Source organism: Anabaena sp. FACHB-1391, assembly GCF_014696755.1.
GTDB lineage: Bacteria > Cyanobacteriota > Cyanobacteriia > Cyanobacteriales > Nostocaceae > Dolichospermum > Dolichospermum planctonicum.
In genome coordinates, this window is record NZ_JACJQS010000004.1 from 57,672 (window position 1) to 115,342 (window position 57,671).

A 57,671-nucleotide genomic window follows, 5' to 3' on the forward strand; every position below is an offset into this window, starting at 1 on the left:
CACACCACCAATAGAATTACCATCTCGACCGGTTTGTTCTATTAATGAAATCATGGTATTAGCAATTTCTCTATCTGGACAACGGACAATATTGCTTTCTACATCCGCTAAAGTGACCGTATTCGTATCTACTACGCCTTGTAAATCTTTAATGCGCTTGACATAGGCGATAACTTCTACATTTGCAACTTGATGTAAAATCTTTTTAGCGATCGCACCAGCAGCCACTCTACCTATTGTCTCACGGGCTGACGACCTTCCGCCACCTTGCCAATTTCTCAAGCCATATTTAGCATCATAGGTAGCATCTGCATGAGAAGGGCGGTATTTTTGCGCCATTTCATCGTAGTCTTGGGAACGGGTATCTTTATTTCTGACTAAGATAGCTATGGGTGTTCCCAGCGTTTTCCCCTCAAACACCCCAGATAATATCTCACAGGTGTCTGCTTCTTTGCGGGGGGTGGTGATTTTACTTTGTCCTGGCCGTCTTCTATCGAGTTCAAATTGAATTTCCTCTGGGGAAATTTCCAGTTGTGGGGGACAACCATCAATTATAACGCCCACACCGCCGCCGTGAGATTCGCCAAAAGTCGTAATTCGGAAAAGATGACCAAAAGTGTTACCCATGATGTTGAGGAAATACAGACTGGAATCTGTATTTTACACGGAGTTGCACCAGAATATCTTTGTTAGTACATCACAATAATTCAATAAATTCATCTACACTTAAACCCGCTTGTCGAATAATTCCACGTAAAGTACCTCTATCTAGTTCTTTGTAATCTGGTACGGATATAGTGGTTCTTGGTTCTTCACAAACCAGTATAATGTGACTTCCTCTTTGTCTATCCACAACAAAGCCGATTTTTTCTAGTGCTTTCACACACTCTAAACCTGAGATAATAGGTAATTTACTCACACCAGCACTACCTCAACCGTATCGTCTGGAATAGGTTCACCCCTATCTTGCAAAACTTCAATGTAGAGAGATATTGCCTCTTCTATATTAGCTAAAGCTTCCTCACGGGTTTTACCCTGACTGATACAACCGGGTAAACTTGGTACTTCGACAACAAAATACCCATCTTCACCATGAGATAACAGCACTTTCCGTTGAGATTTTATTGTTACCATAGTTCAAGCTTTTTCTCCATGAAATAACAAACCTAGTAGAACCTAATATCTTTGGATTATCAACATGAAATCATCATGAAATCATAGTTAATATTTCTTTTTGCTGAAGTGCTTGTTTCTCAAACTCTGATAATGTTTCTATATATAATTCAACAGCTTCCTTGATATTTGCCTGTACTGATTCTAAAGAATCACCTTCAGATTGACACCCAGGAAGTTCAGGACAATAAGCATAATACTCATGTTCATCTTTTTCAATAACAATACTAACTTTATAGGACATAAGTAAGTTTCGTTTGTTGATTAATAATTGGCTATTATATCATATTTATTCATAAATAATAGTATAGATTCACCTCTATCTTGCTTGCAAAACTATAAAAATTTCCATCCTGGAAATCCTTAAATCCTGGACATCCTGATTCTGACAAAAAAACTTTGAACCATAATTTTGTTTATCTAGCTAATATCTAACTTGCTAAAAGCATCAAAGACTTTAAATAAAGATTGATTTCCACAGATAGAAAGTCACTAAACTGATCATGACTTTTGATAAAATAAGCCTCTTCTTGTCCTTCACAATATGAATAAGTTGGCGGGTTATCACCTTCTGAAAGTCTGAAAAAGCTGAACTGATATCCCTGGTGCATGAAAAATACAAAAGCATCCTCTGGTAAAGTCTGAGGAAAATCATTTTCTACTAAAAGTTGTTTAGCCCATTCTTGAATTTGTGACAAATGCTGATAAAAGCAATCTGAACCACGTAAAAACTTACCTGCCCCATGTCCCATTATCTTGAGAAAGTCTTTGTAAGTGCTGGGTAGATTAATACCTTGTTGTCGTTCAAGTTGAATTATTTCCAAATCTGAACATGACAAAGGATGATTCTCGTTAAAAATAAGCTTAAATTGTTCGGGTAAATTGCAAATTGACATTTCTACCGACTCCTTTATGCAATGTTTCCGTGATATACATTTAGCTGAATGTTCGGGAAAGTTTGCCTAAATTGCTTCATGACATACTCACACGAATCACATGACTCTCTTTCTGTAAATAATTCAATTTTACCCTTTACTTCTCTATTATTTGTATATTTTTCGGCTATCGCTTCTAATATTTTGTACTCCGAGTCTAAGTCTCTTCGGTGTCCACCAACATCAAAGTCTTGAAACATCGGTTGATTAGGTAAACCAACTGCTCCTTCTCGCAACAGCTTACCACTAAAAGCAAATAGCTCAGAAAACGTCTCATCTACCCATACTCTAGCAATAGCAACATTTCGGGCTGGTGCTGGCACGTTACAAATTTTGCGAATTTCTGCGACGCGCTCTAACCAATCCATCTTTTTTCAATTCTATACTATCGTGTATTAAAAAGGGGCATTCCAGATAAATACCCCATTAAAATTATTTAAAATTCCAACTTTCTACAACACCTTAAACAGTTTCTGCTGTTATTTCCGCTTCTGGTTCTATGTCTGGTAAACCATAGATAGAACGATAGAGTTTATCATACTCTTTAGCAGATTGATACCAACTGAAGTTTTGACTCATTCCCCGTTTTTGTAATTCCCTCCATTGGGGTTTGAAACGGAAACCTTCCCAAGCGCGTATCATACAAGTAAATAGGTCTAGTGGTTCATACCTGTCAAAGCAATAACCTGTACCTGCTTCGTTGACTGGATCATAGTGGCTGACGGTATCAACTAATCCCCCTGTACGACGAACAATAGGAACACAACCGTAACGCAAAGCCATCATTTGACTGATACCGCAGGGTTCAAAGCGACTAGGCATTAAGAAGGCATCTGTACCAGCGTAAATGCGACGAGAAAGGGCATCATTATACAGTAGGTAAGTGGACATACGTCCAGAATAGCGGGATGCAAGTTGCCACATTTGGGTTTCATAATAGCGATCGCCTGTTCCCAATAAGACAAACTGAGCATCCGTATAAGCCATAAATCGGTCAAGGATTTGTAATACTAAATCCATGCCTTTTTGTTCTACCAACCTTGTCACCATACCAATTAAAAAGGCATTAGAATTAACTTCTAAACCCATTTCTTCTTGCAGGGATATTTTATTAGCTTTACGTTGATCAAGGGTATCTATGGTAAAGTTTTGAGGAATGTATTTATCATTAGCGGGATCATAAATATCGGTATCTATGCCGTTGATTATCCCTGATAATTTACCACTAATAAAAGATAATAACCCTTCTATTTCTTCACCATAGGCAGGGGTTTTTATCTGTTCAGCATAGGTAGGAGAAACTGTATTTACTTTATCAGCAAACTGGACGGCTGCGGCCATGGTGTTATGTCCTTGCATATACCAGGGACACCAAGTAATTTTCTCTAAATACCACCGCCATGGTCCTTGATAAGCCAGGTTATGAATGGTGAAAACACTGGTTATATCTGGAGATTGATTTAACCACACGGGTAACATTCCTGTGTGCCAATCATGACAGTGGACAATTTCCGGTTTCCAATAATTCCAGCAAAATTCCGCCGCACCATTGGCAAAGAAGGTAAATCTCCAATCTTCATCTTCCCCACCATAAATCCGCCGAGGTAGAAAAACTGGATGTCCGAATAAATACAAAGGAATATCAGTTCCAGGGAGTACACTTTCGTAAACTGAAAAATCCTGAAACATGGCAGAGCCTTTCCAGATAGGTTCTTCAGGAACGACCATTTTATCAGGAACAAAGCCATAATAAGGCAAGAATATCCGTACATCATGACCCATTTGTCTCAAGAACTTGGGTAATGCACCTACAACATCCCCCATGCCACCAACTTTGGCAATGGGAGCAGCTTCTGCTGCTACAAATAAAATTCGCATATTTTTGTCAGTTATCAGTTGTCAGTTGTCAATTGTCAATTATCTTATGAGCCTCGTTGAATCTCGGTAAAGATTTGTTCCAAGATTTCTGTAGCCCCCTGTTGTCGCAAAATATCGGCTAATTCGGCCCCTAATTTTTCAGCATCAGTCGCCGCACCAGTGACTATATTCTGAACAATTTTCTGACCATCAACGCTGGCGACAAGTCCTTTTAATGTTAATTTATCATTAATTATTTCAGTATTTACACCAATAGGGACTTGACAGCCACCTTCTAAAACTCGTAAAAATGATCTTTCTGCTAAACAGCGATCGCGTGTTTGCGGGTGTTCAATAGCTTTAAGTAAGGTAATTACTTCGGTATCATCCGCGCGGCATTCTATCCCCAAAGCACCTTGTCCGACGGCATGGAGGGAGATTTCTGGTGAGAGAATTTGATGAATGCGATCGCTCATTTCCAGTCTTTCTAAACCGGCTACTGCTAAAATTAGAGCATCATATTCACCAGCATCCAGTTTTGCCATGCGTGTAATCAAATTACCCCGAATATCCCTAAATGTAAAATGGGGGAATTTATGGCGCAATTGTGCCAACCGTCGCAGGGAAGAAGTGCCAATTACCGCACCTGCGGGTAAAGTCTCAAGTTTTTCACCTTTATGCTTTTCGTGCAGTACCACCGCGTCTGCGGGGTTTTCCCGCTCTGTAATTGCGGCCAGTGTCAAACCTGGTGGTAAATTGGTTGGGAGGTCTTTGAGAGAATGGACAGCAAAATCAATCTCTTTATTGATCATGCCCAATTCCAGTTCTTTGGTAAATAGTCCTTTATCGCCAATTTTAGCCAATGCTACGTCGAGGATTTTGTCTCCTTGGGTAGACATGGTATGAACTTCAAAAGTAATGTCGGGAAAGCTTTTCTGGAGTTGGGCTTGTACCCAGTATGTTTGAACTAGAGCTAATTGGCTTTTACGTGAACCAATGCGAATAGTGCGCGGAGGACTAGAAACTGAGGTCATAAAACTATTTTGTCAAACCAGGCGATAAATTAACATTTATCTAGACTACCGCAGGGAGTGACTTACCGGATTAGATCAAACTAATTCTCAGAAAGATTTTATTTGCTAGTAGCTTTACATTTATTTACAATTTTTGAATATAGATCCCCGACTTCTCAAAGAAGTCGGGAATTTAGAAATTAGAATATAATCAAGTTAGCAATAATTCGGTTTTAGGAAATTCTATGCCTTTACTTCCAGAATTATCTGAACTATTACAAGCCGAAGATCCAGAAGAACGGCAAACTATCACTGGTGTTAATTGGAACAATTATGAAGCTTTACTCAATGATTTGGGTGATAGCCTCCAATATAGAGTTACATATTTAGATGGAGTCATAGAATTAATGTCACCAAGTCTTCGCCATGAAATTCGCAAAACAATTATTGGATCTTCGCTGGAAATTTACTTTCAAGAAAAACGCATTCGCTATTTTCCCCTTGGTTCTACCACCTTCCGTAAAGAAGCGAAAAGAGGAGGAGTAGAACCAGATGAATCCTACTATATAGGCATAGAAAAAGAAGTTCCTGATCTTGCCATTGAAGTTGTAGTCACCATTGAGGGAATTGATAAATTAGAAGTTTACAAAAGATTAGCTGTGGCAGAAGTTTGGTTTTTTCAAAAAAATCAATTTGCCGTTGATCATTTGGGGGATGAAAATTATGAATTGGTGGCAAAAAGTGAATTATTACCCAACTTAGATTTATCAATTTTGGCGGAATATGTAATAGCAGAAGATGCTTTAGATGCGGCCATAGCCTTTCGGGAAAAAATCAAAGAAATGGTAAATTAAATCATTCCTGGACCTCTACCTCTTTTATCAAAATCCTCTGTTAATAGACCTGTTTTATCTTCATTAACTTCTCGTAATTCCCGTATTCGTTCGGCTTTTTCTTGTTCGGCTATTTCCCGCGCGTCACCAGGAACTTGATAATACATTTCCGGTTCAACTGGATAATTATTCAACAAACCTTCTTGATCCACAGTATAACCATCTGTTGTGCGAATACTGTTAATATCAGTTTGATGATCAGTGGACGCACTTGCAAGATCCTCCTCCGTCGGTATGTGTTTATAATTTTTTCCTTCTCTTTTCATTCGTGCGGCTGTTTCGGCGGGAATTATGCCTCTATCATAGGTATCTGCGGTAATCTTTTCATTCATACAATTAGTCCTGTTTACTTTTCGAGTATTGCCAGAACTAGATTAGAATTTTCTAGCGGATAAATAGACTATCTGCGGGAATAATTACCAAAAATATTTTTATTAAAACTCTCTATCTAAAGAGACAAGAGGCAAGAGATAAAATGTAGGTTAGTTATAGCCTATCCTACATCTTAGGAACTCAAGAAATCAAAAAAAATAAAATATTCATCCAAAAGATCGTTGTTTAAAAGCATTAAATTTCTGAAATAATTCTTGTCTGGTGTCGAATTTAAGGAGATAACGGAAAGCAAACCAGAGAGAGTAAAATAGTCCAATTAACTCAAAAATTGGTTGTAGTAATGGTATATCATTCACCGCGTCTAATAATGCAATTACTACCTTAACTGTCACCAAAGCCGATAAGATTAAGAGTAAGTTAATTAACCCTCTTTTATTGTTATTAAAAATTCCGCTTAAATAATCTGGCAGTTTTTCTAAAAATTCAATAATTTGTTTAAGAATTTCCTGCCATTGAGACACAGATTTATCAGCATCAGGTATTTTTGGTACATTGCGATTTTCTCCACCTAAAAAAGACAAAACATCTTGTGGGGAAGGAGAATTTACTGGTTGGGGTTGCTGTGATTGATTTTCCATCATATTTGTTATTTAGAAATTACAACATTTGTGAAAAGTGAATGGACATCATTAAAATACCATAGTTTAGGTGCTAGATCATCAATTCTGAAGAAATAACATAAAAAATAAGATATTTAACCTCTCTTAAGGTTATGAATATTCTCCTCCCAGTTTATACCATCAAAAGGCACGATTTGAAAATTGTCAATGACATTACCATCTAAACACCGCACATTAACATCAATACAATCAGGGTGACTACGGGGAACATAAAAAGAATGAATACCACAAGTTCCGCAAAATTTATGTTGTGCTACTCCTGTATTAAATGTGTAAGTTTTTAATACATCTTCCCCTGCGAGTAAAGTAAATTGTTCTCGCGGGATAATTAAATGCAAAAATCCTTTTTTAGAACATATTGAACAATTACAATCATCAACTTGATGATTATTAACTAACACACGAAATCGCACAGCACCACAGTGACAACCACCTTCATAAGTAACAAATTCATCTCTATTTAACATTAAGGTTCGACCGTTGATTAACTCGAATAGTTAATTTATTCACTTTCTGGTTTAATTCAACCACTAAAGTTGCTAAATTATTTAACATTTTTTCCTGTTGCGATAAATACTTTTTCAAATTAGGAGGTACAACTTGAGAATTATTGGTAGTAGGTAATTGATTATTTTTACTAACCATTAACTCAAGTTGTTGTAAGCGTAGTTGTAAACTCCGAACATCATTTTCTAAATTATTAACACGGAAATCAACTTGCTGTGGTAAAGCAGGTTTTAAAAACACACCACTGCACACAATCATCACACATACCGTAGTTATTAACAACTTTCTGAACATAATATTATCAACTAATTAAATGAAACCCGTAGGTTGGGTTGATCAAACCAAACCAAACCAACCCAACAAACTTGTTAATTATTTAAAGTCTTATTGATCAACTTGTAAGGAAGAAAATAGACTTTGCCAATTTGGATTATTAGCAACCATTTCGCTTTCCTTAACTTCAAAAGTTAGATTTTTCGCTTTTGGTTCTTTAATTGCTTGTACACAAATTTCCGCAACATCATCACGACTAACTTTTCCTCTGATATTATCACCCTGTGCAAATATTAATTCCTTTCCTCCCGCTGTTTCTGTTAAAGCACAAGGTCTGATAATTGTATAAGGTATTCCACTAGCTTTCAAACATTCTTCACCTCGTAATTTCCAGGTCAAAATACCTCCTAATTGGTCATTTAATCTGACTGCGGGTGGTTCTTCATCTAAATTAATTCCTGGTCTTCCGGGACGAGTCACCCCAGCAGAACTAATTAATATAAATTGAGGTAAAATTTCCCCACCATAAGCTTGAATTGATGAAACTTCCAGCGCGAAAACGCCAGGATTAAACTTAGGATTTAAAGCACCATCATATTCAAACTTACTCAACATTAGTTGTAAAGAACAAATTTTACTAACATCAATTGGTGGACAATCTTTAACAACTTTGGCGCGAAATACACCGAACAAATCTGTAAAAGGGATCTGAATATCTAGCCAATTATTAGCAACGGTATCAAAAGAATAGCTATAACCAATTCCGTCCCAAGTTGACTCTGTGCGTAAAAATATTTTATAACGTTGACCATCACCTTTCACCCGTAATTTCACACCTTGATAACCTGACAAATCAAGTAAAGGTGAAAAATTCTTAGTTCTTACTGAAGCAAAACCCCCAGAATTAGCAGTAGAAACATTACCTGTAAATACTGCTGTATTTTCCCTAATTTGGAAACTGCTAGAACTAACACCACCCATAACAACATCATCCAAAGCACCCCAGACATTTTTGATTTCATCTGATGGTTTAGTAAAATCAAATATTGGTTTCTCACCAACAGTAACCAGATATTTTTTTGCTGCTGCAACTAAATTTTTCACACCTTGATATTCAACATTTTCTGGTGTATCTCCAACAATTTCCGGTAGATAAAATTTCACACCTTGATTATATTTTGCTCTATCTGGTGTATCTCCTTCCACTGGTTGTACACGAACTGCTGTACAACAAATTACAGCTTGAATATTAGCCAAAACTAAATTTGTCAAAGTTTCTGGTTTTGTAATATCTCCAACCACCAAATCAATATCATTACCGAGAATTGGCCGTGCTTTGTCAATATCTCGAACCAAACAACGGATATGATAACCCTGCGCTACCAATTTTTTCACAACTCGTTTACCTACACCACCAGTCGCACCAGCTACCAGAATTACACCCATATTTATTCCTGCTTTTGATAGATTTTGATTATCTTTATGACCACCTTGAAAAAGTTTTTGTATCCAGTTCAGAACCGGAAATACTTCAAAGTAGGTGAGAGTTTTAATGAACCTGCATAAATCCCATTGTGAACGGTTGTTGTTATTCATAAATACTATGTAACCACCATATTTTAGTTTTATTGTATCAACTTTTTGTGTATATAGTAGATAAAATATCAAATTCTTGATATAATATAAAAGTCCCCAAATAAATTTTTTCCTCCGTGTCCTCTGTGCCTGGAGTGGTTCGTTAAAATAAATAATTATCAATCATGATCGATCAACTTAAAAAAGCCCAAGCCGAATACGAGAAATTTCCCACAGAATTTATCAGCATTATGATGAGTACAGTTAGTCAAGAGGGAATTCCTGACGCTAGTTACGCTCCTTTTGTCATAGACGATGATAAAAACATCTATATTTATGTTAGTGGACTAGCTACTCACACCCAAAATATTCATAATCATCCTTTTGTGAGTGTTTTATTTATTGAAGACGAAGTTAAAACTAAACAAATTTTCGCTCGTCGGCGTTTGAATTTTAATTGTACCGCAAATCTGGTAGAGAGAGAAACTGAAAAATGGCAACAAATTGTTGATAAATTTCAGATTCGTTTTGGAGAATTGATTTCCACATTACGCAGTTTACCAGATTTTCGGATTTTTCAACTCACACCCAAAAACGGACGTTTTGTAATTGGGTTTGGTGCTGCTTATAATATTAGTAGTGACAATATAAATCAACTTGTCCTTAGTAAAGATTGAGTTTCATAGTTATGATTCAGTTTCAACCTCCGGGTTTTGGTAGTAAGTTCATTCATACATCTTTGGGGACAATGGTTTACTATACCCAAATTAGCGCCCCTTGGGAAAATGCAAAAGATCAAGATTTACCACCATTGTTATTTTTACATAATTTTGGTGGTGGTGCGTCCGCTTATGAATGGTCTAAAATTTACCCAGCTTATGCTGCAAAATATCGAATTTTAGCCCCAGATTTAATTGGCTGGGGAAAATCTGCTCACCCTGTGCGAGATTATCAAATTGAAGATTATTTAACCACAATTATTGAGTTTATTAATCAAACTTGTCACCAAAGTGTAACTGTAATAGCATCTTCTTTAACTGCGGCTTTTGCTATTCGTCTCGCTATTACTTATCCCCATTTATTCAAAGCTTTGTTTTTAGTTTGTCCTTCGGGGTTCGATGATTTTGGACAAGGTGCGGGACGAAGATTACCAGTTTCTTTGCTTAATACACCTTTAGTAGATAATCTAATTTATGCTTTGGGTGCAGAAAATGAAATTGCAGTTAGGAATTTTTTGCAAAGTTTTCTTTTTGCTAAACCAGAAAGAGTGACACAAGAAATGGTATCAGCTTATTTAACTTCTGCACAACAATATAACGCTAAATTTGCGGCTTTGTCCTTTTTAAGGGGGAATCTTTATTTTGATTTGAGCTTATATATTCAGCAACTTCAAGTTCCCAGTATCATTTTATGGGGTGAAAAAGCACAATTTACAAATATTGAATTAGGAAGACGTTTAGCTAGTTTAAATCCTGCGGTAATTAAAGGTTTTGAGGAAATACTCGATACAGGAATTATTCCCCATTTAGAAATACCAGCAGTTGTAATTGGAATTTTGCAAAAATACAACACAACTGGAGAATTAAAAATCTAAATTTAAAAACAAAGATTTCATTGTGAGAATTAGAAGATTAAATATCTTCAATTTTACTCTTTTGCGTCTACTCTGGGTGATCTCTAAAGTAAAAATAGAATACAACTTCTGTACTTTTTGACTTTTGACTTTTGATTTTTGACTTCCTGAAGGGCGCGTTGCTGACTGTTTTTATCTTCACAGACTCAGCAACGCACCTCTTGTAGATACGTAGTATTCAATATCTAGTATTTATACTGCTTCTGTATTTTTTTCTCCTGTCCGAATTCGTACAACTTGTTCAATAGGAGAGATAAAAATTTTACCATCACCGATTTCACCAGTACGGGCTGCGGAGATAATTTTATCCACAACCGTGTCAACTTGGGAATCTTCAACGACAATTTCCACCTTGAGTTTTTGGAGAAACTCTACAGTATATTCCGAACCTCGATAGCGTTCAGTTTGACCCTTTTGTCTTCCAAAACCCCGGACTTCAGAAACTGTCATCCCCACAATACCCGCATTAACCAAGGCAATTTTCACTTCATCAAGCTTAAATGGACGGATAATGGCTTCTACTTTTTTCATTTTTTTGATTCCTGACTTCTAATAGCGTCGTTTATATATCTAACCAGATTCCTTGTCTCACGCTGTAAGTATAGCGCTAGTTATTTAACTTGAGATTGATGTATTGGATTTCACACTTTTTGTCATCCTCATGGGATGATCGACAATTTTATTACAAAAGCGGTAGCTTTGTTTGTCCCAGGCTTTGCCAATCTGCGATCGCCTGTTGGGTCCACAGCCAATTTCGTGATAATTTCTCCATAGTAAAATCTGCGGGTGCATTTTGAATCACCATTTGTCGAAGTTTAATCGCTTCCTGTAAATATTGTTGACGTTTATCAGCGGGTTGACTCTGAGCGCTTTTATATAACCCCAAAGCTAACCCAGCATAAGCCGTCAAAGCCTCCGGTTCTCCAGATATTTCCGGATATTTTGTTTGTCCAAAATTTCCACCTCCATTCTGCTGGGGTTTTAATGCTAAACTCAGAGACTTGAACCAAGCATCATTAGCATAATTGAGATTATTCTCCGCATAATAGGCAAATCCCAAAGCATTATTATACAAAATAGAATCCGGCTGATTCTGTACAGCCCTAGCCCAGTAACGGCGTGCATCATCAATACTGTACTTATTATTTCCCGTTTGTACAGACTGCCAAGCTAATCGCCCCCAGACAAAATTCACAGATGGATTTTGGGTATCCTGAACAGGAATTAAATTTAAAGCTGTTTCCGCAGCCGTGAAGGCACCACGATTTAATAATTCATGAATAGCACTCAATCCATCCTTTAAATTGCCTTGACTCAATTGTGCCGTAGCTGTAGCAGTGACAATCCCTGTAGCGGAGTTAGCTAAATTAATACTTGGATACTGATTACTGGTGATATTTTGTCCGGGAAGGGGCGGGATATTGGGTAGCTTCTGAGACTGTCGTTGATGCCACCACCAAGCAACACCAACGATCATGGTAATCGCACTTGCACCGAAAAGACCCAACAGCAATGATGATTTTGATCTGTGATAGCGATTACCTGGGGTCGCTAAAGGAGACTGTGATAAAGGGGGATTTACCTGTCGCTTTTGAATATTTAAGGAAGTTGGTGTTATCGAGGTCGGTACATTTCCCCAGTCTAAATGTTCCTCGACCTCAGAAACCTGCATTTCCGATAATTCGTTAGATCCTTGGATCAGTTCCGCTTTCATACTTTGTCCCTCGCTTGTAGTTGCCCGGTTATCAAGCTGACGAAACAAATCAGAAACTATTGCCGAATCCTGATCATAGTTGGGGTCATCATATTCAATTTCATCTACAAGATCACCCCAAGTATCTCCCAAAAGCCAATCTACGCCCGTTGTCTCCTCTCCCAAATCGGGATTCAGGATATCATCAATAGCCATCAAGCTTTCTGGATTATTTGCTACACCGGAATAATGATCATGATTAGTCCGCTGAGGCGGCTGATATTCGTTTAGTAACTCTGACAGCCCGCGTGAAGTAGCCATATAGCCCGATAAATTAACTTGTGGTGTCAAACAACCATCAAATTCTCGCTGGAGGTACAAAATCGGCAAAGCCCAGTACATTTGTTGAGAACCATAAGCAGAAATTAAGCCTTGACGAACCCGACTCACACACAAATCTAAAGCATAGCCCTGACTTAAGTTTCGGTAAAATAGTTGTGTCAGCGTCAGTGCCACCTCATCAGGTATGCGTTCTGACATCGCCAGTACACTTCTAATTCCCCGTTTGACCAAGCTTTCTGTTAAATTCCGCTCTCCTGAGTCTTCTCCAGTCCCGGCCTTAGCCCGATATGCCCCAAAGCAGGAATTAAACACTACCATTTGAATATGATTATTAATCAGTAACCCAGCTAAATCATCCCCGCTGAGAGTTTCTGTTAAACCAGTTTTTTTACTGACTAGATAAATTTGCCCACCATTCGCGCCCAAGTTGCTATGACCGGAATAGTGGAGAATATCGTAATGTCCCTGTTCTAAAGCTTGGGTGAGTTCTTCCCTACCTGGCTCGTCAAGAACAGTCAATTCAATTTCCGGTAGATGATGATTACCATCTGCCAATTTTAATGCTTGGCGGTGCAGTTCTGCTTTCAGATTGATAGCTTCTTGCTTGAGTAAATGCAACTGCACCAAGTCCCTTGGAGAAGAAATCACCATCAACACTTTCAGCCCCCGTTCTGCCGCCGGTGTCGGGAGATTATGATTCTGTAAATGGCTGGGCGATAGCTTCCGCTCGCCATAGGCACGCAACCAGTAGGCATTGACTGAGGCCATACCACTTTGGTAACGCGCAAATGTAATATCAGGTCCTGTGGCTAAAGGGCGATCGCCTGCGTGCATCACTTCCCATGGCAACCGTGCTAATCTGGCATCTTTGAATCCCAATCTTAGCCGCAGCACCTGTTGGTGATTTTGGGCAATACCTTGAGCGGTGATCCAACTATCTCTGAGAGTTCCCTGAAATAGCGCGTTATACAACTCCTGCCCCAAGTCCACCAAGTTAACAGCCTTTTTAGTCGTCATCTCCCCCTGCAAGACTAACTGCAAAGGGTCATCCATTAAATATCCGGCGGCCACTAACCACTCAGTCACAGGCCAATGTACCAGTTCTTCTGCCAACGGTACCCCAGATGCTACTTGTTCAGTCCGCACCAGATAGTCATTTTGCCCTACTGGTGTTGCGGAAAGGTGAAATTCCTGGGTCACAACTTCTGCTCCATAAAACTTAGACAATCTTGATCACGCAGGGTGGTGTAGATGTATTTTGCCATTCTAATGTTTCAGATGCGCGTTGTTGAGACATTGATCCTAATCTAGTTTTTAACACGGTTTTCTGCCTATTTCTCTTCAAAAAGTTGATCCGGATTGGTTGATCCCGGTCGAGAACTCTTTGTTGGTAGATGCACCTTGATCTTCAATTCCCCTAGTTGGCTAAAACTCACTAGGGGTTTTCTTTTTTTAATTCTGGCAAATAAAAAACGCTCTTGGTTAGCAAGAGCGTTTGTAAACATTTGTAAATCAGTTATTTAGTAGATGAAATTCTGATAACTAACTCCCCTACCCAGCGACCAGCCACAGGAATTTTTTCGGTATGAGACCTACAGCAATATTTGGGTAATTTTTTCCGGATCATAAGTTAAAAACAATGAACAGTTAACAAGTAGATGCACCCTGATAACTAACTTCCCCTAGTCGGCTAACACCACTGGGGGTTTTTTCTTGTTTATGATTAGCACCACACAATCATTACCATATAATTATTTTTTCCGGAATATCATACACCACCCTAGAACAGTTAACAAGTAGATGCACCCTGATAACTAACTTCCCCTAGTCGGCTAACACCACTGGGGGTTTTTTCTTGTTTATGATTAGCACCACACAATCATTACCATATACATTACCATATAATCATTTTTTCCGGAACATCATACACCACCCTAGAACAGTTAACAAGTAGATGCACCCTGATAACTAACTTCCCCTAGTCGGCTAACACCACTGGGGGTTTTTTCTTGTTTATGATTAGCACCACACAATCATTACCATATAATCATTTTTTCCGGAATATCATACACCACCCTAGAACAGTTAACAAGTAGATGCACCCTGATAACTAACTTCCCCTAGCCGGCTAACACCACTGGGGGTTTTTTCTGTTCCTACTCTTTCTCAAAACCGCTAGGTAGTTGACTCCTGAAATCAACACAAATCGAATTTGTTAACAATAAATTTATCCGGAAGATCGTTATACACCTGAGAACATCTAATTGGTAGATGCACCCTGATAACTAAACTCCCCCGGCTAAAATCCACTGGGGGTTTTTTCTCAAAAACATAATCTTAACCTACCCTATCATTAAAACTATTCTCTGGCAATATCCCCAAACAAATAAGTTTCTGGTCATTTTCACCCACGAACTACTTCCTTTAACTTACACAGTGGCGAAATATACTACTAGACTCATGGATATGCCAACCTGAAAATTTTCTAGCAATTACTTTCATTGTATTGTGATCCTTATGGCCGAATTCAGAATGATTACCGCGATAGTTAATGGCACTCTTAATTATTTCTTTATAATTATCTGAACAAACAGCCATTGAGCAACCTGTGATTTTTTTATAACATATTTTAGATTGATATATCAATACCCCTGACCAAATTCAGTTATTTTACCGATAAAGAAATAGGTAATAGGTGAGATTTTGATTAGTTACCCATTACCCATTACCAGCCTAAATTACCCTAAATTTAGCCCGCTAACAAATTAATTGACATTCTGCGGTCTAAAGACACACAGATTCTTTAAGACTTGCTTAAAAGGAATAGTCAATTATCCCGGTACACGCTTAAAACAACTACCAGTCCGACAGGTATTGCAGTTGCGCTTACTTTTATGTTTTTTTGCTTTCCGAGTCCATCAAATTTTGGCGGTATTACACTCCATATTTTACCTTTACTTGTTTACCCAGGCTACGGTCAAATGCCCAGACGAGATAAATCAGGGGTTTCTCCTTATTAAAATACTTCTTCGTGTAGATGGTTGTTCTTACTTGCAGTCCAATTATATCTTATGCTCGGCGAATAAATAAATGAATAAATTCGCCGTTGGCACTTCCTCCACTGTCTAAAGCCAAGTGGCTTCCGTGCCTTTTTTGCGATTTTCTTGTGATTTAGTCAATTGTGATTTGTTGAGGTGCGTTCGCTTTACCGTTTTGGGTTTCTGTACTCAGGTTACTGGTACTTTTTGCACAACATTTTTTATCTAGCCAACTTTTGACGGGTTCTTCATTCAGGTTGAGTCGGAGGACACCAGAAACGAACCCACCCATAAATGAAACTGGATTCTGGGCAAATTCTTGAAACAGGGGGGATAATTCACTAATAAACATTATACTCTCCAAGTATTGCTGTCAAAAATTATTAATTCTTCATTAATCTTAACATATCTGGGCGAGAAAGCAACTAGTAAGGCCGTGAAGTCGAAGGTGATAGGTCCTCTGCTTTTTAGTGATTGAGAATGGACTGAGGACGAATCTCAACCTGTATGATCACACAAGAACTACCATGATTAATCTTGATTTTTAACCCGTATTTAATTAAAATAAGCTATCTAAATTAAAATTAAAAATTAAATTATGGCAAGCAACTGGGAAAACTTTCTAAAAAATTTGGGTGAATGGCGTGGTTCATTTACTAAAATATCCCCCCATGGTGAAATATTAGATTCTACTCCTAGTATTCTAAATTTAGAAGCCGATGATCATAATCAATCTGTACTTTTTAGATTACGCCGTTTTAATTCTGGTAATTATGATAGTCCTCCTATTCAGGATTATCAACAGGAATATCGTTCTTTAGGAAGACAGAATATCTTTTTTGCTACGGGAGCTTTTTCTAAAGGAACATTGCAATTAGCTCCTTTTTCTGAATTTGGAGCCGAATACGGTTTTGTTGATCATGATCGTCGGTTACGTTTAGTACAATTATATGATCAAAGAGGCAACTTTATTAGTTTAACTCTGATTAGAGAATTTCGCAGTTTTACAGATGCTTATGAACGTCCGCAACTGACGGTAGAACAGTTGATTGGTAATTGGCAAGGTAAAGCTCATACAGTTTACGCGGATTTGAGACCATCAGAAACCTATGCCACTTATTTAGAAATTCAAAAAATAGGTGATGGATATTTAGAACAAAAATTATCTTTTCAATCGCAAATTATGACTGTAAAAGCTAGGATAGAAGGAAATAAAATCATCTCAGAAACGGAAGGAATTGCTCGACGGATTTTATTATTGCCTGATGGAAGTTCTAGTAATGTTCCTTTGCAACTACAATTGAGAAAATCTTTTTTTGTCGAAGCAGGTTGGTTAGTTAGAGAAAATGAACGTCAACGGTTAATTCGTAATTATAGTGACAAAGGTGAATGGATTAGCTCAACTCATGTTATTGAACATAAATAGGCTTGGCTTTAGTAAAATATTTTTTAATAAAATATTTTTGTGTTAGCAGAAATCTATGGGTGGACTGGCAGCCCGTCCCAGAACAGTTAAGCCGAGTACGGGCGAACAGATATTCGCCCCTACGCAGGAATCTTAAGGAGTGATTAATTGGCTTGGGAACATACATTTATCAGAGTCGCAACCACTAGGACCCGACTCTAATAACTCACCCAAATCGTAGCGACTTAAAGCACCACAGAAGTCATCCGTCTTGCGTCGAACCTTGACCTCTCTACATAAACTCTCAAAAGTGAGCTTATCTATAGGCTCGAAGGGTAAACGGGGAAATGTTTGGATATCATCAAATCTTGCTAACAATGCAGCGGAAACATATCCTTCGTCATTTTGGATAGCTTCATATATGCGTGTTCCCAATGCTTCTATTTCTTCAGAACGAAGTTCCAGAGTAGCTGAAGTGTTATGTGTGACATAATGGTTTTGAACTTGCATGACAAAATCTAATTGCGCTAATACAGAAAACCTAGAAACCTCTATTTTGTCAGCACCGGGTAAGTCCGCCCAAGATACAGCCACTGGTATTTCTACCAACCACTCTGTACACCGTGGATCAAAAGGATCATTAAGCAAGTTACCATTTTCATCCTTGTCAGATTGAGAGGGGATAACATTGTAACCATAATCTATACAGGCCAGGGCTACAGGGTCGTTTTTGCGGAAGGTGATACGACGGATGAATCTTTGGGCTTTGGGGGGATGCCAACCCGGTGAAGCACCGGTTAAAAGGGATTTAGTGCCGGCTGGTTGAACTGTAGTACAACGGTTAGGGCGTTTTATCTGATGGCGATCGCAATATTCCCATACTACCTTATGAACTACATCTTTCCAGAAGTTAAGATATTTTTGCTCACTACGTTTAAACATCAATCCTTGGGGAGTTTCTGGTCTTCCGGTTTCCCACCAACGCAACCAGTCTGTACCAAAGGCATGAACAAAGAAGTCAAATAATCCGGTAAAGGATACACCGACAATGGGGTCAAGTTCCCGGCTGTATTGATAGCGGGGTTCAAGGAATTGGTGGTTTAATAATGCAACAACAGAGAGCGCACCAGCGGTAAATACTTCTTCTTGTTCTCTATAGTTGTCGGGATCTAGTTGGTTTAAGTGTACCTCGGACAAATTACAGTGGAAGTTGCTACCGATAATCTCCAGTTTTGTTACCCTAAAGGCTTTTTATCCTCTAGTTCTACAGGTTCTATATTCCCTGTAGCTCCGCGTACCTTTTATACGTATGACTATAACACCATAAAAACTGCTAGTTATACGTACCCCCACACTCTTGGAGAGCTTATATTCTAGAAAACAATTTCGTTGTCATCTAGTTTCACTCCCTACGCTGTACGGTGTCAATAGCCTTTTATTTCCATTGATTACCACGGGATTAGCTTCTCAGCTTTCCCCGTATTTGCGGGGTTTTTTACGTGAGGCAAGTGTTATAAAATACCACACGGATTCAATCCAAACCTACCCATCCTATGTTCTAATTCATCAGGACTGATTTCAGGATAATTCTCTTGTATCCATCCTTTACCCTTACCTTGGTCATAGGCACGTAAAAAATCTCTTTTAATTTCTGGTGTATTTAATAAATCTGCATTAGCCCTAGCAACTGCTTCACCTGCCCACTGAATTGCTCCTTCACCGCTATAATACTGTTTGCGTACAGATGCGATAGATTCCTCTAAAGTGGGCTTACGATGAAATACTCTTGTATGGTTAGCCATTCGTAAAGCGTCACGTTCTGGATCAATACGCCAGTTACCTTCTGTGTCCTGTTGCCATAGGTCATCTTTTGACATTGCGCCTTTTTCATCTTCTGATATAAATTGACGCATACCCGCGCTACGGCGGACATTACCAGCAACTACGGTGACTGCTGCTTCGTCAATGAGTAAGCAACATTCAACAGAGTTTAATTTTCTACCTACAGCTTTGTTAAGAATTGAGGCAATACGCTGATAGAGTCCTGATAGTTTCACGGGGTTGGCAACACCACCAAATCCTCTGAGAGATTCACCAGATTTACGGACATCGGAAATATCTACAACTACTTGTACATTACCACTAAAACGCTGATCGGAGGATAGTTCTAAAACACTTTGGTAGGATTTTACCCAACCTTCTCGACTATCCCCAACGTAAATAATAACACTGTCACCATCCAAAAGGATTTGTGTAAGTTCACGACGCTGTTCCTTGGGTGTACTACCAACTTCGCCGCGAATAGTGACATGAAGATGATTACGTATAGAAGGAAGTTGATTAATATACTGTGGCTCGATCACTGCTCCCGTACCACAGCCCATCATAGCTAAATCCATCATCAACCCAAAGGCTTCCCAGTCCACAAGGTTCGTAGAGGTGCAGTTATAAGCACCAGAATAGTTTTTCGCCTTAGATAACCAATTTGTGCCACCAACCCACAACCAGCGCCCGCTAGGGAGAGATTTCATGCTTCGCTGCATCTTATCCAAGATAACAGCCTCTTCATGGGTGAGCCTTCCTAATTCCATCAAACCGCGTAAAGTGCGATCGCACACCTGACCCCATGTTTCTCTCAAACCCGCATCTGTGCGTCTGCTGTAGGTTCTAAAAAACACCGGATTAGCTGCTGGGGCGGATTCTGGAAATACAGGCTGATATTTGCATTCAAGTTCTCTGACCATAATAAGATTTTGTTTCTGACTCACAAATTAAGACTATAACGCCAAGTAGTTATATGATCAAAGATTGCTAAAATCGCCACTTTGTGATCTATCTATTTTTGTGTCAATTGTAACTTTATTTTCTTTTCAGTAAAAAAACCTGAGTGGGGTCTAGAATTGTCAATTTGTAAAGTTTTACCTACCATTTTTCTCAAAATAGGTAATCTGTGTAATTTAGTAATTTTCATATTCTCTATAGCTGCATATAATACTACACTTAGACGAATATACATCAGCTTTTGATTGATAGATTTTAACTTCATCTTTTAATTTTTGAATACGTTTATATTGTTCATGATCGTAATCTTTTAGTTTATGATCTTAATCTTTTAATTTTTGAATAAGTTTATATTTTTCATGATCGTAATCTTTTAGTTCATGATTTTAATCTTTTAGTTATTTTTTATACGAAATTAAATTTGATTTTAAATAGAAACTTCTTTATAAATAAACTTTGCTATTGTTACAAAAACTTGTAAGATGTGATTAAATATTTAATTATAGTTTTTTTAACAATTGCTATAAATAATATTTATGTAATAAATATATTTTAATGTTTACTCTTTTTATTTTATTCATCCTTTAATTTTAAATATCTTACTTTTAAAAGTATGTTTAAATACCTATTTATATTAAGTATTTTATTTACTGAAAATTTGCCGTAAAGTAAAAAATTTAAATATTTACAACTTTATAATATGTATATAATAATTTTAATTAACGCATAAATTGGAAAATAAATTACAAAATGCCACTAGCACCCTGGAAAAGTCTGATTACTCGTGCTTTACATCATAACCGTAGCCTTGCTTATTCTCGTTATTTACAACTAGCAACAATAAAAGAAAATGGTTTTCCTGCAAATCGTACTGTCGTTTTTCGTGGTTTTCTAGAAGATACTAACGAATTAAAATTCATTACCGATATTCGTAGTGCAAAAGCCGAACAAATATCAAAACAACCTATAGCGGAAGTTTGCTGGTATTTTCCCAAAACTAGAGAACAATTTCGTATTACTGGAGAATTAATATTAATAAGTGATGATTCTCACACCAATTTACAACCAGTGAGAATCAAAATGTGGCAAGAATTGAGTAATGCAGCCAGACTACAATTTTGTTGGCCACATCCTGGTAAAATGAGAATAACAACAGCAACAGCCTTTACACCACCAGCACCAAACCCTATAGAACCAGTAGAAAATTTTTGTTTATTATTACTTGCGCCGATACAAGTAGATCATTTAGAATTGAGAGGTGAACCGCAAAATAGATGGGTTTATCACCGCAATGAAAACCAGGAATGGTTAACTGAAGCAATAAACCCGTAATTTTATCTATAATTTTAAGATTCTGATTTCAGCATTTCTAGATTCCTGCACCATCAAAAAATTCCTGAATCTGTTTATCTCGAATATTACAGAAATTGTGTTCTTTTGGTAACTCATCTTCTTGGGGGAATTTACCAATTAAAATGGGGGTTTTTGCAGGATTTTGGAGAGATTGAATTTGTGCTTCTAGTGCTTCAATGCGGTCTACTAAAGTGCGAATTACTTGGGCTTCTGAGTCAGGTAAGTTACTATGTTCTAGAGGTGCAACCCGCACTCCAGAACGGTAAATAATGCGTCCAGGAACACCGACCACTGTGCAACTAGATGGTACATTTCTCAACACCACTGAACCAGCACCAATACGGACATGATCACCAATTTCAATGTTTCCTAAAACTTTTGCCCCAGCACCAACCACGACATTTTCACCTAATGTGGGGTGACGTTTACCGCTTTGTTTACCTGTTCCTCCTAGAGTAACACCTTGGTAAATCAGTGCGTAATTACCGATAATAGCTGTTTCTCCAATCACCACTCCCATTCCGTGGTCAATAAATACACCTTCACCAATTACAGCACCTGGGTGAATTTCAATACCAGTTAGAAACCGAGCGATATGAGAAATTAAGCGAGGGAAAAAAGGAATACCAATACCACGCAACCCGTGTGCAAAGCGGTGGAAAATTAAGGCTTGCAAACCAGGATAGCAGAATAAAACCTCCAACCAATTCCGGGCTGCAGGGTCACGTTCAAAGATAATACGAAAATCGGCATGGAGTCTAGAGAACATGAAAATAGTACCCTTAGATAGCACAACAAGCTACTCTCCCATAGTATCGTGATTTGGTGATGGAAAATGGGGTGGTTATTCGGAATAAATGAATTTAAACGGGAAAATCAATTTAAAATCCCAAATCTCAAGTTGTTTCATGAGTGTTGCAAAAATTGAGGATATTTCATATTCAGCAAAAAGGAATGAATAATTAACCGCAGATGAACGCAGATGAAGATGGATGAGTTTATAAATTTTATGATTCTGTGCCGCCTCTCATATTAGTTAGTGCAAATTCAAATTTTTAGGATTTAATTCTCTAATGCAGTTTCAGTAGTACCCCACCTGTGAGTATTCCTGGCTGAGTATGATAACTGCTGAATGTAAGCGATTGCAAATTATCAAATAGTGGTTTATCTAGTAGTTCCACGAATTTAAGCACAGGTATTTGACGTTCAAGAATATTTCTACTAGTTTCCCAGTCTAAGTAAATATATCCTTGATTTGGCTGGGGAATTACACCAAGACTACTTTTAAATTTGGGATTTTCCAGTAAAGATTTTTGCTTTTGACTCAAAATTTCTTTTAGTATGTTTAAGTCGGAAGTGAAAATCTCGTAATTATTTAAAGTTGTATGTACTCCTTTGACTTTCGTGTCAACATTAATAGGTTTATTATTCTCATCTGTGGTTATAACTTGTGTCCAGGCTGATACTTTCTGTCCATTTAAAATCAGGGAAATAACATTAAAACTACTGGTACTAGCAATATTATCTAAATGTGCTATACCTGCTGCTAATTGTGGGTTTTTTTCGACCACAAATACCCAATTAGGAGTTGTGTTTTCTGAATTGGGTAATAAAGCTAAAGCATATTCTCCTGTTACCCAACTGAAAATATTTTGACTAAAGTTTAAATTCAAGTTTTGCTGGATTTTTATCAAAGGTTGTATTAGTCGAGAAATACCATCTTCACTAGAACCGTAAATAGTTGCTGTTCCTTGTTTCCACAGTTTTGCTAAATCACTATTACCTAAATTACTCAAGTTCGCTCCAGAAATTGCCAAAGTTGTTGATTCGGGAATGTACTGTAATGCTGCGACGGGTTCAGATAATGGCAAAGATGGAGGTACAATTTGGGAGTTTGTTAAAAAGGTACTTTCTGCTAACAATCCTTGAGAATTTAAGGCTAAAGATAGAATTTGGCTATGATAAGTTGCTTCTGCTAATTCTAATTTCTGCCATTTGCCAATTTCGGGTAAATTAAAGAAGGTGACAGCTAGAGAATTTTTGGGTATTTGTTGACTAGCTTTTTGATATTCAAGAGAACTAACTAAGTTTAAATCTGGTGCTTGTAAATTATTAATTGCTGCTTTGATGACTTGGGAATGATTTGCAAATAAAACAAAATTATTAACAATTGCACCAGCTAAACTATTTGATATTTGGGATGGTGAATATTCTTGACGATCATAAATAACTTTGACACCTTTATATCGTTCGACCTCTAAATCATTTCCTGCAAAAGCTCGTTTAGAAAATAATAATTCTAAAAATTCGCGGCTTTTTACTGGGTTTTTGGTTGCAAGTGCCATTAAGTACCCTGTTTGTAGTCCGTTGTCTGGGTCACGGTCTATATCTAGGGTTGTGACAGCTAGGGTAATTTCATTATTCAGCCAGGGTTTAATATCATTTTGGTAATCTATATTACTTTTGGCTAATAGACTATTTTTAATTTGAGACAATTCCCTTTTTTGTGCTATTTTTTGTAAAGCGTCGGGATTTACCAATAATGAAACCATTGCTGGTGAGAATTTCGGGACGAATATAGCCGCCCTGGGTTGAGAATTGGGAACTACAAGGGTGGGGGAATTTTTACCAAAGACCCAGTAAAATACCGCAATACTAACCAGTAATAGTGTTACGAAAGCAACTACAAGTAAATTTAAAGGTGAGGGTTTATTATTCACATTATTATTCACACTAGTTATATTTTCCAGTTTTTTCTGCCAACATAAATAGTATAGGATTTTTTAGAGAAACTGCATGACGGATAAATCATTTGCTCAACCCTTTACTCAAATTAGTGTTGAATACATAGCACAATGCCTTAGTGCGGATAAAGGCACGATTCAGTTAATAGATGTGCGTGAACCCCAAGAACTTGCCATATCACGAATAGAGGGATTTGTCAATCTTCCTTTGAGTGAATATGAGCAATGGAGTCAACAAATCTCTACTCGCTTTAATCCGCATATTGAAACTCTGGTTCTTTGCCATCATGGTATGCGATCCGCTCAGATGTGTCAATGGTTAGTTGGTCAAGGATTTACAAATGTTAAAAACATTATGGGTGGTATTGATGCTTACTCAATTTTAGTTGATCCTTCAGTTCCGCAATATTAGGGAAGAGGGAAGAGGGAAGAGGGAAGAGGGAAGATTCTTTCCTTCTATTCCTCCAGTTTATCAGTTTGTATATTCACAAAGAAATATTAATATTTTGTAACTAAAACCACAGCTTGTGTTAGAGTACTATGAGATACTACTGAAAAAGTTGGGAATTTACCTGATGTTCTGTTTTCAGCTATATGTTGATAACAAATACAGCCAATAAATGCCTAAGGTAAATTTTGTGTTTAATGAACACAATATGTGTATATAATTTGCTATCTTATATTAATTAATAATTAATTCTTTTTTGGGGTTTTGGTGGTGCAAACCACGCATTTTTTCAACTTTTGATTAAAATTTGCCTACAGTAAAAATATCAACTATGCAAGTCCATTTGACTAATCGCCAACAAAATATACTTTCGGCCACTGTACGTCATTATATTGCTACAGCAGAGCCAGTAGGATCTAAAGCCCTAATTGATGGTTTCGATTTAGGTGTTAGCTCGGCTACTATTCGCAATGTCATGGGGGGCTTAGAAAAATCAGGGTTACTTTACCAACCACATACCTCTGCGGGGAGAATTCCTTCTGATTCTGGTTATCGGATTTATGTGGATCAATTAATTGTACCATCAGAGACGTTAGTGAAAGAAGTAGAAGCGGTATTACAAAAACGTCTACACTGGGAAGATTGGAGTTTAGAAGCTTTGTTACAAGGTGCGGGACAAATTTTAGCAACATTAAGCGGCTGTATTAGCTTAATTACGATGCCGCAAACTACAATAGCAAAGTTACGCCATTTACAATTGGTGCAAATTGAAGCTGGTAGGATTATGTTAATTGTGGTTACCGATAGTTATGAAACCCATTCTAAAGTGATGGATTTATTTTCAGAATCATCAGTAATTAAACCGAATGAGGAGGTGATTGATCATCAATTGCAGATTGTTTCTAATTTTTTAAATAGTCACTTACGAGGACAAAGTTTATTAGAAATAGGCTATCTTGATTGGAATGAATTAGATCAAGAATTTCGAGTTTATGGCGAATTATTGAAAAGTTCTCTGGTAGAATTAACTAATCGCGCTCTTGCACCGACAGCTACACAAATTATGGTAAAGGGTATCGGAGAGGTTTTACGACAACCAGAATTTTCTCAGGTACAACAGGTACAAACAATTATGCAATTGTTGGAAGAGGAACAAGACCAACTTTGGCATTTAATTTGTGAAGAGCCGGAAATAGATGATACTAGTAAATCTAAGGTAACGGTAAGAATTGGTGCAGAAAATCCTCTCAAACCTATTCGCACTTGTACTTTGATTTCTGCTATTTATCGTCGGGGTTCTGTGCCGGTGGGAAGTGTGGGGGTTTTGGGTCCAACTAGGTTAGACTATGAAAGTGCGATCGCTGTGGTCGCAGCAGCAGCAGATTATCTCTCAGAAGCTTTTAGTTAGTTAATTTCCATGAAATTGGCCTGAAAAATTGCCATGATCACAAGGGAATAGGGAACTGGTTTTTTGGTGACTTTAGCTATTTTTAAATGCTTTTGCTTTTTCAAGGTTTTATATTTCAATCATGATGAGAAAAATTACTTTTGGTCTATTATGGCTAGGATTTATTTCCTATGCCTTTTTCTTTGCTCCTCCCGAACAACCTGATACTTTTGAGTTAATAAAAAATCTCTCTACAGGAAATTGGCAAGAAATTAATCCCCTGATTATATGTTTATTTAATATCATGGGGATTTGGCCTTTTATATATAGTGCAGTAGTCTTTTTTGATGGTAGAGGTCAAAAAATCCCCGCTTGGCCTTTTGCTATTGGTACTTTTGCTTTAGGTGCATTTGCACTTTTACCATACTTGGCTTTAAGAGAACCTAATCAAAAGTTTATAGGTGAAAAAAAATCATTTTTGAAAATACTGGATTCCCGGATTTTGGGAATTTTATTAACTTTAGCTGCAACGGTTTTATTTACCTTTAGTTTACAAGGAAATTGGAGTAATTTTGTCGAACAGTGGCAAAATAACAGGTTTATTCATGTCATGAGTTTAGACTTTATCATGTTGAGTTTATTATTTCCAACGTTATTAGGAGATGATATGATGCGACGGGGTTGGCAAAATAATCAATTATTTTGGTTATTTGCAATGCCTTTATTTGGATCTTTGATATATTTGTGTGTCCGGCCACCTATAGAAATAGAAAATAAGAAAGGAGTTGAAAATACAATATTTAACTAATTCCTAATTGTTCAATTTTTACTTAATCAAGATGTGGGAATTAAAAAGGTAAATATCCGGTTGTCAACATTTTACAGCGGATTACCAATGGGATGTTGCATAAGTTGTAAATTTAACCAAATAATTGTAATAATTGTCCTGATGTGACACATTTGAGATTGAACTAGGAAATAACTATAGCATTTTTTCATTTACAGCAGTCGGCTCTGACTTCCTTTTCGCTGCTATAGCAATTACTAGGCTAGAAACTGATGAAAAAAGTTAATATTTACCGCTTTTGCAATTATACTTTAATAGGTTTAATATCCTGCTGTTTGGTGTTAAATAGGGTTTCCCCGGCCTTGACTCAGACAGTTTCTCTAATTAACTCCGCACCCGCACCTGATACTAGCTTGATTTGGCCGACCCAAGGAATTATTTCTCAAGGTTTTCGTAAATACGAACATGAAGGAATTGATATTGCGGGAGCAAAAGGTACACCGATTTTGGCTGCTGCTGCTGGTACAGTGGTAAAAGCTAGTTGGGACAATTGGGGATTAGGCAATTTTATCGAAATTAAACATCTTCATGGTATTGTGACCGTTTATGGACATAATAGCCGTCTACTGGTCAATAAAGGTCAACAGGTCAAACAAGGGCAAATTATTGCCGAAATGGGTTCAACAGGCAATAGCACCGCCCCTCATCTGCATTTTGAATTTTACCCCGATGGTCGTTTAGCTAGTAATCCTATTAGTTTATTACCGTCAACTACTATGGTAAAAACACCGATAAATGAACCGATTTCCCTGACTCCAAAGCCTGTTTTACCTATTAGTAATAATACTGAATGTAATGGGACTCCAGTTATAACTGGAGAGACAGCAACAGCGACTATTAAAGTTTGTGAGGAAAATAATCAGTTATTTTATTTGGGGAAATTAAAACAAGCACCAAATCAACTTTTAAAAATCCGAGCTTGGAAAGTTAATAATAACAGATATAGAGCAGATAATGGCACTTTTTCCTACTTAATTAGCCCAGAAAAAATAGAAATTTGGCGTAATGGTAATCCAATTCGTGCCGATAATTTTCTCACTGCTAATGGTGTGGGCAACTAAAACTACTAATGACTTTATGTAATTGATGATTTCATTACAAATACCTGATGTGACAGTTCAAATGGCGGAATATAGCAGCCAATGTGTTTCAGCAAAGAATTATAAAATCAATGAAGATTAGATCTAAACAAAAGTATTGCAAAACTTCACATAAAGGAGCAGATGATCATGGAATATTTGGCTTATTCCTATATGTATATAGAAGATGAAGAAACAAATGGAAATTTGCCATTAAATTTACCTAAATTGGCGCAGGTATTGAATTGGCGACAGTTTTTTAAATCTTCTGCATGGTTAACTTTGGCTGGTGTGAGTATATTACTAGCTACAGTTGCTCAAATGCAGTTTGCTTCGGCAGAATATGTCAGGACTAATGGTAGTTGTATGAATATTCGTACAGGACCTAGCACCGATAATTCATCCATAGCTTGTGTCCAAAATGGGTCATACATTGGTGATACTGGGAATGTCAGAAATGGATTTGCAAGAATTTCCTCGGGACGTTACCGGGGATACTATGCTGCTGAAAGATGGATTGGTAACACTCCTGGCTATTCTTCCCGTAGACACCGTTCTGGATACGGTGTTGGCGGTAGGGTAACTGTAGGATATGGCACAAGGGGCGAACGAGTGCGAGAAATCCAAAGGGCTTTAGGGATTAGGGTTGATGGTGTTTACGGTTCAAGAACCATTAATGCAGTGCGTCACTTTCAAAGACGTAACGGACTGCGTGTAGATGGTGTTGTTGGTTATCAAACTCGGAGGGCTTTAGGTATTTAGCTGCGGTGACAAGTAATTTTTGACAAGTTGTAAAATGCGTTCTGCTGCATGGCCATCGCCAAAGGGATTAATGGCGGTGGCCATTTTGGTATAAGCGGCTGGGTTGCTGAGTAGTTCACTAGCGGCTGCAACAATATTTTCCGTTTGTGTACCTACAAGTTTGGCTGTACCTGCGGTGACAGCTTCTGGCCTCTCTGTGGTATCTCTGAGAACTAACACTGGTTTACCCAAGCTGGGGGCTTCTTCTTGTAAACCACCAGAATCTGTTAAGATTAAATGCGATCGCTCAATAGCCCCCACTAATTCTGCATAATCTAAAGGTTCTGTCAAGAAAATCCGGGGATGATTCCCCAACAATTTTTGTAATGGTTCTCTAACTATCGGATTTTTATGTAATGGTAATAATAAAGATGTATCGGGAAATTGCTCTAAAATCTGTAAAAAACTTTCAGCGATATCTTGCAGGGGTTCTCCCCAGTTTTCCCGTCTATGAACCGTTGCTAAAATTGTCCGATATTGATGCCAATCTAAACCCGGTATATGACAAACTGGTTTAGTTGCAGCCACATTTAACAAAGCATCAATTACCGTATTTCCTGTGAGGTGAATTTCTCCCAACACTCCAGAACTTTGTAAATTTTCCACCGCTAAATTTGTCGGGGCAAAATGCAATTGTGTAAGCTGAGAAATTAATCTTCTATTAGCTTCTTCTGGAAAAGGATTAAATAAATCATCAGTTCTTAAACCAGCTTCCACATGACCAACGGGAATTTTTTGATAAAAAGCGGCCAAAGTTGCAGCAAAAGCAGTTGTCGTATCTCCTTGAACAATCACAAAATCTAAAGTTTGTTCCTGAAATAATGCTTCTAAACCTTGTAAACTTCGACAGGTAATCTCACTAAGAGATTGCTGACGCTGCATAATCTCCAAATTCCAATCAGCTTTGAGTTTGAACAACTTCATTACTTGTTCAACCATTTCTCGATGTTGTCCTGTGAGAATTACCTGCAATTCAAAATCTGGAGAATTTTGAAAAACTTGAATTACTGGTGCTAGTTTAATAGCTTCGGGACGAGTTCCTAAAATAATGCCAATGCGGTGTTGATTAGTCATTAGTCAAATAATTACAATTTACTTTTAATTTTCCTAGACGGTAATTAATTTTTTACCTAATTATACCAAATTGTTTATAGTATTTGCGAACAAAATTATAGCCTGTAAGTGCTTGAGTATCTAATCGTATTTTAAATAACACAGCTTTACTGATGCGATCGCCCCATGATAAAAATTTGATTGTCCCTGTCACACCTGAAAAAGCAAAATTATGACTTAAAGCTTGTTAAATACTTTAGTATTACCATTTTTTTCCATAGCAATAGCTACTGTTTTAGTAGTATCGACAAACTTTTTATAATAGTCTATGTAGGTTGGGTTGAACAACATGAAACCCAACATCTACGCGAATTGGTTGGGTTGAAAAATGAAACCCAACCAACAATTTTCTTAACTAAACCTTATTGGTTAAATGACAAACTTTTCTGTAATGGTTGCATTATTTAGAGTAACCCGGATTTGGAATTTTTCAGCCATTTCAGCACAAAATTTTAATTTAATGTAATTATCTCCTTGTTCTCTGGCTTTAACTTCTAAAAATGGCTGGCCATTTTCATATAATCCTGATGGCTCAATGTTTATCTTCTTAATTAAATCAAGAGTATATTGATATTCAGCTATTTTTCCTTCTTCTTTAAATAGTTTAGCTACTTTTTGTAACTTGGCAATAGTTCCTTTTACATCTTCCAATTGACCAGGGTTAGAATCTTGGCTATTCTGAGCTAGTGCAAGGCTAGGATCAATACTCAAGGCTTGGGTAAAATCTTCAATTGCTCCTTTTAAATCTCCTATTTTAAAACGGGCAAAACCTCTGTTATTGTGAGTTATTGCAAGACTAGGATCAATACTCAAGGCTTGGGTAAAATTTTCAATCGCCTCTTTTAAATCTCCTGATAGTAGGCGGGCAAAACCTCGATTATTATAAGCTAGTGCGTAGTTAGGATTAAGACGAATGGCTTGGTTACAATCTTCAATTGCCCCTTTTAAATCTCCTGATAGTATGTGGACAAAACTCTGGTTGAGGTAAGATTCTGCTGCATCATTAGAATCAATAAATATTTCCATACTTGCCAATTTACTCCGGGCAAAACCTCGGTTATGATAGGCTTTTGGATCTTGAGAATTAACTTGTACTAACAGTAATCTTGATTCTCTTGCTGACTCTAAAATATTCGGCACATTTTGAGCATCAACTTTAGAGCTATATAATATTGCTCCTAGTACAAAAACTAAAGTTGTTAATTTTGATAATTTCATTCAATTTTCCTTCTTTAAGTAGTGTGTAAAATTGTTTAATTGTCCTCTATTTTGCTTCTGGTGACACTCTCGCTAGAACTAGGCTTTGAGGGAAATATCCTGAAGATTCACTTAAATAACTTGATAACATATTGATATCCAGCTATTTTTCCTTGTTGTTGAAATAGTTCAGATGCTCTTTGCAAATCGGCAGTAGCCCCATTCTCATCTTCTAGTTCACGACGGGTAAGACCTCTATTCATGTAAGCTAGTGCATCGTTAGGATTAAGACGTAAGGCTTGGTTGTAATCTTCCATTGCCCCTTTCACATCTCCTAATTCACTGCGGGCATTACCTCTGTTTGTGTAAGATTCTGCAAAATTAGGGTTAATCTGTATAGCTTGGTTAAAATCTTTCATTGCCCCTTTTACATCTCCTGATAGAGTAAGGGCAACACCTCGGTTGCTATAGGCTAATGCAAAGTTAGGATTAATCTGTATAGCTTGACTGTAATCTTCTATCGCCCCTTTTATATCTCCTGATGCACGGCGGGTAAGACCTCTTTTTATATATACTTCTGCAAGATTAGGATTAAGACGCAGGACTTGACTGTAATCTTCAATCGCTCCTTCTGCATATCCCACTTCACGTAGGGCATTACCTCGGTTATAGTATGCTTCTGCAAGGTTAGGATTAAGCCGTATGGCTTGGTTAAAATCTTCAATCGCCCCTTTCACATCTCCTGATGCACGCCGAGCCGCACCTCGGTTGCTGTAAGCTTCTTCGTAGTTAGGATTAAGCCGTATGGCTTGGTTAAAATCTTCAATCGCCCCTTTCAAATCTTCTGATGCACGACGGGCAACACCTCGGTTGCTATAGGCTAATGCAAAGTTAGGATTAATACGTATAGCTTGGTTGAAATCTTCAATCGCTCCTTTTATATCTCCTGATTCCAATCGGGATTCACCACGCTTGATGTAAAATTTTGGATCTTGAGAATTAACTTGTACTAACAGTAATCTTGATTCTCTTGCTGACTCTAAAATATTCGGCACATTTTGAGCATCAACTTTAGAGCTATATAATATTGCTCCTAGTACAAAAACTAAAGTTGTTAATTTTGATAATTTCATTTTGTTTTCCTTCTTCAATTAAGAACTTTTCAGATTTATCAATACCTTCGCTATGGTGCAAAACATGAGAATTGCTACTAACGGGACTTGTAATGAAGTGTAAATTCTGGCTATCAACCGCCACCACCGCCGCCACCACCGCCACCGCCGCCACCACCGCCACCACCGCCACCACCGCCGCCACCGCCACTGCTGCGTACTGGAATTACTTCTTCAAATTCGTTATGATATGAGCAGTTTTGGCAGTGGTGGGTTACTATTTGCTTTCCTTGAAAGCTAGTAGTTGCCGGAACTAATATTTTATAATTCCGTTTCAGCGTAAATTTTTGACATTGGGGACATTTTCGATCATTGATTGGCGAAACTATAACAAAGGCAATGTATGCGAAAAAGCACAGAAATATAAAGTTATTCCAATTCAAAACAAAGCCACCTTGTTGCCAATTGGGTTGAGGAATATTCAGAATTGCGCTAGGGAATGTCACCTGAACTTCTAGTTCTTGTTGCGGTGGAATAGGCTGATTTGCTACAAATTCAAATGTTTTCGGATTTACTTGACGGCTTGTAGCTGGTATACCAAAATTTTGAAAATCTTGGACTTTACCTGATAAAGTTTTTGGTAATTGTACCCGAACTTTTGCCGATTGAATTGTGGCTTTACGGTCAGCGAAAATGGCTTTCCAATAAACTTGAGTATTCTCATTATTAATATGCAGTCCGCCAACTACACGATATTTCAAAACAAAAGTATGTGTTTCTGGTGGTTTTAATTGATGTTGCCAACGAATCCAAAATTGATTATTTTCAATTCCGGTTTCACTAGGAATAATTTGATTATTTTCTTGAACCGTTACATCCTTAATTTCATCAACTTTATCCAAAGGAATATAGCGATATCGTTGATTAGGATAATCTGATTTAAACACATATTTTTGCGTTTCAGTGACTAACATATCTCCGTTATTTTGCACATCAATATTAACATTGATATAGTCCCAATAAAACGTTACTTCCTGTGCAACAGCATGACTAAATGTAATTAAAAATGTCACCAACACAGAAAGTAATGAAAGAGAGATTCTTTTGATCAATTGTTTATTCATAGTTTCGTTTTCTCTGTTTACTTTGTACCTTCTCTGGAGTTTGAGACAAAGAGTCTTGGTGAACCATAGTAATATTCAGTAATATTCACCGCTTTTTGTTCTGACAAAACAAGTGTCTCCAAAATTTATGTGATTGTCATCACTAAGTTACTTAAGTATTTACCTTAATAAAGTTAATTATTCTCATAAATAATATTAATAAAATTAATTAATTAACATTATTTCCCCTGAGAGTCTGAGAAGATTTTGAATAAGACTTACGCAAAAAATCTTTTAAACTCTCATTCCCTCCTAACCTCCGTGTCCTGTGTGTCCTCTGTGGTTTATTATTTAATTTTCATCATCAAAACAGGCAACTTTGAGATTAAATAATAATCAACTACCACCATTGCCGCACATAAACCCCACAATGAACACAAAAACAATATTTACCTCCTGGATAACTTGCCCTAAACCCAATCTCCAAGCCAAATTACGCCTATTTTGTCTACCCTATGCTGGTGGTAACAGGACGGTTTTTCGTACCTGGACTGATTATTTACCGAAAACTATTGAATTATGTCCTATAGAAATTCCTGGTAGAGGAAGACAAATTAAATCATCTGCATACACAGAAATTCAACCTTTAGTGCGAGAAATAGCCACCAATATCATCCCCTATTTAGATAAACCTTATGCTTTTTTCGGTTACAGTATGGGTGCATTAATTAGTTTTGAGTTAATCAGGTTACTACGTTCTGAATATAATTTTCACCCTTTACATTTTTTTGTGGCTGCCCGTCGCGCTCCTCAATTACCATGGAAAAAACCACGGATTTCTAAATTATCAGATCCGGATTTTTTAGCGGAAATATATCGCTTAAACGGGACTCCCAAGGAAGTGCTAGAAAATGCTGAACTCATGCAGCTTTTTATGCCTATTATTCGCGCTGATTTTGCCCTGATAGAATCCTATATTTACGATCCTCAACCAGCTTTAGATTGTCCTATTTATACTTTTGGTGGTTTACAAGACCGAGAAGTTAGTTATAATTCCCTTGCGGCATGGCAAGAACAAACTACTGCTGATTTTTCATTACAAATGATGGATGGTGATCACTTTTTTATCAATACAGCTAAAACTACTTTACTTAATAGTGTGATTCAATGTTTACAGTCACATATCTAAGATATTTTTGTCCAAAAAAAATAGCAAAAATTTCTATATTTATCTTTGAGATTCCGAATTTAGAGTTACTATTTAAATAGTACGGTAATTACGATAACAATATCTATAAAACCGAACTGTAATCAATTTATTTTCCAGTGTTACTATTGAGTTGGGAGGCTAAAGCTTAGGCTTTTTGGAAGTTAAAGGTTAGAAGTTTTGCCAGTAATATTATTGTTTACCAAGTCAAGAGCTTAAAATTCAGTCTCACCAAGTCAAGAAGTCAAATAGTCAGTTTTAAGGAGATAGCTATGACACTTGTACGTTGGGATCCGTTACGGGAAATAGAACGCTGGGACCCATTCCCTGAAATGGGCGCTCTCCAGCGGCAAATGAATCGCTTGTTTGAACAATTATTGCCAACGGACGGTGGTGAAAGGGCAGGGTTGACTTTCATTCCTGCGGCTGAGATTGCGGAAACTGATGGCGATTTGAGGTTGAAAATAGAAATACCAGGTGTCGAGCCGAAGGATCTTAATGTTGAGGTCGCTCCTGAATCGGTTTCTATTAGCGGTGAGCGTAAGTCAGAAACTACAACGGAAGAGGGCGGTATGACTCGCTCAGAATTTCGTTATGGCAAGTTCAAACGGGTAATTGCTTTGCCCGCTGTCGTAGACAATGAAAGAGTGGGAGCGGAATACAAAGATGGTATTCTCCGTCTTACCATTCCTAAGGCCGAATCAGAACGACAAAAGGCTGTGAAGGTTCGTCTTGGCTAATTGCCTGGAGGTAGGTTAAATTAAGAAGGGTAAAAGGGTTTTATGATCCTTTCACCCTTCATTTTTTTTGTGAGGATTATCGGATATACTTTCTTAAAGTATGTCTGAAAGTATGTTTTTAATTCTATAATTAATTCTTAGGATAGATGCTACAAAGCACTCTTGCATCTACTAGTTATGAATGCAACCAGTTGGTACTAGATTATTTTTTGATTATTTTGTATATTGTTTTTTATATTGTTAGGTGCAAGATGAGTAAATATATCTCACTCACTGTTAATATATCAGAAATTGTAGTTTGTGTTCGTGGTTTGGATAGGATTTAGTGATTTTTTGGCAAACTTCTAGAAAAACACACACTGATACAGTTTTATTTGCTTGAATAGCTTTATAAAGAGGATTTGGATTGGTAATTACTAATTATGGCAACAAAAGTAGTTGATGTTAGAGAGTATACGGTTAGAGCGCACAAAAGAGTGATTCATACACGAGTTTTTAACTTTGTTTGTAAAGAATGTAATCAGGCTACAAAGAGGGAAACTTTCGGAACACGTCCTTTATATTGCGAAAGTTGTCGTCCTCCCCAACCTCCGAAAAAATCAGTTCAGGTATCTGAACCGAGTAAACCGCGTCCCATGACCTACAGCAGCGATACAAATTTAGATTGAGTGAATTGCTATGAATTCTCCAGGACAATTACAACCACCTGATGTATTTATTACGCCATTGTTGGAATTACGAGATTACTATCAGAATCTTGTACAAAAGTACCAACGTCTGTTTATAGAAGCGCGATCGCAATTAGATCATGTAGAATCTTTGTTGTCTACTTGGTCTTATGGTAATGGCAATCAACCAATTGAAGCTATTAAGGATGATTCACTGTTACTGCTTTCTTCTCATCACACTTCTGATGTCGAATGCTTGGAGTCTCTAGAGTCGGAAATTTCTCAATTAGACTCTTTAAAAACAGATCATTCCCTTGGACAAGTGAGGGACTCGGATAATTTTTCTCTTGAGCGTCGTCACTATGTCGGAAAAGGGGAAGAAGTTCCCATGCTTCCTCACTATGGAAATATGACTCGCATGGAAGCACTGAAAAAGCTGATGCGAGAATATGTTGGAACTGTGTGCCACATAGATTTTATTGTGCGATCGCTTTATGGTGATTTAGAGTCTACTATTTTCAAGGTGGTTAAAGGTAGAGTTCAATCATCTCTAACTCAAGGAAGGGAAAGTGGCTATTGGTCAGGTATTCCTAATGAACCTGGTTGTTATACCCTAGATTTAAATTCACTAGGTCCGATTCATGCTAAGGGGATATCTAAGAGCATTAAATCTACCAAAACCAACAAAAATTTTGCCAAACCCCAGACGAAATCAGTACCGATGTTGGCTCAATTTGATGGTCAATTTTTAATTGATGCTCTTACCCTATTTCTAGAAAAAAATGCAGGGCGAATTTTCAATGTCAGTGAGATACTCAATGGTATCTATGGAAATCTGGATACGGAGGAAGTCAGAGAGGTGAAAAATAAGGTTCTCAATGAACTATCTAGGGGGCATCGTACAGGCCGATTTGTGAGAGTTCCCAACCAAATTGGTTTATATACTTGGGATCTGAATGCAATTAGCCGGTAATTAGTGAGGATTCAGCATACCATGGTAGCACTCAGATGCCCGACTCCTGGCAATAAATCATAAATCATAATTTATTCACAGGATTAAATAAAGAAAGAAGTCGGGCATCTTGCTCAAGATTTACTCAACTAGCTGAATCCTTAGGATGATTACCGAAACCTGACTCAAGTATACCCCAGAGAACGAAGCGGATTCTCGTTCATCTAAAATTACAGTAAAATTAAAGTAATTTTTCATCAATTTCACCACAGATTATGTTTGTGTCACATCTGCTAGAAAAATGGTGTAAGTTACATCTTCTACCAATATCACTGGTATGTTTCGATTTAACGGGACTGACGGGGCTCGAACCCGCAACTTCCGCCGTGACAGGGCGGTGCTCTAACCAATTGAACTACAGTCCCTTGACCTGCACTTCAACTATTATGCCTGCTTTTTTTCTAATTGTCAAGTGGTTTGAGAAAATTTTTTTTGAATCAGTTTTTTAGCAAGTAGGGCATAGTAATAAGCATTATTTAAGGCTTGCGTATAAGTGTATTTTATCAAACAAACAATAGGCAGCCGCCAAGAAGAATAACCTTGTAGGTAAGCCAAAAGTGAGCAGTCTCGCTATATTAGCAAGTAATAGGACAAGTTGAAAAGGAGTTGACAAAAGATGGAAACCAAGCCCATGAACCCATCTCTAGGACTCGCGGATATTCCCCCCGGCTATCTTAATATTATGGGTTATGTTGACCAATCGGAAGTTAATGGACCCGGTTGTCGGGCTGTTGTCTGGGTACAAGGCTGTAACCGTGAGTGTTCTGGTTGTTTTAATCCTGACTCCTGGGCATTTGAGATTAATGATTTAGTGGCTATTGATACCTTAGCTGCAAGTATTCTCAAAAATCCTCAGAATACTGGTGTAACTTTTTCTGGTGGTGAACCATTTTGGCAAGCACCGGCATTGACGATTTTAGCCAAAAAGTTAAAAGCAGCGGGTTTAAATATTATGTCTTTTACTGGTTTCACACTCCAGCAATTACAATCTAATTCTGCCCCTCCTGGGGCAAAAGAATTGTTAGCAGAATTAGATATTTTGATTGATGGTCCTTTTGTCAAATCTCTAGCAGTTAATTCTCCTGATTCTCCGGTTTCTTCTAGTAATCAAAATGTGAATATCTTTAACCCAGAATTTGCAGATAAAATCACCTGGGCTAGTGATCAAATTGAAGTCCACATTCTCAAAGATGGTAATCGCATTGTTACAGGTTATCAAGGTTTACTAGAATTAAGTTAAGCTCTACTGCATTTAATTTGTATGATTCTAGCGGGCAAGATGCCCGCACCACAAAATCTAGTGACCTACAATCTTTACCGGAGATGTCCAACTACTTCAATTACTCCATTAAAATTAACTGCGAAGGATTTAACTGCACATACCAGGGAAATGATTGATCTTGAATATTTACCCATTTTTCTTTATAAATTTCCCCTTGTAGATGATAATCCTGGGGATGATTAGCTGGAGAATGCAGTTTGAGAAATACCGTCATTCTGTGGGGTGTTTCACTAGTGCGAACTAAATAACACGGGAAAGTATTTACTTGTTGAGGATCTTTTGTAAAAACCAAATGATGAGCGCGAATACCAACATAAGACAATTCTGAAGGAATATTTTCTCCAAGTTGGAGATTACAACCCCAATCAATTGCTTCTATTTGTTGGGGTTTTCGGTGTGCTAATATTTTAGCACGAGAAAAGTTTTTACAACCAGTAATTTGAGCAACATTCACACTGGCAGGATGTTGAAAAATCTCATATTTAGAACCATAGTGGGCTGCTTTTCCCCCTTCTAATACTAACAAATTAGGACATAAACGATAAGCCTCTTCCATATTATGAGTAACAAACAAAGTTACTCCCGAATAATCAGCCAGGATTTCTGTCACTTGTTGTTCTAATTGACTGCGTAAATGGGTATCAAGGGCAGAAAATGGCTCATCTAAAAGTAAGGCTTCTGGCTTGCTTGCTAAAGCCCTAGCTAATGCTACTCGTTGTTGTTGTCCCCCGGAAAGTTGGTGGGGATAGCGGTTTCCAAATCCTTGTAATTTCATGGCTATTAATTGCTTTTCTACCTCTGTTTTAGTATCTATATATTTTGGTATACCAAAGGCAATATTTTCCGCTACAGTAAGATGTGGAAATAAGGCATAATTTTGGAATAAAAATCCAATTTGTCGTTGATAAATGGGAATATTAATTTTATTTTCTGAGTCAAATAATACTCTATTATTTAGAATAATTTGTCCTCTGGTCGGTGTTTCTATGCCTGCTAGACAACGCAAAATCATGCTTTTTCCTGCACCAGAACCTCCCAATAATCCTAGTGGTTCATTATTGGTATTAAAGGCAATTTTTAGATGAAAATTATCTAGTCTTTTTTCGATATTTAAAAACAAACTAGCTACGGAGGTATCAATTAATAAAGAAGAGGATTTATTTTCTAATTCTATTGGTTTTATTCCTGATTTTGTGAGTTTGTGTTTATCCTGAAATTCTTGCCAAAAATTACCTAGAATAATACTTGAAAGGGAAATAATCATCATGGCAATTGACCAAAACCAAGCTTCATTTATTGCCCCAGATTCTACTGCAAAATATATGGCCATGGGCATCGTTTGTGTTTGTCCAGGAATATTACCTGCTAACATTAAAGTTGCCCCAAATTCACCCAAAGCCCTCGCAAAAGCTAAGGTTGTGGCAGCTACAATGCCCGGAAATGCTAGGGGTAAACTAATGCGCCAAAAAATCGTCAATTCCTTAGCACCCAAGGTTCTCGCTACTCGCAGAAGATTAACATCAATTTGCATAAAAGAGCCAAGTGCAGTTTTATACATTAATGGGAATGAAACTACTGTAGCAGCGATGGCAGCACCATACCAAGTAAAAACAATTGTGGTATCATAAGCTTCTAAAAGTTTACCAACAGGACCATTTTTACCAAAGAATATCAGCAGTAAAAACCCAACTACTGTAGGTGGTAGAATCAACGGTGCAACAAATATACCCTCAATTAAAGATTTACCTTTACCGCGATATCCCAACATCCAATAAGCAGCAGATATACCCAAAAAGAAGGTGATAAACGTTGCGAGTAAAGCCGTTTTCAATGATATCCAAAGCGGTGATAAGTCCTGTGGCATAGTTTTTTAGATCAACGGTATAAATTTTAATTTCTATTAAAAACCCTTCTGTATTCCTGCATTTCTCAATCATTAAAGAATATTAAAAATTAAGGGTTTAGGTAGTTTAATAAATCGTGAGTAAGATCCCTGACTTGTTTGTTTAATCCTATGAATAAATGATGATTTCTGGACAAAAGTTTGGGATCTAAAATTTCATCTATGATCAAGGTAGAATAAACCCATATTTCTTAAATACCGCCTTAGATTTATCACTAGATAAAAATTGGGAAAATTCTTTAGCAGCATCAACATTTTTACTGCGTTTAATAACTACTAATGGGTAAATAATGGCAGAGTGGTATTTTTCATCTGCTGTAACTACAACTTTTACCTGATTAGAGATTTTGGCATCAGTTATATATACTAAACCTGCATCAGCATTACCACTTTCTACAGATGCTAAAACTTGACGCACGTTGTTAGCAAATACCAGTTTTGATTTAATTTCTGACCAGATTTTTAACTTTTCTAATACTTGTTGTCCGTATTGTCCCGCGGGTACGCTTCTCGGTTCACCAATGGCGATTTTTTTGACGTTGCTATCTTTAAGATTGTAGAAACTGGTGATACCAACAACATTTTTAGGTACTACCAAAACTAGCCGATTTTTAGCGATGATATTCCTTGTACCAGCAACTACAAGTCCTTTTTGTTCTAAAGCATCTACTTGTTTTTTCGCGGCAGATATGAAAATATCCGCTGGCGCACCTTGTTCTATTTGTTGCTGTAATGCCCCAGAAGATCCGAAATTATAACTAATATTGATGTTGGCCTGACTTTGTTGGTAAAGAGATTTGATTTCTGCCAATGCCTCTTTTAAACTAGCGGCCGCAGATATGAGTAGGTTTGTATTAGATTGTGCAACTGCGGGGTAATGAATTACACTTGGGAAGCCAATTATCAGTAATAAAGTAGCTAAAGCGGTAGTAATTAAGACTATTATCTTTGTTTTTTTGCTCATGAAATTGATACCCGATATACTTTTACTAAAATTATCATAGTAAATACCAATTTAATTGGTAAATTTACTAATTTATTTTTAACTAAATGTTAAGATATGAAGATATATAGCACAATTACCAAGAGAAAATTTGTATTTTTCACTGAAAAATACCAACTTTTTAGGAATTAATCTCTACCTGTTAAGTTGGTATTGAAGGTTTGATGTCCTTGTGTCTATAGAACTCAAGGTAGATTAGGTATGAAATACGACTGTAATTAAGGGAAGAAAAGCTAGGAGAAAAATATGCCAAGATTGCAATTGCGTTTCCGCTGTTGGTTCAGATGGTGTTAATAACGCTTCTATTCTTTGTTCTAAGCGATCGCCCGCACCTAAAGCAGCACAGCAAACATCGGATGTGATTGGGTTATTGCTCACGACTAATAACAATGATTCTGCTAATACCAACGGATCTACTTGAGATGCAGCGTAACTATCAGCCCGTAACTCACGTAAAACTAACAACTCTTGCCATAAAGGTTCTGTATTGGGCAACCATGCGGTACAGGAACGCATCCAACCCAGCCAAAAGAACCAGAACGTATCCCTATATTGATAATGCCCTTGTTCGTGGGCTAAAACGCTTTCCAGATGGAGTGGGGAAAGAGTTTCTAGTAATCCTTTACTGACAACTAACTCCGGTTGCCAAAAACCAATTTGTCCGGCAAATAAAGCCCCTGTGTGTAGGATTCGGACCTGTTTACCATTCAGATTCACTTGGGGACATTCACGAGCGGATTTAATCGCTTTCCAGCCACTTAAAACAAGTTTAAGCCCTAAGATGTTAAAAAATCCTAGAAAAATCAATGCTAGGATATAACTGAAAGGATTGGTATACATTCCACCCATTTTCCCTTGTGTACCCATGCAGACTACAGCGGTAACTGTCATGAAGATCAGTAAAGGGGGAAAAAGGAATAAAAATAGGGTTTTTTGCCATCGTAAATGCCAATTGCCTTGGGGTATATTACCAGAGTATCTTAACCAGTAAGCAACGGCAACAGCGGTGATAATCATGAGTATATGCATATTTATTTTCCTCCTCTGGCTTCCCGCGCGGATTGAATGCGTTTTGCGATCGCTTCTATTTGATCAGTCGCAGCTTGATCTAGACTATCAGCAAATGCCGCAATTATATCAGGATTTCCCACTGCTAAAAATCGCTGTAATTGATCATGAGCTTTAATCACCTCTGCTTGTTGTTTAGTTAACAATGGCCGCCAATAAAAGGCTTTCCCTTCTTTATCACAAGCTAACCAGCCTTTTTCTGTGAGACGACGGAGAACGGTAGTAACGGAGGTATAAGCTAATTCACGATCTGGATCTGCTAGAATGCGATCATGTACATCTTTAACTGTTGCTGAACCTAATTCCCACACTATACTGAGAATTTCTGCTTCTAGTGGACCTACTGATAATTGTTTGGGACGATAATCGGGTAAGGGGGTCATGTTGATAATTTTCGATGTTTTTTCTATTTTTACATTCTTGATCTTTAATTTTTTCAACCCGTATTTTTAACCCGTAGTTGATTGAATTTCTTTTACAGCGTATTACCACAAGGACGAGATACACTGTTGGCGGGTAAGATTCCCGCACCACAAGATTTTTATCATTAATTAATATCTGTACTTCATCATATCGGAAACTGCTGATATTAATAAGTGATAAATTAATACTAGAAGTCGGGGATACTACATTTTAATATTACATTTTACTCAAGATTCAACACCTTCAAAATTCTGAGTATTGCAAAGATTCATCGTCTTTTCTACACCCTGTTTAAAACTAAATTCTACACAATCAACGACAAAGTTTAAAACTTGAGACATAACTTTATTTTCAGCAGCAGAAAATCGCCCTAAAACGTGAGCAACAGTATCAGACTTATCCCCGTCTATAGCACCTTTCGGTTTACCTATACCAATTCGCAACCGGGGGAAATTTTGAGTATTCAAATGGGAAATAATACTTTTCATACCATTATGTCCACCCGCAGAACCAGACAAGCGTAAACGAGTTTTTCCCAGGGGTAAATCTAAATCATCATAAATGATTAATACAGATTCAGGGGGTAATTTATACCAGTTCGTTACCGCTTGTATGGACTGTCCTGAACGATTCATATAGGTTAATGGTTTAAGTAAGCGGATTTTAACGCTACCTGGTGCAGTACCTTCACCAAACTCGCCTTGAAATTTGCGATTTTCGGCTACAGAAATTTGCCAAGCACGTGCTAGACTATCTATAGCTGCAAAACCAATATTATGGCGAGTTTGGTCATATTTAGGCTCTGGGTTTCCTAGTCCGACAATTAGCTGGGGAATTACTAAAGTCGGTTGTTTTACTTCTCCCTCCTTCATCCTTGTATATTTTCCTGCTGGTGTTTTCCGGCTTCAATGTGTTTAGGCTCTAGTTCAGCGGTTGTTTGTACAGTTTCTTTCAATTGTTCGGTTTCTCGTTTGAACTCGGTTTGAAAGTCATTAGAAGCTTCTTGGAAACTGCGAATGGTTTTCCCCAAACTGCGGCCAATTTCTGGTAACTTCTTAGGACCAAATATCAATAGTGCTACCACCATAATTACCGCCATTTCTGGTAAACCGATACCAAATATATTCATCTTCCTCTCCTGTAAACCTAGAAGGCTTCTTGCTATATAGGTTAATTTTATCGCTATTTTTCGAGATTTTTTATGAATAACAAAAACCCGGACAAGCCGGGTAGATTGTCATTTTAGCTTAATAACTGGATGACTATTAGCCCCCTAAACTACGCCAATCAACAAGTACATCTTGAATTAGCAGAGACTTGTTGTAGACTTGGAGGATAATGAGCAGAAATACGAAAAATAAACCCATAAACACAGCCATTAAAGGTGTCGTTCCCCAACCTGGGGATACTTTACCATACTCAGCATTTAAGGGTCTGAGAACATCCCCTAACCTAGTCCGTTGTGCCATAATTCACCTAAGATCAGTTGCAAAAGCTTTTTTTAATTTTATTGGCATTTGATAAAGACATTATAGATGAAATTGGCAAAACCTCAAAATTGAGGAGTCGGATAGGTTATTTAAGTTAAATTTTGTAATATTCTATAAATATTGCTTTCATAATATGTAACTAAATTTATGGACTTAGAACCCGCTACGGCGCTTGGGATTTCCTTTTGTGCGGCACTAGTGGCTATCACTGGTATGGCAATTTATACATCCTTTGGACCCCCAAGCCAGGAATTAGATGATCCCTTTGATGACCACGAAGATTAATGAGTTACTAATTTAACATAATGGTGGGTAATACCCACCTAAAATCCTCAATTATTTGACACTTGAGTAAAAACCAGGCCGCTATATGCTATAGAAGAACTCGGAAATCTAAATACTTAGAAATAATCTATCACAGCTTTAGCTATTGTTTCATTGCCATCTTTATTTATTACTTGTGTTTGCTTTGGTGGTTGGGGTAACTGATACAGAAAATCCCAATTACTTTGAAAAAATTCCGATGCAGTGATAATTTGATGATAATTATAATTAGTAATTCCTGCTAACATAAAAGCTGCTTCGGCAAAATCATCACGGGGTATAGTTACTACTGGTACATCTAAAAGCGTCGCTTCTGAAAATGTCCCATAACCGGGTTTAGAGATAATTCTCCCACAAATTGGCATAAAATCTACGGGACGATATTGACGATTTGTAACTTTAATTAAGTTCGGTAAATCTGGGGCTAAAAAATCAAACGTAATAAATTGCCAATCGGGAAATTTGCTAATATTGGTATAGGGAATTTGTTGCAAACCATAACCACCAAATGTTAGTAAAATGGTTTTTTCTGGAGGTGTATTTATTCCCCAGTTGCTGCGTAATTCATCAATAGAAAAACGGGGAGAACCACCTGTTAAACCTACGTCGGTAATATTGGGAAAAGCTGACATAGGTTCATGGAAAGGAAGACGAAATAACCGGTTAGATTTTGCGTACCAATTACTAATCCAATCAGCAATTTCTGTAAATTCTCCTCCCCAGTCTCGATAAATTAAATCCCAACCAAAGTTACTGATCATCCAGCAAGGAATATTCGCAGCTTCAGCAAATCCAGCAGCCAGAAAAGGAATATCTGCTAAAATCAAATTAACACGATTTTGACGAATAAAATTAACTTCTGAAGCAATTAAGGATTTGTGATTTTTCTTGATTTCTCGCAATTTTTCTAAAGTCGCTGGTTTATCCATGATCAAACTATCAACTTGAATCACACCTAAATCAAACGCTCGTTGACGTAAAATAAAATCACCTTCTATATAGGATTCTAGTAACCAACGAGGTGCAGTAGTTACTAAAATCAATAACGCTTCCGGGCATAATTTTTGAATGGTGTTAGCTATAGAAGCTGTGCGGGTAGCATGACCAAAACCGTGATTAGTAATGGCTATATATATAATTGGTCGTTCCATGATTTGAAAGGTAAAAGGTAAAAAAAATCTGTGTAAGTTGGGTTTCCCAAAGCCTCAACCCAACCTACTGGAGATCACTGTTATTAATTGATCAATTTCTGATTCTAATGTTAGGTAATGAACACTCACACGAATACAATTAGGATTAGCAATTGTTCTAGTTAAAATATTTTGTGATTCTAGATATTGCACTAATTTTAAACTAGGTTGATTACTTAATTGAAAGGAAACTAATCCACTTTCTGGAGGGGAATTTTTTAAACATTTGACATCAGATAAAGAGTTTAATTTTTGCCAAAGATATTGACTATTTTGGCAAATTCTCTCATATCTTTCCTCTGCTGTTCCCCACCGTTCATGAATTGTAATTGCTGCTTTTAAACCCACATATAATGAAGTTGATAAAGTAGAAACCTCATATCTGCGCCCATCCGGTTGCCAACCCGTTGGTTGTGCTTGACTATTAGTAGTAACTCCATTTAAACCAATAAAAGTAGGATGTAAGCTTGATCTTGCTTCGGGACGGACATATAAACCACCCACACCAGCAGGACCGCATAACCATTTATGACCAGTAAATGCGTAAAAATCCACACCCAATGCGGTTAAATCCAAGGGAAGAACACCCACGGATTGGGCTGCGTCTATCAATAACAGGGATTTATTGCTTCTGCATACTTCGACAATTTTGTCAATAGGTAAAACTTGACCAGTATTCCACAAAACATGACTCAATACTACTAAGCGGGTATGGGGACGGAGATTATCAGCAATAATACTGCTAGGATTTCCCTCGTTTAAAGTAGCCATTAAGGGACAGGTGGTAACTTCCACCGCAAATCTGCGGGCAATTTCCCCAGCCGTAGCTATGACCCCAGGGTGTTCACAGTCGGAAAGCAATAGATGATCACCAGCGTGCCAATCAATACCCCACATGGCAATGTTACAACCCACGGTAACATTACCTGTGAGAGTTATTGTATCACTTGGCACATTCAATAAAGAAGCGATCGCTTCTCGACTGGCTTGTATTTGCGGTGATATCCAACTATACGCTTCACTGCCAAAAGGACCGATATTTTGAATATGTGCCTGAGATTGAGCAATAGTATCCATAGCCACTTGGGGCATTGGTCCTTGTCCTCCGTAATTAAAATAAATTTTATTACTTAAAGCGGGAAATTGGGCGCGGTGGAGATGCAAATTGTTCATAAATATAGAGTTGTAGAGAGTTGTAGTTTTTTGTCTAATTTATTGATATATACTTTGATCAATAAATAATCAGCATCAATCAACATCAAATTTTACATCAAAAACTATGAATTGGTGGCAACGACTCAACAAAAATCCTTTAGCACGATCTGGGGCAATTGTCCTATTATGTTTCTATTTAGCAGTGATTGCGGCTGATTTTATCGCTCCTTATAACCCTTATGATTCACAAGCCAATGGTTCATTACTCCCACCTACTCCCATTCATTGGCTATCTGAGTCGGGGCAATTCATTGGACCTCATATATATCCTACAATACAAGGTGATACTAATTTAGAAACTGGAGAGAGAAAAATAATTGTAGACAAAACAAAGCCTTCTCCATTACGCTTATTTGTTGCTGGACCAGAGTACCAATTATTCAAATTGAGTATTTCCCTACCGCCAAAATGGCAAGACATCATAATTATTCCTGGAATTTCCTTAAATTGGCATTTGTTTGGCGTTATTGGTGACGCAAAATTTAATATTTTGGGAACAGACGAACAAGGACGAGACCAGTTTAGTCGCTTGTTGCATGGTGGTCGTATTAGTATGTTTATTGGCATTTTTGGCATCATTGTCACCTATCCATTGGCGTTGTTTATTGGTGGTATTTCTGGCTATTTTGGTGGTTTAATTGATAGTATAATCATGCGTTTAGCAGAAGTTTTGATGACCTTTCCCAGTATTTATTTATTAGTAGCACTATCAAGTATTTTGAGTCCAAAATTAACCAGCACTCAGCGATTTTTATTAATTATCTTGATCACTTCTGTAATTAGTTGGGCGGGTTTAGCCAGAATAATTCGCGGACAGGTATTATCAATCAAAGAACTCGAATTTGTGCAAGCTGCTAAGGTAATGGGTGGTAATCCAATTTATATTATCATTCGTCATGTTTTGCCGCAAACTGCTACTTATATTATTATTTCTGCTACTTTGACAATTCCTAGTTTTATTGGTGCAGAAGCTGTATTAAGTTTGATTGGTTTGGGGATTCAACAACCAGATCCTTCTTGGGGAAATATGCTTTCTTTAGCTAGTAATGCTTCTATTTTAGTATTACAACCTTGGCTGATTATACCACCAGCAATCCTAATTATTATCACTGTTTTATCTTTCAATGTTTTAGGTGATGGTTTGCGAGACGCACTTGATCCTCGTAGTTTAGAAAGGTAGTAGAAAGGTAGGTTGGGTTAAGCGATAGTGCAACCCGACACAATCTTTTATAATCAGGTTTAATAATGTTGGGTAACATAAGTCAATCCAACCTAGGCAATGATATAATAGACGGGTAACTACTTGGTATCACATCATGATGATTACTCAAGAATTAGAACTTAAAGAAAACATCTCTCAAGATGTGATTTTTCCCCCCAGTGATTTGTATAGTGATGAACCTCCCGTGGAAACAGAACTACATTTAAGACAAATAATTCTCCTTTTCAAATGTCTAGAATGGTTGTGGAAAGATAGATATGATTTCTATGCTGCGGGAAATCTCACCATTTACTATAGTCCTAATCAGAAAAAATCAGAATATTTCCGAGGTCCAGATTTCTTTGTTGTGCTAGGAACAGAACGCAAAACCCGGAAAAGTTGGGTAGTTTGGAATGAAGACGGCAAATATCCCAATGTAATTTTAGAGATTCTTTCACCAACTACAGTTAATACAGATAAAGAATATAAAAAAGAACTTTACCAAAATACTTTCCGCACCCCGGATTATTTTTGGTTTGATCCTTATACACTAGAATTTGCAGGTTTTCATTTATTAGATGGAAAATATCAACCTCTAGAAGCAAATGAAAAAGGACATTTATGGAGTGAACAATTAGATTTATATTTGGGAATTCATGAGGGATTATTGCGGTATTTCACACCAGAAGGAAAGCTAGTTTTTACCCCTGAAGAAACCGCAGAACGTTTAGCAGCAAAGTTGCGGGAATTAAATATAGATCCTGATGAAATTTAATAATCAGGTTTAATAATGTTGGGTTTCGTTCCTCAACCCAACTACTGGAAATTTACACCTTCATAAATATCGCTAAAAGGAATTTTAAAATCTATTGATTTTAAAGACAATATATCATTGACTGATTCATATTCAGTTAATACCCATTGTCCTTCTGCATTTTTAGCAAATTGTTCAATAAAATATTCATATTGGTTAATCATAATATATTCTTTCAATTCAGGAAGAGAACGATAAAATCTAAATTTGTCAGTTTTATCATAATTTATAGTTGATTTAGATAACACTTCTACAATCATTAAAGGATTTGTTACTTGAGTAGTTCCAGTTCCTTGATATGTTGGTTCTCCTTGAATTACCATAATATCTGGATAAGTATAGATTTGATAACGTTGTAGCCATAATTTAACATCACCCATATAAATCTTGTAATTTTGATTCCGCATTTTTAATTTAAAATGTAGATAAAAATTACCTGCAATTTCATTATGATTTGTAGTTCCACTAGTCATAGCTATAATTTCCCCGTGTATATATTCATTTTTAAATTCTGATTTTTCCTCTAGTTCTATATATTCTTCTGGAGTGTAATATTTGCTGGATGTTTGAACTTGCATATCAACCTCATATTTTCAATTTTAATTACCCAGGATAATGCTGGGCTAGAAATTCCTGTGCTTGAGCTTTATCCTTAATTATACCATCTACAGTCGCCGTCAATAAATCATCAAGCATTTGCTTATATTGGGGACTAGGTTTATAACCTAATTGTTTTAAATCATTCCCATTTAACAGCGGTTGAATATTTCCCCAAGTTGTTAAATATTGCCAAATTCTTCTTCTAATTTTCTGGGGACTTTGTAAAGCGATTAAAATCAAAGTTTGTAAATCATATTTTTTGAGTAAATATACAGTTTGACTAGGTTTTTGAAAAGTGGGTAATAATCTCATTACCTCAGATTGAATTTGAGATAATTTCTCTAATCTGCTAATACTGTCATCAGCTAATTGGAGATTTTTAGCAACTTTTTCCCGATATTCTGGTTTTAAATAAGCTATTAATACCTCCAGACGCATTTGCCAATGTATTAAAGTTTGTTTTTTGTCAAATTTCCTTAAACAGTGGTTTAATAAATTTAATTGTCGGTTAAGTTCTCGATCTAATTTTAGCGTAGGATGAATACATTGTAAAGCCCCTAAATTATTAAGTAATTCTAAAGCTGATTGCCAATAATGTGCTGCCAAAATATACTTTAATTCAGTTTTTAGTCGAGTTTGCAAAGCCGGAGTTTTACTATTTTCTTGACTAGTACGATTATAAACTCCACTATTTATAGCATAACGAATATAAGTTTCTGTTTGGGGTTCTACAGAAAATCCAAACCGTACCGCAAACCGCACCCCGCGATAAATCCGCGTCGGATCTTCAATAAAACTATTAGCGTGTAAAATTCTAATTTGCTGATTTTTTAAGTCTATAAAACCACCAAAAAAATCTAATAATTCACCAGCACGAGGAGAAGTTAACCGCAAAGCCATAGCATTAATTGTAAAATCTCGCCGATATAAATCTTGACGAATGGAACTAGCTTCAACTTCTGGATTTGCTGCTGGATAAGGATAAAACTCGGTTCTGGCTGTGGCAATATCTACCCATAATGAATCTAATAATATATCTTTATGCCATAATAAAGCCGCAGTTTGAAAAGCACCATGAATTTCTAATCTCGCATTTTCATAAATGTGCTGTAAGGCTTTAGCTAGTTCTACCCCGGCACCGACATTTGCTGTTTTATGAAAACCATCAACTACTAAATCAATATCATTAATCATTAAAGTGCGATTTTCTGTTTCTGATAATAGTAAATCTCGCACTGCACCACCAACTAAATAAAGATGCCAGCCTCGTTTTTCTGCTTCTTGAGAAGCGATATTAAGTAATTCCCACAGTTGAGGAGTAAGACGTTTTTCTAATTCATAATTGAGTCGCAAATTCTGATCATAGCTTTGGATTTGGGATTGGGGATTTTGAATTGTTAATTGATGCAGTTCTCTTAAAACATCGGTGCGGGTGACAATACCAACTAATTGCCCTTGCTCCAATACTGGTAATCTGCCAATATCATAAGTTACCATTAAAGACTCAATTTCCGGTAAAGAAGTATCAGGAGTAATTGTTTTTAAATTACTTGTCATATAACCTTTAACTGGTGCATGACTAAATCCATGATGTAAAGCAATATCTAAATCACGTCGGGAAATAATTCCAATTAATAAATCTTGGTTATTAACTACAGATAAACCTGAATGTCCATAACGTAATAAAATCCTTTGTGCTTCGGCTATAGTAGTTTCCGGGCGAATTGTTCTTACTGGAGAAGACATTAGATCTCTGGCTATAGGAGGGTGGGGAATTTGCCCTTTTAATCCATCTAATAATTGTTGTAAAATTGCTTGGGAATCTGTAGTTCGGAGGTTTAAAGATGCTGCTTGGGAATGTCCACCACCACCATAAGATGTAAATAATTGATTAAGATTTGTTTGGGGAATTTGTGTTCTCCCAATTACTGTTAATCGCCAATCTTCTTCACTTAAAGGATATTCATTTGCTAACAGTACAGCATCGGTTTCTGTTAAATCAATTATTTCTGAAGCTAAACCGGATAAACCCGGGACAAAACTATCTGTTTTTATTGTCACCCAAGCAATAGTATATCCCCGCAAACAAAGATATTCTAAGTTTTCCAAAGCTTGACTTAATAACTGTTGTAATTGTGGTGATAAACCAGGATCTCGATAAGTAGAAATAACTGATAAATTTGCTCCTTGCTGCATTAACCAACCTAATGCTAAAGCATCTCTGGCTGTAGATTGTTTATAAGTTAATGAACCTGTATCCACATGAATACCCAAAGCCATTACCGTCGCTTGCGCGGAATTTAAAGAGATATTGCTTTTTTGTAATCTTTCTACCATTAAAGTGGTTGTAGCCCCTACTTCTTCAATGTATGATTCAGTAGAGGGAATATCTCCCTCCTGTTCGAGATGATGATCATAAATGATGATCTTTTCCACATTAGCTGAATCAAACCAGATAGCTGCTTTACCCAGGCGATCGCGCTTTTGAGTATCTACAATCGTTAAAGAACGAATTTTCTCAGGAATTACTGAACGTCTTTCAATTAACGGATACTCATCACGGTGTAGTGCCAAAAAATCCCTGACAGGAGGATGAGCGCCCCCAGTGAGGACGATTTTACTCCCCGGTTGCAGACAAGTCAACCCTACCGCTGCCCCCAAAGCGTCAAAGTCAGCAGTTGTATGACAAAGAATTAAATCCATATATTTAAAAGTGAGTTAAAAGTGACAGGGGACTCTTAACAGGGAACAAGGAATATAATTTCCATCTTAATCATTTTCCCAATGTCTAATGAGCAGTGGCCAATTTTCCCAAGAAAAAACAGATTGGAAAATTAGACATGACCAACTGTTACAAACCCGACGTAAAATATTAATTGATCAGGTGATGCCTTGTGAGTTCAGAAGGTTCGCTGAAAACCACTCAGACTATAAACAGCAGCACACCTGGGGTAAACTAAGATTTCGTTATGTTGGGAAAAACAAAATGACCACAGTATTTCAAATTGCTTTAATATCACTAGTCTTGTTCTCTTTCGTGCTTGTGATTGGTGTACCCGTTGTTTACGCCACTCCTCAAAACTGGGTAGAATCTAAAAAACTGCTCTGGGTTGGATCTGGAATTTGGGCGGCTTTAGTTGTGTTAGTTGCTATATTAAACTTCTTTGTAGTTTAATTAACTGCTTTAACTATCAACTAACATATACCATACAAATCAGAGGAGCAGAAAAGCCAATACAAAAGGTAAAAATAGAAAAAATGCTCTTAAATGTTCTTTTTCTAGCCGACTTTTTCCTGATTGTGCTTTCCTGCTCTTATATTTTGAAAGCAGAAAAGTATATTGGTTAAGTACCTATTGTAATATTGATTCAGAGGCATTATGGCAGTTTTTGAAGGAAATTTTCAGCAAACCGAGTCTTTGCGCTTTGCATTGATTATCGCCCGCTTTAATGATCTTGTCACCCTGAAACTAGTGGAAGGATGTAAAGACTGCTTAAAACGTCACGGTATCAATCCTGACCCAGAAGGGGAGCAAGTAGACTATGTATGGGTTCCTGGTAGTTTTGAAGTTCCCAATGTAGCCCGTCAATTAGCAATGTCTGGCCGTTATGATGCCATAATTTGTCTTGGTGCAGTCATCAAAGGACAAACGCCACATTTTGATTATGTATCTGCTGAAGTTTCTAAAGGCATTGCTGCGGCTAGTTTCCAAACGGGAGTACCAGTGATTTTTGGGATTTTGACAACGGATACCATGCAGCAAGCTCTAGAACGGGCGGGAATTAAAAGTAATCACGGTTGGGAATATGCCATGAATGCCATAGAAATGGCCAGTCTCATGCGTCAATTACGCCCGAATTTAGCAAGTTAGTTAGGTAATGGGTATTGGGTAATAGGTAATGGGTAATAAGTAATTTTTTTTTCACTAAAAACTAATGACCACTGACCAATTGCACCGGAAAAAAATTTTTTAATTTAGGGGTTGACAAACAAGAATAAATCTGGAATAATAAGATTATTGATGAGTTGCGGGTATAGCTCAGTGGTAGAGCGCAACCTTGCCAAGGTTGATGTCGCGCGTTCGAATCGCGTTACCCGCTTTCTAGTTTAGGTTATTATATGAAAATAAAACCAAATGATTTTCCGTTTTTATCAAATTGGTATGTGATGGATTTTTGGGTTGGGATTGTTAATAACTTTCTGGGCTACTTCAGCTTCTAGGAGTAATTTTGGGTTTCCTCATACTGATTTTTGGAAAAAGTAGGGAATAATGTAAGAAAACCGCTCAAGTTATTTACCTCGCTTGTGCAACCTCAAAAACCAGATAAAATCGACCTAAACACGGAATACGCTTGTCCTTGTCGTCGCAAGGGACAGTTAATTCCTATCACGCTGACAGAAGCCTTTGGATGCGATCGCTGTCAGCAGATTTTTGTAGTAGAAGAAAATGGATATGTATTAGAACAACTGTCTACAACTTATCCTTATAAGCGTGCTTGGCGCTGGAAAGGAAAAAGTTGGCACGTTGTTCAACCTCCCTTAGAACAAAACTATTTACCAATAGCGCTAGGCATTATTTTTGTGTTAGTCATTATATGGCTACCATTGGCGCTGCGGTTAGCTAATAGTTCCAGCATCCTCGCTTGGGCAATGGTAGCAGTGTTATTGGCAATTCTACCAGTGCTAATGATCTGGCTTACTTACAGACGTTAACCCCATGACAGATGAAGTGATTGATGATTACCCCGAACCCATGACAGGCGCTGAACGCGCTTTTCAAGCTTCTCTGAAATTGGGAATTACCAAGGGGACGGATAGGAGTCGGGCTGTGTTAGCAATGGCACAAGCCATCGAACGGGATTTTGATGAAATTCTCGAAGCTAATACCTTGGATTTAGAAGCAAGTCGAGAAATGGCAGTTCCAGAATTAATTTTGGACTGGTTGAGACTAACCCCCTCCAGGTTGGAGAATGCAGTTAAGATTCTGCAACGGTTGGGGGAATTATCTGATCCTTTGCGACGAGTCCGAACCACTGATTATCAGCAGGAAGACTCCCAAAGTTATACTCAGTTAATGCCTTTAGGGGTGATTGCTTTTATTTATGAAGCTTTCCCAGATTTAGGGGCAATTGCGGCTGGTTTTTGTCTGAAAACTGGTAATAGTATTATTCTCAAAGGGAGTACAGAAGCTAGTCATTCTAATAAAGCGATCGCTAATGCACTACAAACAGCCATTACCAAAGTTGGTTTACCAGCAGGGTGTGTAGAATTAATTACTGCTGAACATGGCGCATCTGTGCGAGATTTAGTTACTCAAGACCAGTATTTGAGTTTAGTGATTCCTTATGGGCGTACTAGTTTAATTCAACAAGTAGTTAGACAGGCAACTTGTCCAGTTCTCAAGTCAGCCATGGGTAATTGTTACCTGTATTGGTCTGTCAATAGTAGCTTAGAAATGGTACGTTGGATGATTATAGATAGCCATGAAAGCGAACCAGATCCAGTAAATGCCATTGAAAAAGTTTTAATTCATCGTCAAGCTTTACCATCTTCCTTATCAGTGCTATGGAGTAGCTTAAAAGAAAAAGGTTTTGAACTTAAAGGAGATGCAGAATTAGTTGCGGCTTTTCCGCAGTTGCAACTAGTCAAAGATGAAGAATGGGGGACACCTTATTTAACAAAAACAGTGACCTTTAAATTGGTAGATAGTTTAGAAAGTGCGATCGCTTGGATTAACCAATATAGTAGTAGTCATGCTGATAGCATTGTCACCGAATCCTATCAAGAAAGCCGCCAATTTGCATTAGGAGTAAATAGTGCCTCCACCTATATTAATGCTTCCCCTCGTTTTTCCCGTCATTCCTCACGAGGAGAAGCTGTATTTTTAGGAATGTCCAATCAAAAAGGACATAGAAGGGGATTTATTAGTTTAGAAACGTTAACAACAGTGAAGCATATTATTCAAGGGAATGGACGCTTTTAGGGAAAATATCTGACAATATTTACCCATTTTTCCGTAAATCAAGGTAGGATATCATATAAGTACAAGTATGCTACCTACCAAGATTATGAGCCTGTGCATCAATCCTAACTGCCTAAAGCCCGAAAATCCAGACAATATCCTTTTTTGTCAAGCCTGTGGTTCAGAATTGATACTCCAAGGACGTTATCGGGCTATCATCGAGTTAGGACGTGGTGGTTTTGGTGTTACCTATCAGATTAATGAAATCGGTAAGAATCAAACCAAAGTTCTCAAAGTCCTGACTAATAATCAACCAAAAGCAATAGAATTATTTAAACAAGAAGCCGCCGTTTTAAGTCAACTAAATCATCCCGGTATTCCCAAAGTAGAACCAGATGCTTACTTTGTCTATTTTCCCCACGAAAGCAGAAACCCAATTCATTGTTTTGTCATGGAAAACATTGAGGGAATAGACTTAGAAAACTATATGCAAAACCGTAAGGATGGCATTAAGCAAACCTTAGCAATATACTTACTGAAAGATTTGGTTATTATTTTAGAACAAGTCCATAATCAAAACTTTTTTCATCGAGATATCAAGCCATCTAACATTATGCTGAGGGCTGAAAATGCTCAACCAGTATTAATTGATTTTGGCACAGTTAGACAAGTTACAGAAACAGTAGTTAATCAAAGTGGACAAGTTACAGCAATAGTTTCAGCCGGTTACACACCCCCAGAACAAATTAATAATAACGCTGTACCCCAATCTGATTTTTTTGCCTTAGGACGGACATTTGTTTATTTGCTTACAGGTAAAAAACCACTTGATCCCGCAATATATGATTTTGATAATGAGACCCTAAATTGGCGTAGTCATGCACAGCAAATATCACCTATGTTAGCAGATTTATTAGATGATATGATGCAGCGTTTATATAAAGATCGTCCGCAAAATATTAAGCAGATATCTCAGCGGTTAGCAGCTATAGAAAAAGCTTTACAACAACCTCAAATAAAACCTCAACCACAAAAAAATAAATTTCCTCGGCGGGTTTTTATAAAAACGGGTTTGATAATTGGAACATTTACCATAGCAGTAGCAGGAAAAAATATATTTAAGAATCTATTTAAAAATCAAGATCATAAACCAACAACACCAAAAACTACAACTTCCATAAATAGTTCAACCCCAGAACTTACAACATCTCCAAACCCAAATCCAGAAAATAGCACATCTTTGAGCAACCGGAAAACCTTTAAATTTGAAGTTGTCACCACAGACCCAAAGGGAAACATCACCAACCGACGCAACGCAACAGCAAAATACTTCACAGAAGACCTGGGAAACGGTGTTTTCTTAGAAATGGTAAAAATACCAGGGGGAAAATTTTTGATGGGTTCACCGGCAAATGAAGCGAAAAGAAGTGATAATGAAAGTCCCCAACATCAAGTTACAGTTCCCAGTTTTTGCATAGGGAAATATCAAGTGACACAGGAACAATATCAAGCTATCATGGGAACTAACCCTGCTTACTTTAAAGGCAATAAACGCCCAGTTGAAAGGGTCAGTTGGAATAATGCAGTTACATTCTGTCAAAGGTTAAGCCAAAGGACAAGAAAAAACTACAGATTACCCAGTGAAGCCGAATGGGAGTATGCGTGTCGTGCGGGAACAACCACACCATTTTATTTTGGTGAAAGTATTACCCCAGAATTGGTAAACTATAATGGTAATCATGTCTACGCATCTGCACCAAAAGGACAATATCGAGAACAAACTACAGATGTAGGAAATTTTCCCCCTAACACCTTTGGTTTGTACGATATGCACGGAAATGTCTGGGAATGGTGTCAAGACGATTGGCATGATAATTATACAAATGCGCCTGAAGATGGTATTGCTTGGATTAATCAAAGCGGTGATATAAAGGTTATGCGTGGCGGTTCGTGGTTCAACTCTACTCGGGACTGTAGGTCGGCGAATCGTGGCGGTATTGAGCGGGTCTATGGGGACGACCTCCTGGGGTTTCGTCTTGTGGTTTCCCCACCCCCATGACCAAAAATCTGGGATACAAGCCCCGTCCACTTCGGCAAGCTCAGTGCATCGCTTTTAGGACGGCTTTATGTTAAAATTTGGTTATAGTCGCCATAGGGCATTGGGAGACTTTAAACGGACATGGAGGGACGATAAGACCACTTGTGGCGTGTTCCAGTGAAGTGTCAAGAATCATCGCACCTTCAGGTCGGTGAG

At 37.4% G+C, this 57,671-nt stretch carries 56 protein-coding genes, 2 tRNA genes and 2 pseudogenes (1 of these 60 only partly in view); 24 read left to right on the top strand and 36 right to left on the bottom strand.

The features are described from left to right. The 8 genes from aroC to hemC all read right to left on the bottom strand — a co-directional run. Positions 1-627: the 5' portion of a chorismate synthase gene (gene aroC, locus H6F62_RS03010; protein ID WP_137908590.1), read on the bottom strand. 462 nt of this gene lie to the left of the window's left edge; the window shows 627 of its 1,089 coding nt (coding positions 1-627); its start codon is at positions 625-627; its stop codon lies beyond the left edge, outside the window. Between the two features lie 70 nt (positions 628-697). Further along, positions 698-919, bottom strand: coding sequence for a type II toxin-antitoxin system HicA family toxin (locus H6F62_RS03015; protein WP_190371310.1), 222 nt, complete (start codon positions 917-919; stop codon positions 698-700). After that, on the bottom strand, positions 916-1,134 hold the full coding sequence (locus tag H6F62_RS03020) for a type II toxin-antitoxin system HicB family antitoxin (protein ID WP_137908592.1): 219 nt from the start codon (positions 1,132-1,134) through the stop codon (positions 916-918). The genes H6F62_RS03015 and H6F62_RS03020 overlap by 4 nt, the downstream gene beginning before the upstream one ends. 73 nt (positions 1,135-1,207) lie before the next feature. Then, positions 1,208-1,417, bottom strand: a complete 210-nt coding sequence (locus H6F62_RS03025) for a type II toxin-antitoxin system HicB family antitoxin (protein ID WP_137908593.1) — start codon at positions 1,415-1,417, stop codon at positions 1,208-1,210. A 187-nt stretch (positions 1,418-1,604) separates the two neighbouring features. Then, positions 1,605-2,069 carry an SMI1/KNR4 family protein gene (locus tag H6F62_RS03030; protein WP_236097149.1) on the bottom strand — a complete coding sequence of 155 codons (465 nt, stop codon included), beginning with the start codon at positions 2,067-2,069 and terminating at the stop codon, positions 1,605-1,607. A gap of 14 nt (positions 2,070-2,083) precedes the next feature. Then, the gene (locus H6F62_RS03035; protein ID WP_190371311.1) at positions 2,084-2,476 is read right to left on the bottom strand and encodes a deaminase domain-containing protein; all 393 of its coding nucleotides are present in this window, start codon (positions 2,474-2,476) and stop codon (positions 2,084-2,086) included. A 94-nt stretch (positions 2,477-2,570) separates the two neighbouring features. After that, positions 2,571-3,986, bottom strand: coding sequence for a glycogen synthase GlgA (gene glgA, locus H6F62_RS03040; protein WP_190371312.1), 1,416 nt, complete (start codon positions 3,984-3,986; stop codon positions 2,571-2,573). 44 nt (positions 3,987-4,030) lie between these two features. Next, positions 4,031-4,999, bottom strand: coding sequence for a hydroxymethylbilane synthase (gene hemC / locus H6F62_RS03045; RefSeq protein WP_190371313.1), 969 nt, complete (start codon positions 4,997-4,999; stop codon positions 4,031-4,033). 224 nt (positions 5,000-5,223) lie between these two features. Here hemC and H6F62_RS03050 point away from each other — a divergent pair, with 224 nt between their 5' ends. Further along, the gene (locus tag H6F62_RS03050) at positions 5,224-5,832 is read left to right on the top strand and encodes a Uma2 family endonuclease (protein ID WP_190371314.1); all 609 of its coding nucleotides are present in this window, start codon (positions 5,224-5,226) and stop codon (positions 5,830-5,832) included. Here the strand turns inward: H6F62_RS03050 and H6F62_RS03055 are convergent. The 5 genes from H6F62_RS03055 to H6F62_RS03075 form a co-directional block, all read right to left on the bottom strand. Beyond that, positions 5,829-6,203, bottom strand: a complete 375-nt coding sequence (locus tag H6F62_RS03055; RefSeq protein WP_137908598.1) for a hypothetical protein — start codon at positions 6,201-6,203, stop codon at positions 5,829-5,831. The genes H6F62_RS03050 and H6F62_RS03055 overlap by 4 nt on opposite strands. Before the next feature lie 207 nt (positions 6,204-6,410). After that, entirely contained in the window at positions 6,411-6,845 is a 435-nt protein-coding gene (locus H6F62_RS03060; protein ID WP_306420229.1) for a CAAD domain-containing protein, read from the bottom strand. 113 nt (positions 6,846-6,958) lie between these two features. Then, positions 6,959-7,351 (bottom strand): GFA family protein, encoded by a 393-nt coding sequence (locus H6F62_RS03065; RefSeq protein ID WP_137908600.1) that lies wholly within the window; start codon positions 7,349-7,351, stop codon positions 6,959-6,961. Then, complete coding sequence (locus H6F62_RS03070) at positions 7,341-7,649, bottom strand: hypothetical protein (protein ID WP_236097150.1); 309 nt, start codon at positions 7,647-7,649, stop codon at positions 7,341-7,343. Before H6F62_RS03070 ends, H6F62_RS03065 begins: the two co-directional genes overlap by 11 nt. A gap of 126 nt (positions 7,650-7,775) precedes the next feature. Beyond that, positions 7,776-9,260, bottom strand: a complete 1,485-nt coding sequence (locus tag H6F62_RS03075; RefSeq protein WP_190371315.1) for a CIA30 family protein — start codon at positions 9,258-9,260, stop codon at positions 7,776-7,778. 167 nt (positions 9,261-9,427) lie between these two features. On the opposite strand from H6F62_RS03075, the gene H6F62_RS03080 reads away from it, so the two are divergent. Further along, complete coding sequence (locus tag H6F62_RS03080; RefSeq protein WP_190371347.1) at positions 9,428-9,916, top strand: pyridoxamine 5'-phosphate oxidase family protein; 489 nt, start codon at positions 9,428-9,430, stop codon at positions 9,914-9,916. An 11-nt stretch (positions 9,917-9,927) separates the two neighbouring features. Further along, a complete protein-coding gene (locus H6F62_RS03085) occupies positions 9,928-10,833 on the top strand; it encodes an alpha/beta hydrolase (protein WP_190371316.1) in 906 nt (301 codons plus the stop codon). A gap of 231 nt (positions 10,834-11,064) precedes the next feature. Here the strand turns inward: H6F62_RS03085 and H6F62_RS03090 are convergent, their stop codons facing one another. The 3 genes from H6F62_RS03090 to H6F62_RS03100 form a co-directional block, all read right to left on the bottom strand. Beyond that, entirely contained in the window at positions 11,065-11,403 is a 339-nt protein-coding gene (locus H6F62_RS03090; RefSeq protein WP_028084597.1) for a P-II family nitrogen regulator, read from the bottom strand. 151 nt (positions 11,404-11,554) lie between these two features. Then, entirely contained in the window at positions 11,555-14,107 is a 2,553-nt protein-coding gene (gene hetF / locus H6F62_RS03095; RefSeq protein WP_137908604.1) for a cell division protein HetF, read from the bottom strand. A gap of 1,971 nt (positions 14,108-16,078) precedes the next feature. After that, entirely contained in the window at positions 16,079-16,297 is a 219-nt protein-coding gene (locus tag H6F62_RS03100; RefSeq protein WP_137908605.1) for a hypothetical protein, read from the bottom strand. 246 nt (positions 16,298-16,543) lie between these two features. On the opposite strand from H6F62_RS03100, the gene H6F62_RS03105 reads away from it, so the two are divergent. Beyond that, positions 16,544-17,371, top strand: coding sequence for a DUF3598 family protein (locus H6F62_RS03105; RefSeq protein ID WP_137908606.1), 828 nt, complete (start codon positions 16,544-16,546; stop codon positions 17,369-17,371). Positions 17,372-17,503: 132 nt separating this feature from the next. Here H6F62_RS03105 and nrdJ read toward each other — a convergent pair. Both nrdJ and H6F62_RS03115 read right to left on the bottom strand, forming a co-directional pair. Beyond that, positions 17,504-18,577: pseudogene (nrdJ, locus tag H6F62_RS03110) on the bottom strand (ribonucleoside-triphosphate reductase, adenosylcobalamin-dependent); the annotation flags it as partial. A gap of 287 nt (positions 18,578-18,864) precedes the next feature. Then, positions 18,865-20,094, bottom strand: a pseudogene (locus tag H6F62_RS03115) (ribonucleoside-triphosphate reductase, adenosylcobalamin-dependent); the annotation flags it as partial. Between the two features lie 787 nt (positions 20,095-20,881). On the opposite strand from H6F62_RS03115, the gene H6F62_RS03120 reads away from it, so the two are divergent. Next, positions 20,882-21,463, top strand: coding sequence for an Npun_F5749 family FMN-dependent PPOX-type flavoprotein (locus H6F62_RS03120; protein ID WP_137908608.1), 582 nt, complete (start codon positions 20,882-20,884; stop codon positions 21,461-21,463). Positions 21,464-21,500: 37 nt separating this feature from the next. On the opposite strand, the gene cysE is transcribed toward H6F62_RS03120, so the two are convergent. Both cysE and H6F62_RS03130 read right to left on the bottom strand, forming a co-directional pair. Continuing rightward, a complete protein-coding gene (cysE, locus tag H6F62_RS03125; RefSeq protein ID WP_137908609.1) occupies positions 21,501-22,253 on the bottom strand; it encodes a serine O-acetyltransferase in 753 nt (250 codons plus the stop codon). 301 nt (positions 22,254-22,554) lie between these two features. After that, positions 22,555-24,204, bottom strand: coding sequence for a DUF3352 domain-containing protein (locus tag H6F62_RS03130; RefSeq protein ID WP_190371317.1), 1,650 nt, complete (start codon positions 24,202-24,204; stop codon positions 22,555-22,557). 76 nt (positions 24,205-24,280) lie between these two features. Here H6F62_RS03130 and H6F62_RS03135 point away from each other — a divergent pair, with 76 nt between their 5' ends. From H6F62_RS03135 to H6F62_RS03155, 5 genes are all read left to right on the top strand, one after another. Then, the gene (locus tag H6F62_RS03135) at positions 24,281-24,640 is read left to right on the top strand and encodes a rhodanese-like domain-containing protein (protein WP_137908611.1); all 360 of its coding nucleotides are present in this window, start codon (positions 24,281-24,283) and stop codon (positions 24,638-24,640) included. A 367-nt stretch (positions 24,641-25,007) separates the two neighbouring features. Continuing rightward, positions 25,008-26,084 (top strand): heat-inducible transcriptional repressor HrcA, encoded by a 1,077-nt coding sequence (gene hrcA / locus H6F62_RS03140; protein WP_137908612.1) that lies wholly within the window; start codon positions 25,008-25,010, stop codon positions 26,082-26,084. A gap of 121 nt (positions 26,085-26,205) precedes the next feature. Further along, complete coding sequence (locus tag H6F62_RS03145; RefSeq protein ID WP_190371318.1) at positions 26,206-26,871, top strand: DUF2834 domain-containing protein; 666 nt, start codon at positions 26,206-26,208, stop codon at positions 26,869-26,871. Between the two features lie 251 nt (positions 26,872-27,122). Further along, on the top strand, positions 27,123-27,971 hold the full coding sequence (locus tag H6F62_RS03150; RefSeq protein WP_190371319.1) for a M23 family metallopeptidase: 849 nt from the start codon (positions 27,123-27,125) through the stop codon (positions 27,969-27,971). A gap of 168 nt (positions 27,972-28,139) precedes the next feature. Then, complete coding sequence (locus H6F62_RS03155; RefSeq protein WP_028083254.1) at positions 28,140-28,751, top strand: peptidoglycan-binding domain-containing protein; 612 nt, start codon at positions 28,140-28,142, stop codon at positions 28,749-28,751. On the opposite strand, the gene wecB is transcribed toward H6F62_RS03155, so the two are convergent. The 4 genes from wecB to H6F62_RS03175 all read right to left on the bottom strand — a co-directional run bounded on the left by wecB (position 28,740) and on the right by H6F62_RS03175 (position 33,336). Continuing rightward, positions 28,740-29,864, bottom strand: coding sequence for a UDP-N-acetylglucosamine 2-epimerase (non-hydrolyzing) (wecB, locus tag H6F62_RS03160; RefSeq protein WP_190371320.1), 1,125 nt, complete (start codon positions 29,862-29,864; stop codon positions 28,740-28,742). The genes H6F62_RS03155 and wecB overlap by 12 nt on opposite strands. 408 nt (positions 29,865-30,272) lie before the next feature. After that, entirely contained in the window at positions 30,273-31,121 is an 849-nt protein-coding gene (locus H6F62_RS03165) for a DUF1822 family protein (protein WP_190371321.1), read from the bottom strand. Between the two features lie 107 nt (positions 31,122-31,228). Further along, positions 31,229-32,233: a tetratricopeptide repeat protein gene (locus H6F62_RS03170; protein WP_190371322.1), complete on the bottom strand. Its 1,005-nt coding sequence runs from the start codon at positions 32,231-32,233 to the stop codon at positions 31,229-31,231. A gap of 113 nt (positions 32,234-32,346) precedes the next feature. Next, positions 32,347-33,336, bottom strand: coding sequence for a DUF2207 domain-containing protein (locus tag H6F62_RS03175; RefSeq protein ID WP_190371323.1), 990 nt, complete (start codon positions 33,334-33,336; stop codon positions 32,347-32,349). A 409-nt stretch (positions 33,337-33,745) separates the two neighbouring features. Between H6F62_RS03175 and H6F62_RS03180 the strand changes: the two genes are divergently transcribed. The 4 genes from H6F62_RS03180 (at position 33,746) to H6F62_RS03195 (ending at position 36,903) form a co-directional block, all read left to right on the top strand. Continuing rightward, complete coding sequence (locus H6F62_RS03180; protein WP_190371324.1) at positions 33,746-34,504, top strand: thioesterase II family protein; 759 nt, start codon at positions 33,746-33,748, stop codon at positions 34,502-34,504. A 290-nt stretch (positions 34,505-34,794) separates the two neighbouring features. Beyond that, entirely contained in the window at positions 34,795-35,262 is a 468-nt protein-coding gene (locus H6F62_RS03185; protein ID WP_137909390.1) for an Hsp20/alpha crystallin family protein, read from the top strand. A gap of 422 nt (positions 35,263-35,684) precedes the next feature. Next, the gene (locus H6F62_RS03190; RefSeq protein WP_071604802.1) at positions 35,685-35,930 is read left to right on the top strand and encodes a hypothetical protein; all 246 of its coding nucleotides are present in this window, start codon (positions 35,685-35,687) and stop codon (positions 35,928-35,930) included. 10 nt (positions 35,931-35,940) lie between these two features. Beyond that, on the top strand, positions 35,941-36,903 hold the full coding sequence (locus H6F62_RS03195) for a hypothetical protein (protein WP_190371325.1): 963 nt from the start codon (positions 35,941-35,943) through the stop codon (positions 36,901-36,903). A 330-nt stretch (positions 36,904-37,233) separates the two neighbouring features. Here the strand turns inward: H6F62_RS03195 and H6F62_RS03200 are convergent. Beyond that, positions 37,234-37,307 (bottom strand) — tRNA-Asp (locus tag H6F62_RS03200). Positions 37,308-37,558: 251 nt separating this feature from the next. Between H6F62_RS03200 and H6F62_RS03205 the strand changes: the two genes are divergently transcribed. Beyond that, complete coding sequence (locus H6F62_RS03205) at positions 37,559-38,182, top strand: 4Fe-4S single cluster domain-containing protein (RefSeq protein WP_137909392.1); 624 nt, start codon at positions 37,559-37,561, stop codon at positions 38,180-38,182. Positions 38,183-38,282: 100 nt separating this feature from the next. Here the strand turns inward: H6F62_RS03205 and modB are convergent, their stop codons facing one another. From modB to psbH, 7 genes are all read right to left on the bottom strand, one after another. Then, on the bottom strand, positions 38,283-40,088 hold the full coding sequence (gene modB / locus H6F62_RS03210; RefSeq protein ID WP_137909393.1) for a molybdate ABC transporter permease subunit: 1,806 nt from the start codon (positions 40,086-40,088) through the stop codon (positions 38,283-38,285). A 205-nt stretch (positions 40,089-40,293) separates the two neighbouring features. Continuing rightward, the gene (gene modA / locus H6F62_RS03215) at positions 40,294-41,091 is read right to left on the bottom strand and encodes a molybdate ABC transporter substrate-binding protein (RefSeq protein ID WP_190371326.1); all 798 of its coding nucleotides are present in this window, start codon (positions 41,089-41,091) and stop codon (positions 40,294-40,296) included. Between the two features lie 234 nt (positions 41,092-41,325). Next, the gene (locus H6F62_RS03220; RefSeq protein WP_137909395.1) at positions 41,326-42,159 is read right to left on the bottom strand and encodes a M56 family metallopeptidase; all 834 of its coding nucleotides are present in this window, start codon (positions 42,157-42,159) and stop codon (positions 41,326-41,328) included. A gap of 2 nt (positions 42,160-42,161) precedes the next feature. Next, positions 42,162-42,581, bottom strand: a complete 420-nt coding sequence (locus H6F62_RS03225) for a BlaI/MecI/CopY family transcriptional regulator (RefSeq protein ID WP_137909396.1) — start codon at positions 42,579-42,581, stop codon at positions 42,162-42,164. A 267-nt stretch (positions 42,582-42,848) separates the two neighbouring features. After that, positions 42,849-43,493 (bottom strand): aminoacyl-tRNA hydrolase, encoded by a 645-nt coding sequence (gene pth / locus H6F62_RS03230; RefSeq protein WP_190371327.1) that lies wholly within the window; start codon positions 43,491-43,493, stop codon positions 42,849-42,851. Beyond that, entirely contained in the window at positions 43,490-43,750 is a 261-nt protein-coding gene (locus tag H6F62_RS03235) for a TatA/E family twin arginine-targeting protein translocase (protein ID WP_137909398.1), read from the bottom strand. The genes pth and H6F62_RS03235 overlap by 4 nt, the downstream gene beginning before the upstream one ends. A 136-nt stretch (positions 43,751-43,886) precedes the next feature. Continuing rightward, the gene (gene psbH, locus H6F62_RS03240; protein WP_028083230.1) at positions 43,887-44,090 is read right to left on the bottom strand and encodes a photosystem II reaction center protein PsbH; all 204 of its coding nucleotides are present in this window, start codon (positions 44,088-44,090) and stop codon (positions 43,887-43,889) included. A gap of 168 nt (positions 44,091-44,258) precedes the next feature. Between psbH and psbN the strand changes: the two genes are divergently transcribed. After that, positions 44,259-44,396, top strand: a complete 138-nt coding sequence (gene psbN / locus H6F62_RS03245) for a photosystem II reaction center protein PsbN (protein ID WP_137909399.1) — start codon at positions 44,259-44,261, stop codon at positions 44,394-44,396. Positions 44,397-44,512: 116 nt separating this feature from the next. Here the strand turns inward: psbN and H6F62_RS03250 are convergent, their stop codons facing one another. Together H6F62_RS03250 and H6F62_RS03255 are read right to left on the bottom strand one after the other, a co-directional pair. After that, positions 44,513-45,586 (bottom strand): glycosyl transferase, encoded by a 1,074-nt coding sequence (locus tag H6F62_RS03250; protein WP_190371328.1) that lies wholly within the window; start codon positions 45,584-45,586, stop codon positions 44,513-44,515. A gap of 54 nt (positions 45,587-45,640) precedes the next feature. Beyond that, a complete protein-coding gene (locus tag H6F62_RS03255) occupies positions 45,641-46,798 on the bottom strand; it encodes an aminotransferase class V-fold PLP-dependent enzyme (RefSeq protein ID WP_190371329.1) in 1,158 nt (385 codons plus the stop codon). A 106-nt stretch (positions 46,799-46,904) separates the two neighbouring features. On the opposite strand from H6F62_RS03255, the gene H6F62_RS03260 reads away from it, so the two are divergent. Then, positions 46,905-48,020 (top strand): ABC transporter permease, encoded by a 1,116-nt coding sequence (locus H6F62_RS03260; protein WP_137909402.1) that lies wholly within the window; start codon positions 46,905-46,907, stop codon positions 48,018-48,020. Between the two features lie 136 nt (positions 48,021-48,156). After that, on the top strand, positions 48,157-48,816 hold the full coding sequence (locus tag H6F62_RS03265; RefSeq protein ID WP_137909403.1) for a Uma2 family endonuclease: 660 nt from the start codon (positions 48,157-48,159) through the stop codon (positions 48,814-48,816). Between the two features lie 41 nt (positions 48,817-48,857). On the opposite strand, the gene H6F62_RS03270 is transcribed toward H6F62_RS03265, so the two are convergent. Continuing rightward, positions 48,858-49,433: a Uma2 family endonuclease gene (locus tag H6F62_RS03270; protein WP_190371330.1), complete on the bottom strand. Its 576-nt coding sequence runs from the start codon at positions 49,431-49,433 to the stop codon at positions 48,858-48,860. A gap of 25 nt (positions 49,434-49,458) precedes the next feature. Continuing rightward, positions 49,459-52,158 (bottom strand): CBS domain-containing protein, encoded by a 2,700-nt coding sequence (locus H6F62_RS03275; RefSeq protein ID WP_190371331.1) that lies wholly within the window; start codon positions 52,156-52,158, stop codon positions 49,459-49,461. A 283-nt stretch (positions 52,159-52,441) separates the two neighbouring features. On the opposite strand from H6F62_RS03275, the gene psbZ reads away from it, so the two are divergent. The 6 genes from psbZ (at position 52,442) to H6F62_RS03305 (ending at position 57,476) form a co-directional block, all read left to right on the top strand. Further along, positions 52,442-52,630 (top strand): photosystem II reaction center protein PsbZ, encoded by a 189-nt coding sequence (gene psbZ, locus H6F62_RS03280; RefSeq protein ID WP_028083223.1) that lies wholly within the window; start codon positions 52,442-52,444, stop codon positions 52,628-52,630. 204 nt (positions 52,631-52,834) lie between these two features. Next, complete coding sequence (gene ribH / locus H6F62_RS03285; RefSeq protein ID WP_028083222.1) at positions 52,835-53,326, top strand: 6,7-dimethyl-8-ribityllumazine synthase; 492 nt, start codon at positions 52,835-52,837, stop codon at positions 53,324-53,326. Positions 53,327-53,483: 157 nt separating this feature from the next. Continuing rightward, positions 53,484-53,555, top strand: a tRNA-Gly gene (locus H6F62_RS03290). 205 nt (positions 53,556-53,760) lie between these two features. Further along, positions 53,761-54,168, top strand: a complete 408-nt coding sequence (locus tag H6F62_RS03295) for a hypothetical protein (RefSeq protein ID WP_137909406.1) — start codon at positions 53,761-53,763, stop codon at positions 54,166-54,168. Positions 54,169-54,172: 4 nt separating this feature from the next. Continuing rightward, complete coding sequence (locus tag H6F62_RS03300; protein ID WP_190371332.1) at positions 54,173-55,438, top strand: glutamate-5-semialdehyde dehydrogenase; 1,266 nt, start codon at positions 54,173-54,175, stop codon at positions 55,436-55,438. An 85-nt stretch (positions 55,439-55,523) separates the two neighbouring features. Next, a complete protein-coding gene (locus H6F62_RS03305) occupies positions 55,524-57,476 on the top strand; it encodes a bifunctional serine/threonine-protein kinase/formylglycine-generating enzyme family protein (protein WP_190371333.1) in 1,953 nt (650 codons plus the stop codon). Positions 57,477-57,671: the final 195 nt, after the last annotated feature.

Bases quoted from the DNA above. Each gene is read 5' to 3' on its own strand.
- H6F62_RS03020 (WP_137908592.1), bottom strand. From the start codon at position 1,134: ATGGTAACAATAAAATCTCAACGGAAAGTGCTGTTATCTCATGGTGAA.
- H6F62_RS03025 (WP_137908593.1), bottom strand. From the start codon at position 1,417: ATGTCCTATAAAGTTAGTATTGTTATTGAAAAAGATGAACATGAGTAT.
- H6F62_RS03030 (WP_236097149.1), bottom strand. From the start codon at position 2,069: ATGTCAATTTGCAATTTACCCGAACAATTTAAGCTTATTTTTAACGAG.
- H6F62_RS03035 (WP_190371311.1), bottom strand. From the start codon at position 2,476: ATGGATTGGTTAGAGCGCGTCGCAGAAATTCGCAAAATTTGTAACGTG.
- glgA (WP_190371312.1), bottom strand. From the start codon at position 3,986: ATGCGAATTTTATTTGTAGCAGCAGAAGCTGCTCCCATTGCCAAAGTT.
- hemC (WP_190371313.1), bottom strand. From the start codon at position 4,999: ATGACCTCAGTTTCTAGTCCTCCGCGCACTATTCGCATTGGTTCACGT.
- H6F62_RS03050 (WP_190371314.1), top strand. From the start codon at position 5,224: ATGCCTTTACTTCCAGAATTATCTGAACTATTACAAGCCGAAGATCCA.
- H6F62_RS03055 (WP_137908598.1), bottom strand. From the start codon at position 6,203: ATGAATGAAAAGATTACCGCAGATACCTATGATAGAGGCATAATTCCC.
- H6F62_RS03060 (WP_306420229.1), bottom strand. From the start codon at position 6,845: ATGATGGAAAATCAATCACAGCAACCCCAACCAGTAAATTCTCCTTCC.
- H6F62_RS03065 (WP_137908600.1), bottom strand. From the start codon at position 7,351: ATGTTAAATAGAGATGAATTTGTTACTTATGAAGGTGGTTGTCACTGT.
- H6F62_RS03070 (WP_236097150.1), bottom strand. From the start codon at position 7,649: ATGATTGTGTGCAGTGGTGTGTTTTTAAAACCTGCTTTACCACAGCAA.
- H6F62_RS03075 (WP_190371315.1), bottom strand. From the start codon at position 9,260: ATGAATAACAACAACCGTTCACAATGGGATTTATGCAGGTTCATTAAA.
- H6F62_RS03085 (WP_190371316.1), top strand. From the start codon at position 9,928: ATGATTCAGTTTCAACCTCCGGGTTTTGGTAGTAAGTTCATTCATACA.
- H6F62_RS03090 (WP_028084597.1), bottom strand. From the start codon at position 11,403: ATGAAAAAAGTAGAAGCCATTATCCGTCCATTTAAGCTTGATGAAGTG.
- H6F62_RS03100 (WP_137908605.1), bottom strand. From the start codon at position 16,297: ATGTTTATTAGTGAATTATCCCCCCTGTTTCAAGAATTTGCCCAGAAT.
- H6F62_RS03105 (WP_137908606.1), top strand. From the start codon at position 16,544: ATGGCAAGCAACTGGGAAAACTTTCTAAAAAATTTGGGTGAATGGCGT.
- H6F62_RS03120 (WP_137908608.1), top strand. From the start codon at position 20,882: ATGCCACTAGCACCCTGGAAAAGTCTGATTACTCGTGCTTTACATCAT.
- cysE (WP_137908609.1), bottom strand. From the start codon at position 22,253: ATGTTCTCTAGACTCCATGCCGATTTTCGTATTATCTTTGAACGTGAC.
- H6F62_RS03135 (WP_137908611.1), top strand. From the start codon at position 24,281: ATGACGGATAAATCATTTGCTCAACCCTTTACTCAAATTAGTGTTGAA.
- hrcA (WP_137908612.1), top strand. From the start codon at position 25,008: ATGCAAGTCCATTTGACTAATCGCCAACAAAATATACTTTCGGCCACT.
- H6F62_RS03145 (WP_190371318.1), top strand. From the start codon at position 26,206: ATGATGAGAAAAATTACTTTTGGTCTATTATGGCTAGGATTTATTTCC.
- H6F62_RS03150 (WP_190371319.1), top strand. From the start codon at position 27,123: ATGAAAAAAGTTAATATTTACCGCTTTTGCAATTATACTTTAATAGGT.
- H6F62_RS03155 (WP_028083254.1), top strand. From the start codon at position 28,140: ATGGAATATTTGGCTTATTCCTATATGTATATAGAAGATGAAGAAACA.
- wecB (WP_190371320.1), bottom strand. From the start codon at position 29,864: ATGACTAATCAACACCGCATTGGCATTATTTTAGGAACTCGTCCCGAA.
- H6F62_RS03165 (WP_190371321.1), bottom strand. From the start codon at position 31,121: ATGAAATTATCAAAATTAACAACTTTAGTTTTTGTACTAGGAGCAATA.
- H6F62_RS03170 (WP_190371322.1), bottom strand. From the start codon at position 32,233: ATGAAATTATCAAAATTAACAACTTTAGTTTTTGTACTAGGAGCAATA.
- H6F62_RS03175 (WP_190371323.1), bottom strand. From the start codon at position 33,336: ATGAATAAACAATTGATCAAAAGAATCTCTCTTTCATTACTTTCTGTG.
- H6F62_RS03180 (WP_190371324.1), top strand. From the start codon at position 33,746: ATGAACACAAAAACAATATTTACCTCCTGGATAACTTGCCCTAAACCC.
- H6F62_RS03185 (WP_137909390.1), top strand. From the start codon at position 34,795: ATGACACTTGTACGTTGGGATCCGTTACGGGAAATAGAACGCTGGGAC.
- H6F62_RS03190 (WP_071604802.1), top strand. From the start codon at position 35,685: ATGGCAACAAAAGTAGTTGATGTTAGAGAGTATACGGTTAGAGCGCAC.
- H6F62_RS03195 (WP_190371325.1), top strand. From the start codon at position 35,941: ATGAATTCTCCAGGACAATTACAACCACCTGATGTATTTATTACGCCA.
- H6F62_RS03205 (WP_137909392.1), top strand. From the start codon at position 37,559: ATGGAAACCAAGCCCATGAACCCATCTCTAGGACTCGCGGATATTCCC.
- modB (WP_137909393.1), bottom strand. From the start codon at position 40,088: ATGCCACAGGACTTATCACCGCTTTGGATATCATTGAAAACGGCTTTA.
- modA (WP_190371326.1), bottom strand. From the start codon at position 41,091: ATGAGCAAAAAAACAAAGATAATAGTCTTAATTACTACCGCTTTAGCT.
- H6F62_RS03220 (WP_137909395.1), bottom strand. From the start codon at position 42,159: ATGCATATACTCATGATTATCACCGCTGTTGCCGTTGCTTACTGGTTA.
- H6F62_RS03225 (WP_137909396.1), bottom strand. From the start codon at position 42,581: ATGACCCCCTTACCCGATTATCGTCCCAAACAATTATCAGTAGGTCCA.
- pth (WP_190371327.1), bottom strand. From the start codon at position 43,493: ATGAAGGAGGGAGAAGTAAAACAACCGACTTTAGTAATTCCCCAGCTA.
- H6F62_RS03235 (WP_137909398.1), bottom strand. From the start codon at position 43,750: ATGAATATATTTGGTATCGGTTTACCAGAAATGGCGGTAATTATGGTG.
- psbH (WP_028083230.1), bottom strand. From the start codon at position 44,090: ATGGCACAACGGACTAGGTTAGGGGATGTTCTCAGACCCTTAAATGCT.
- psbN (WP_137909399.1), top strand. From the start codon at position 44,259: ATGGACTTAGAACCCGCTACGGCGCTTGGGATTTCCTTTTGTGCGGCA.
- H6F62_RS03250 (WP_190371328.1), bottom strand. From the start codon at position 45,586: ATGGAACGACCAATTATATATATAGCCATTACTAATCACGGTTTTGGT.
- H6F62_RS03255 (WP_190371329.1), bottom strand. From the start codon at position 46,798: ATGAACAATTTGCATCTCCACCGCGCCCAATTTCCCGCTTTAAGTAAT.
- H6F62_RS03260 (WP_137909402.1), top strand. From the start codon at position 46,905: ATGAATTGGTGGCAACGACTCAACAAAAATCCTTTAGCACGATCTGGG.
- H6F62_RS03265 (WP_137909403.1), top strand. From the start codon at position 48,157: ATGATGATTACTCAAGAATTAGAACTTAAAGAAAACATCTCTCAAGAT.
- H6F62_RS03270 (WP_190371330.1), bottom strand. From the start codon at position 49,433: ATGCAAGTTCAAACATCCAGCAAATATTACACTCCAGAAGAATATATA.
- H6F62_RS03275 (WP_190371331.1), bottom strand. From the start codon at position 52,158: ATGGATTTAATTCTTTGTCATACAACTGCTGACTTTGACGCTTTGGGG.
- psbZ (WP_028083223.1), top strand. From the start codon at position 52,442: ATGACCACAGTATTTCAAATTGCTTTAATATCACTAGTCTTGTTCTCT.
- ribH (WP_028083222.1), top strand. From the start codon at position 52,835: ATGGCAGTTTTTGAAGGAAATTTTCAGCAAACCGAGTCTTTGCGCTTT.
- H6F62_RS03300 (WP_190371332.1), top strand. From the start codon at position 54,173: ATGACAGATGAAGTGATTGATGATTACCCCGAACCCATGACAGGCGCT.
- H6F62_RS03305 (WP_190371333.1), top strand. From the start codon at position 55,524: ATGAGCCTGTGCATCAATCCTAACTGCCTAAAGCCCGAAAATCCAGAC.